Raw genomic sequence first — 57,671 nt, 5'->3', positions numbered from 1 at the left:
ACGGCAGAGTAGCCGCCCAATGCGTGGCGGAAGCCGGTCTTGACTTCATCGAAGATCAGCACAAAGCCATACTTGTCCGCGAGTGCGCGGAGTCCTTCGAGATAGCCTGGTAGGGGATGGACGATGCCGATGTTCTGAAGGATTGGCTCGGTGATGAGGGCTGCGATCGGATACTTCCGGCACATCGCCTCCACCGATTCGAGATCGTTGAAGTTGATGGCGTGGATCAGGCTGCTATGCTCCTGCGGGATGCCGGCGCTGATCGTCTCAAAGGGATATTCGTCGGCTACGCGACGCGGACCAAGCTTGGCGAGCGGCGTCATGAGGTTGCAGGCGACATCATTGTGCCAGCCGTGGTACCCGCCCTGCGGCTTGAGGATGTGGGAACGTCCCGTTGCGGCGCGTGCCAGACGCAACGCCTGGTAGGTGGCCTCGCTGCCGGTGTTCAAGACCTGAATGCTATCGACGAAGGGGACAGCGTCGCAGATCATATGTGCGAGTTGTCCTTCGAGCTTTGTCGTGCCGGAGCCGTAAAGGCTGCTGCCTTCGTCGATCACACGGCGCACGGCATCGTTCACGTGGCGGTCGTTATGGCCCAGAACATAGGGCCCGAAGGCGGCATGGTAGTCCAGATAACGATTGCCATCGACGTCCCACATCCATGCGCCGTCCGCACGTTCAAACACAATCGGCGGATCGACAGCGCGGTTCGTGGAGACGACACCACCCGGAATATAACGCGAATTTTCGCTCAGGATCGCTTGTGACTTTGGATAGTGTGTCATGGTCCTTCTTCGATGATCTTTCGTATTGCTGATGCAACGCTGCTGGTTGCAGACTTCTTACTCTACGCAAGGAAGTGTGCAGGCCTGTGAGCAAAAGGTATCGACCAGTGGGTGCCGTCCAGTCCTTTGGACGGCACCCACTGGTCTTCCTTGAGTTAGAACACCAGCTTGCCGCCGAGCTGCAGTGAGCGGTTGGGCTGGTTGCTGTTGGTGGAGGTGATCAAGCCGGCGGTGCTGGTGTTGGAGATGTTCGCGGACGGGGTTCCGAAGTTCGGATGATTGAGTGCATTGAAGGCATCCAGACGAAGGAGGAACTGCACACCTTCATACACGGTCGTTTTCTTCTCGACGCTCAGATCGAAGCCAACCTCCGGAGGACCAATGAGGCTGTTCCGTCCGGCGTTGCCGAAGGTAAAGTTATCCGGCGCGACGAAGGCCGACGCATCGAAATACCTTCCGTGCTGGCTGTGCAGAGCGTAAGGATCTTTGCCAACCACCTTGTTCGGCCGCGTCGCATACCAGCCTACGGTTGAGGTTCCAAGGGCGACTCCACCGCTCGCGTTGGTCGTCGTGCTGGGAATGGTGAAGCTGGGCGAGAACGGCGTGCCCGAGCGAAGCTGCGTCAGGCTGGCGAGGGACCATCCGTTGACGACACGCTCTCCGAAGCCATGGCGTTGAAAGGGAAGATCGTACGTAGCCTGCAGGAAAAAGTTGTTCTTGTGGGTACCGTCCGAGTTGCCTTTGTCGCCACCCAGGTTGTAGGGGTTCTGCGTGGTGCCGCTGATTGGCACATCGTCCAATCCGCTGTTCCACGTATAGCTGGCCTGGAGATAGAGGCCGTTGCCGGTGCGTTTGGTCAGTTCCGCCTGCATCTGGTTGGTGAAGGCGTAACCTTCTGTCAGATTGGTAAGAATGCTGGCCCACGGCTGGTAGGGACGTCCGGCCTGCAGGGAAGTAAGCGGGCGCTGCACCTTGGGGTAGTTCATGTCGAAGACATAGTACGGTGCATGCGTGGTCTTGTTGCCTACGTAGGAGAGGCGGAAGCCTGCGGATGCGGGCAGCGCCTGCTCCAGCGTCAGGTTCCACTGCTGAATGCGGGCCTGCTTCGAATCACGCTGCGAAGCGTAGATGGTGGGGTTGGCGGCTACCGTGCCGGTTCCTGGGAAGGGGTTGGCGAGGGTCAGTGTGGGTGCGTAGGCCGAGGTGCTGGTGTAGCTCTGCGTAAGCAGGAAGGGGAAGTTCAACTGCGAGATACGGATGGGGCCGATGCCCGGAGGGATAAGGCCGTAGAACATGCCATAGCCGCCGCGCAATACAGTCTTCGCATCTGCGGTGAGACGGTAGGCGAACCCGACGCGCGGACCGTAGTTCGTCTTGTCGGTCAGCACCACGCTTGTGCCCCAGCCGTTTGCTTCGGAGGTGGTGTAGGTGCCCGGATAGAGTGCCAGCACGGTGGCGTTGGCGTCCTTCGAGATCTGACCGCCGGAGCTGCGGATCACCAGCTTTCCGGTGCTGAAGTCGAAGTTGCTGAAGTCGCCGTTTTTCTCGTTCGGCGTTGTCTGCACCTCGTAACGCAGACCCACGTTCAGGGTCAGGCGCGGCGTGACGGCCCAGTCGTCCTGCCCGAAGAACTGGTAGTTCTGGTAGGTCTGATTGATGGCGATCTGCGGCGTGGCGCGTACCGTGGAATTCGGGTTACCCAGCAGGAAGTCCGCGAAGGCGTCACCCGTTGCGTTGTAGGTGGGATCGCTGGTTGGCGTACCTGGAGCACTGGCGGTGAACCGGCCGGTGAAGCCGAAGGTGCCGAGGGAACTGGAGGTAGTGCCGGACTTGATGATGACGTTGTTGAAATTGACGGAGGCACCGAACTTCAACGTGTGCCTGCCGCGCACCAGCGTGAAGTTGTCGGCGACGGACTGCGTGGTCTCGGGGTTGTGGCCTGCGCCGCCCGTGTCACCCACGGAGGTGTAGTTGGTCATGTTGATGGTGGGCAGACCGCCGATCCGGAACGGGCCATAGAGGCCGGGGAAGAGCGTGGTGGGATCGAACGAGGCGTTTTGGCCAAGGCGGATGTTGCGATGCGAGAAGTAGGAGTAATGAATCTCATTCAGCATGCGCGGCGAGAACACTGAGACGTCGCGGAGCATGCCTTCGATCGTGATGTAGCCGGCGTTCTGATAGTTGCCATACTGCGCCGGGGTGCCGTTGCGCGAGAAGTACGGGTTGCCGTAGGCATAGTATCCACCAGCCGTCAGCGCGTTCAGGCGATTGAGGTTGTGATCGATTTTGCCGGTGTACTTATAGTCGTTGTACTTGTTGTTCACGGTCTGGAGCAGGTTGTTGGTCGGGCCACCCGAGGCAGAGGTTCCACTTGACGCAATGTTGGCGTGCGGAATGTAGGCGAGCAGGGCGGCGGCGCGCGGGTCGATATTGGTGATCTGGTTGCCGGGAATGATCGTGCCCGTGGACGCATTCCAGAGCTGCTTGGTGGTGCCGGAGAAGTTGCCGGCGCGTTCCGCATCGGTTGGGACGGTGAAGAAGTTAGGCTTGCCGTTGCGCTGGATCAGATTGTCTACCGCGAACAGGAAGAAGGTTCTGTCCTTCCAGATGGGGCCGCTGACATATCCGCCGAACTCGTTACGGTTCAGGCCCGGCTTCACCACGGTGCCCGCGTAGGCAAAGTAGTCGCGCGCGGCTCCAGCGCGGTTGCGGTTGAAGTAGTACACCTCACCGTGAAATCTGTTGGAGCCGGACTTGGTCGTGATCGAGATAGCCGATCCGCCCTCGAACTCTGCCTTCGCTACGCTACTGACCACCTTGATCTCCTGGATGATCTCAGTCGAGGGCAAAGTCGTGAGGTTGGAGTCGTAGGAATAGGCCGCTGCGCCATTCGAGATATCGTTCACCGGAACGCCGTCGACGTTATACATCGCGCCATTCCAATGCAGGCCGCCGGAGATCTGCGGGTTATCCGGGTTGTCATTCGTGTTGCCGGCGACAAAGACGAGCGCGCGGTCGATAGTACGGCCGTTCAGCGGCAGTCGCGCAATTGCCGTTCCCTCCAGTACAGCGCCGATCGTCGAATCGTCGGTGGTGATCGCATTCGGCGAGGCCGAGACTTCTACCTTGCTTTCCGTCGAACCCAGGGTAAGCTTCACATCGTTACGGACCGACGCAGACACCAGAAGATGCACATGTGCGATGTTGGCCGTGGAAAAACCGGGAGCCGCGATCGTGATGTCATAGTCCGCTGGCTGAAGATTCTGGACGTTGTAGATACCGTCCTTGGTTGTGGTCCCCTCCACCGTCTGGTTGGTCCCCACATTTCGCACACTCACCTTCGCGTTGCTCACCGCCGCGCCGCTTGGATCGGTGACCTGACCCACCAGCGAGCCCGCGACCGACTGCGCCAGAGCAGCTCCGGGTAGGAAACATAAACAGAGGAGAAGAAGAGAGGAGAGAGAGAGTCGTTTCATAAAAGTGTCCTCGTGTCGAAGTGGAATCACATGGCCTGAAGCGTTACTGAAGCGTTTGAGCGTCTGCGGGTACACGTCTGCCTGCTCGGAAAGAAACCGTGCGAAATGCTGTGAATTGCCGCGTGCGATGATTCACTTTCATCCGTTTGCAACATATTGCCAAGAGGAGAAATGCAGAATCGGGCTGGATCGTCCAACTGCCTGGACGCAGTTGTGCTTTCGGTGCAAAATTCGGAATAGGGCGTCCTTCGCATGCATCGTCACGGTTATTCTGCTGAGACGATGCTGAACACTCTTCCATGCGCCTTGAAGCGGTTTGCGATGTCCTCACTCGTTGCGACGTTGATCTCCATCAATGCACCGTCACAGACCATGATGCAGCATGCTCCCCTGCTTCCGCGTGTCCAACAACTGCGCTATGGAAATGGAGCACTCCCTCTGTGCAGCTTGACGCTCAGCACCACCAACAGCGAAGATCCGCAGGCCGTTGCAGAGGTGCGGCAGATACTGGAGCAACACTGCAACGCAAGCATCCGCCCGTCGACGCCCGTTGAGCTTACGCATGAGACCTCCGGCAGCATGTTGCCCGGTGCGAACGAGACAACCACGCGTGGATCCCGTGAGTCGTATGCGATTTCGATTGGAGCGAACGGAGTCAAGATTCATGCGATGACGGGCGCTGGGGTCTTCTATGCGGTCCAGACACTGCGGCAAATGATCGAAGGTTCCACGGATGCACCGATGCTCCCCTTCGCGGAGATTGCCGACTGGCCTGCCATGCCATATCGCGGGTTCATGATGGACATGAGCCACGGGGCTATCCTGACTGTCGCGGAAGTGAAGAAGCAGCTCGACCAGCTTGCTGAGTTCAAGGCGAATCAGTATTTTTTCTATGTCGAGACAGACCTGGACCTCGATGGCTATCCGTTGCTTCGCAAAGACTCCAATTGGAGCAAGCAGGACATCCGCGCGATCGTCGAGTATGCGCGTCAACGCCATATCGACGTAGTGCCCTGCGTCGAGCTCTATGGTCATTTGCACGATCTCTTCCGACTCGAACGCTACAGCGACCTCGCGGCACTATCGCATGGCGGCGAGGCGAATCCGGCCGATCCGCGCATCCAGCACATCCTCGAAGATTGGCTTCGGCAGTATGCGGAACTCTTTCCAAGTCCATGGCTTCATCTTGGCTTCGATGAGCCCTTCGAGCTCGAGCGTGCTGGCAGCAAGACCGCAGGCGTTGCGCCCGACGTGCTCTGGCTGCAGCATCTGCAGCGCCTCGCCGGGATTGCCTCCGGTCTTGGCAAGCGCCCGCTCTTCTGGGCCGACATCGATGAAGGTGCCTACATCTTCAACAAATATCCGGGCCTTGCCGCAGGGCTGCCGAAAAATGCGATTGCCGCACCATGGTTCTACGATGCGCGCCCTGACTACAGCAATCTGCTGGATCTTTTCGCAGCCAATCATGTTCCCATCCTCGTCACAACCGGCATCTCGGACTGGGACAATATCGCGCCCGATTTCGAGAGCACTTTTATCAATATCGACGGCTTCCTTGCGGCTGGACGCAAAGCCAATGCGATCGGCATGTTGAATACGGAGTGGTCGGACTCCGCGCTTGCGCTGCATCGTGAGGCGCTGGCTGCTGTTGCCTACGGAGCGGCTGCGGCATGGCAATCGAAACCCATGGAAAGCGATCGCTTCTTTGCGGAGTACGCGCAGATTCATCACACGCCAGCGGCGGCGGAGAAGATTGCGGCGGCGCTTTCTCATCTGACGGCGGCGCAGTCTCTGATGCGGCAGGCACTGGGCTCAGAGACCAGCTTCCGGATGTGGGATAACCCTTTCGAGCCTCATCTGCTCGCGCGCATCAAGATGCACGAGAAAGATCTTCACACCGCACGGCTCGATGCCGAACAGGCCGAAGAAGAACTGCTTACAACGGGTAGCGGAAGCGATGACGAGATCGACAGCCTCATCGTTGCGGCAAAGATGCTTGACTATACCGGCATGAAGTTTCTCTATGCGATTGAGATTGCGGCGAACTTCGATGCGCTCCCCGAGCATCCGTCCGCGGCGGACATCGGCTATCTGCTCAAACGCGAAACGAGCTCACGGAACCACAGCCGCGTCGGCGATCTTCTGGATACGGCGGGTGAACTCGAGGCGTCGTACAGCAGCGAGTGGCTGAAGCAATACAAGCCTTATCGCCTGGCGACCGCACAGGCCCGGTGGCGCGCCGAGCAGGAGTTCTGGCGCCACTTCCAGGCTAGTGTATGGACCGTCACGCAAAACTTCCAGGAGAAAAGTTCACGGCCAACACTTGCGGATGTGTTGGCCGTGCGATGAAGGAGCCAATGCTACACAGGCCTCTTGAATGGGCCATCCTTTAGAACCTTCAAGTGCTCATCGGTAAAGGCTGCGCCATGGAAGAGCGCGACCCCCGGTGCACCAAGATCACGCGAGGCATGTATCTGTTCCACGATTCCTTCGATGGTGTTCTTGCCTGAGGTCGAATCGAGGGCCATGCCCGCGTACACCGGGCACGAGGCTCCAATGTCGCTGAGGGTCAGAGCGAGTTGCGAGCGGAAGATATTGATGTCCGACTGGTAGACCTGCGGCACATAGTAACGCAGCCATCCGGAGTTGGCCCAGCGTCCCCAATCGCGGCCACGGATGCGGTCGTGCCTCCAGTCGTGTCCACCGTTGGCGGAGAGCATCATCTTCGGATGCTTCTGCATCATCTGGTCGCGGATCTCCTCGACAAACGCGCTCGGGCCGATGGTGCGGAAGTCCTCCGCAATTTGGGTATCGAGAGCATCGGTCAGCTTGCGTCCGTGCAACTGCTCGAACACGGAGCGGCATAGAGCGCAGACGCAGTATCCCTTGGTTCCGTAGCCCGGCTCCTCGATGTGAAAGCCGTTCAGCTTCGGATAGCGGACGAAGGTCTTTTCCAACTGCGCCTGCATCCAGGCGCGTGCCTTGTAGTGTTGCGGACAGACGTTCTCAACACGCTGGGCATCCAGCTTCATCAGCGTCTGTCCCGGAACCACCTCATCGAGGCGTTTCGCCATCCACTCCGGACTTCCGCCGATCCCCGGGTCGAACTCAGGCGACTTCAGATCGCGGTAGTCCGTGAAGCTGTACCACATGTCGACGTCGAGGCCTTCCTTCGTCGCCTCATCGATCAAGACGCCGAGGTAGTCCCACTCCGCGGTCGGATGGAGCTTGCGATACTCGGGATGGTCAAGTGCCGCGAGATAGCCGCTAAGCGTCCAGGGAAGAAGTAGTGTGAAGTTTGCGCGCGCATACCGTTCCACCGTTGCCTTGATCTGCGCCTTGCCGAGCTTCTCCTTCGCATCCGTATGCTGCTCCGGATGGATCCAGATGGCACGCACTTCCTTCGCGGGCTTCGGCGCACGCGGCACCGGCACCGCTTTAGGAGTTGGTTGCGCACCTGCGGGCAACGCTGCCGCGACTGCGGCGGTGGGAAGAAGCTGCAACACCTTACGACGGCTTAAAGACCTGTTCCACGATTCACTCATGCACGCACTCTATCGAAGTTGGCTTTCGTTTCCTAGCATCTTTGCACGCCCGTTCAGCCCAATGGATGCGCTACTGCAATCCAAGGAGAGCCACCGTATCGCGCTCAATGATTCCCTCGGTGAGCTTCTCCGCGATCCTCGGCAGACCGGAGTTCCCGATGATGTGGTTTACGTTGCGCAACGCGGCAATCGTATCTGCGGGCGTGGTGAACGGGTAGTCCGACCCCATCAGCAGCTTGTGGCCACATCCATACTCCTGCGCCAGCATCAGCGCGTTGTAGTACTGCCACGGCCTGTAGTAGAGCGCTGAGATATCGGAGTAGACATTGGGTTGCTTGCGAATCAGCACGACCGCATCTTCCACCCATGGATGCCCCATATGCGCGACCACAATCTTCAGGTCCGGATAGGACATCGCCACATCTTCCACCTGGATCGGCAGCGCATACTTCAGCGGGGCTCGCCGCGGAAACGTTGTTCCCTGATGGATCAGTACGGGGATTCCGTGCTTCTCGCAGAAGGCGTAGACCGGGAGCATGCGTTCATCCATCGGATGGAAGTTCTGGTAGATCGGCGCAAGCTTGAGGCCGCGAAAGCCGTCTTGCAGAAAGACCTTCTCCATCTCCTGGAGCATGTCGGGCTCATGTGGATCGAGGCATGCAAACCCGATCAGCTTGTCCGGATGCTTCGCTACATAGGTCTTCACACGGTCGTTGGGAACTACCAGACCAAGATGCTTCGTATGGAAGCCAAAGACGATGGCGCGATCTACGGGCTCCATTGCGGCCCAGTGATCCTCTTCCGCGATATCGATCTGCGCGGGGGCACCACGGGCGATCGTGGCCTCGCGTTCCATCTCCTCGCTCCAGTCTTCGGCTTTCCAAAGGTGGGTGTGGCAATCGACCATGGCATGTTCCCTTTCTATCGAACAGCGTACCGCGCACCCTATACATCTCCAAATGGGGAAAGTGCCGCGTGTCCAGCCTAATGGACTAGCCCGCTGCCTGTCTTTCGGTTTATAACCGTGACATTGCTACACTCAACTTCACTCCGCACCCTGTGAGGCCCATGCTACTTCTCCGCAACGCTCTGATCGTCGATGGTTCAGGCAGCCTGCCCTATCCAGGGAGCGTGCTCCTTCGCGAAGGCCGCATCGAAGCGATTGGAGCGCTCGAAGCGCCGCTCGGCGCGGACATTATCGACCTTGACGGCGCCGCTCTGTCGCCTGGTTTCATCGACATGCACAGCCACTCCGACCTGAAGGTTCTTGAGAATCGCCGCGAAAAGAGCGACCAGGGCATTACGTCGGAGGTGGTTGGCAACTGCGGCTTCTCGCCGTACCCCTGCGGCCACCACAAGGCCCTGCTCGCCGAGCAGCAGGAGGGCATCCTGAACGGAGGCGAGAGCTGGCCCAACGCCCGGGCGTACCTCGATGCCGTGAAGCAGAGCTCACGCCTCGTGCATGTCGAGTCGCTGATCGGCCACGGAGCGCTCCGCACGGCCGTCTGTGGGAAGCAGGCCAATACGACTGAGTTGATCAAGCTCGACGAGCTTACCGCTACGCTGGACGAGGCCCTCACCGAAGGCGCGATCGGTTTCTCGACAGGCCTTATGTATGCGCCAGGGTCGCAGGCTCCCTTTGCGGAACTTGAAGCTCTCTGTCGCGTCGTTGCCCGTCACGGCAAACTCTACACCAGCCACATGCGCAGCTATGCCTGGGAGTTGCTCGAGTCCATCGACGAGCAGATCGAGCTGGCCCGGCGCACCGGATGCCGCCTCCAGATCTCGCACCTGCAGACCGTGGGCCGCGACAACTGGCACAAGCAGAAGCTCGCGCTTGAGAAGATCGAGCAGGCGCAGGCCGAAGGGATCGACATCGGCTTCGACTGCTACCCCTACCTCGCCGGTAGTACGGTCATGACGCAGCTCTTGCCGCAGACGGCACTGGCCGATGGCCTCGCCGGCATGCTCGCTCTCATCGCAACCTCACGTGCTGACCTCGAAGCCTTCCTCGATGAAGAGACGGCGCAGGGCTGGGACGATATTTTTGTTTCCTCGCTCCACACCGTGGCTAATCGCCCTCTGATCGGCAAGCATATTGCGGCGATCGCCGAAGCCCGCGGAACGGCACCGGCCGCCACCATCCTTGACCTTCTCGTCGAAGAGGGCGGTCGCGTGAATATCGTGGCGTTCAATCAGAGCGAGCCGAACCTCCACGAACTTCTCACGCATCCCCTCGCGTCGATTATCACGGACGGTTTCTACGTCTCGGAGCGGCCCCATCCGCGCCTCGCCGGAGCCTTTCCGACTTTTCTGGGCGAGTTCGTGCGGGACCGCAAGTGGCTGTCTTTGCAGGAGGCTATCCGTAAAATCACCACAGCACCCGCAGGACGCCTGGGTCTTACGGACCGTGGCAATCTCACCCCTGGCAGCATCGCCGATCTGACCATCTTTTCGCCGGAACGGATCGGCAGCGGCGCCACGTTTGAATCGCCGACCCTGCCTCCGCACGGCATCCATCTTGTCATCAAGGGACAGTTACTCCTCCCGAAATCGTCCAGCCTATTGGACGGACGCGGTATTCTCAGGTCAGGACAGGCTCTTGAGCATGCTATCGTGAGCCATCCATCGACCCCAGATACGATAGGAGAACTCCACTATGAACGCTAGCCGGACGCCTTCCGTACCCGCAGTGGAACGTGCCTTGAACCTGATGGAATCGCTTGCGCACTCGAAGAACGGGCTGTCCCTCTCGCAGCTCGTCGAATCTTCCAACATTCCCAAGAGCTCCATTCATTGCCTTCTCCTGACGCTGGAACGCGCCGGCTACCTGCATCGCAGCAACCAGACAGGCCGCTACATGTTCGGCCTCAAGCTCTTTGGCCTCGCAAACACGTCACTCAGCGGTCTTCCTATCCGCGAGCAGGCCGCGCCCTTCATGATGCAACTCATGGAGCAGACCGGCCTGACTGTCCATCTTGGCGTGCTCGATCAGTACGAGGCCGTGCTCGTGGCCAAGTTTAACCCGCCGGGTTCGAACGGTCTTGCCACCTGGCGCGGGAAGCGGATGGAGATTCATTGTACGGGGATCGGCAAAGCTCTGGGAGCGTACATGAGCGAGGCCGATCTCAAGGCCATCTATCGCCTGCGCAAGTTTCCCCGCCACAACGAGAACACCATCTCCACCCTGCGCAAGTTGCAGGAAGACTTTGCTAAGATCCGCCAGCGTTGTTACTCCATCGACGACGAAGAAGACGAGATCGGCTGGCGCTGCCTCGGAGCACCCATCTACGACGACGCCGGCAATCCCGTTGCGGCGGTCAGTATCGCAGGAACCATCCACCAGATCCGCGCCGACAATCTGCCGCGCCTTGCCGAGACCCTCAAGGCCTGCACCACCGCGATCTCTTACTCCTGGGGCTACTTGAAGGGCGAGGAAGCAGATGCATATCAGCGAGCTTGACACTCCATCCGTAGTCGTCGATCTCGACGTTCTCGAACGCAATATCGCACGCATGGCCGCTTACTCCGCGAAGACGGGTATCAAGCTGCGGCCGCACATCAAGACCCACAAGACGCCCGAGATTGCGAAGATGCAGATCGCCTCCGGTGCCATCGGCATAGCAGCCGCCAAACCGGGCGAAGCCGCGATCATGGCAGCGGCGGGGCTTGACGACATTTTTATTGCGTACCCCATCGTCGCGGCACAGAAGGCGGAGCACTTCCTCTCGCTTTCAGATGCCGCCCGCCTTTCCATTTCGGTCGACTCCATCGAAGCGGCAGAATGCCTCGCCAAAGCGTCCGACGCGCGGGGATACGACTTGCCGATCCTCGTAGAACTCGACGTAGGCTTTGGCCGTTGCGGCGTGCAGAACGCCCCAGCCGCACTTGCTTTGGCGCAGCAGATCGACAAGCTTCAAGGCGCGCACTTCGGTGGACTCATGTACTATCCCGGCCACATGATGGTGCCCGTTGAAAGGGCCAATGCTTTTCTCCCGCACGTGAACGCTGCCGTCGAGTCCGCCTACGAAGCCATTACCGGAGCAGGCCTTGAGGTCCGCGTGGTGAGTGGTGGATCGACCCCCATGGCTTATCGATCCGAGGAGTTTTCGCACCTGACCGAGATCCGTCCGGGCATGTATCCACTGAATGATCGCAACCTCGTCGTCGGCGGCTTCGCCACGCTTGAGGAGTGCGCTCTCTCCGTCATCGCGACGGTTGTCAGCAACGCGGTTCCGCATCGCGTCATCCTTGACGGAGGATCGAAGACTTTTTCTTCCGACCGCCTCCTTACCGGCGACCACATCGGGCACGGCGTCGTCGTGCAGGATCCGGACGCGATCTTCTATGGCCTCTCTGAAGAGCACGGGCACCTCGATATCACCAGCAGCACCCGCACCTACAAGCTCGGTGAGCGCCTGCGCATCGTGCCGAATCATGTGTGCGCCACGATCAATATGCACGACACGATTTACGGTGTGCGTGGCGACCAGGTTGAGACCGTATGGAACGTAGCCGCCCGCGGTCGCGTTCAGTAGCTCCCTTCTGAGGTTTCATCATGCAGGAACAGACAGTCGGCCTCATTGGCCTGGGCTTCATGGGACGTGGCATTGCCGGCTGTCTCATTGCGCACGGACTTCATGTCGTGTCCTACACGCTTGCGCGCAGTGAGTTCGAGCAGGCTCGCGAGGCCATCGCGCAGGCCATTGAGGAGCTCATTGAGAACGCGGGCTACGATCCATCCCTCCGCGATGAATGGCGGGGACGTTATGTCGAGGCGGCCTCGCTCCAGGATGTAGCCTCTTGCACCTTCATCATCGAGAGCATCACCGAGTCCGCCGAAGCGAAGCACAGGCTCTTCGCCGATCTCGAAGCTATCGTTTCTCCCGAAACTCCGATCGCCAGCAACACCTCGGCGCTGCCCATCTCGCTTCTGCAGCAAGGCCGCCTGCGCCCGGAGCGCTTCCTGGGGATGCACTGGGCGGAGCCCGCACACTGCACGCGGTTCCTCGAACTCATCCGCGGCGAACACACCAACGACGCCTCTCTGCAGGCCGCCGAGCGCATCGCACTGCAGCTTAGGAAAGATCCGTGCATCGTTCAGCAGGACATCCCGGGCTTCATCGTCAACCGCATCGCCTATGCCATGTATCGCGAGGCCTGCAACCTTCTGCATCTCGGGATAGCGGACGCCGATACCATCGACAAAGCCTTTCGCAATTCATGCGGTCTATGGGCCGGTATATGCGGTCCCCTTCGGTGGATCGATCTCACCGGAGGCCCCGCCCTCTATGGCAAGACCATGACCGGGGTTCTGCCGACGCTCTACAACTCCCCCGAGCTCCCTGAGCCGATCGCTTCGCTGATGAAAGCCGGAGCAACGGGCATCAAGAGCGGCCAGGGTTTTTTCTCCTATACGCCCGAAGAAGCGCAAGCCTGGGAGAAGATCTACCGCGACCAGGTCTGGCGGATGCGAGCCATCGCCGAAGAGGTCTTTCCGATCTCCGACCATGAGCCCAAGACTCCATGACGACGATGCACCTTCTCCGCTCCGACTACGTCGTGATCCTCGGCTATTTCGCACTTGTCCTTTTTATCGGTCTTTACTTCCGACGTCAGCAAAAGACTGCGACCGACTTCTTCGCAGGGGGTCATCAGATCTCCTGGTGGCTCGCCGGCATCTCGCTCTACATGTCCGGTTTCAGCGCGTTCACCTTCATCGTCTACTCGGAGATGGCGTACCGCTATGGCCTCGTTGCGATCCTTCTCTCCTGGACCAGTGTGCCCGCCTGTCTGCTTGGGGGCACCGTCTTCGCAGCGCGCTGGCGGCGAGCCCGCATCATCACGCCGGTTGAGTTCCTCGAGCAGCGATGTTCGCTGACGGTCCGGCAACTCTTTGCCTGGTCCGCCATCCCTGCGAAGGTCTTCGATGACGCCCTCAAGATCTTTACCACAGCCATCTTTCTTTCGGCTGGTATGGGCATCGGCATCAAGACGTCCATTTTCGTCTGTGGCATCATCGTCATCGTCTATACGCTGCTTGGTGGCTTGCTCGCGCTCGTCGTTACCGACTATCTACAGTTCATCATGAAGGCTCTCGCGATCCTGCTGCTTCTCCCGCTTGCCGTATGGCGGCTCGGTGGCGTTCATCCGGCGCTGCACAGCATCCCGGCGAACCTCATCCACTTCACCGCTGGCCCCTATCGCTGGGGATACATTGTCAGTTATGGGCTCATCGTGATCATCAGCTATAACGGGAGCTGGTCGTTCGCGCAAAAGTACTACTCCGTGCCCGACGAACGTTCCGGCCGCAAAGCCGCCTGGTTCGCCGCCGCTCTCAACTTCGTCGGCACTCCCATCATGCTCCTGCCTGCCCTCATGGCTCGTAGCATCATGCCCACCTTTGCCGCCCAGCAGAAGCCGCAGGACGTCTACGTCCACCTCATCTTTACCCTGCTGCCTGCGGGCATGATCGGCATCATCGTCGCCGCTCTGTTCTCCGCGACGATGGCCACCGTCAGCGCCGATCTCAATGCCATCGCGGGGGTACTTACCAAGGATGTCTACCAACGTATCCTGCGGCCCGCGTCTACGGAGCGTGGCCTCGTTGCGGCCGGTCGCGTTTTGACGCTTCTGCTCGGCACCATCATCATCGCCATCAGCATTTGGATCGGCCAAAGCGGCCGCGACTCGCTCTTTCACATCATGGTCACGGCCTTCGGAGTGCTGTTGGCACCTACGCTCCTGCCGCTTCTCGCGACCCTCGTTTTCCGCCGGCTTACCTCCAGGGGAGTTATCGCCGGCTTTGCCTCCGGTATGGCCTCGGGAGTTCTGACCCTGACGGCGAAGACGATCTATCTCGCCAAGGCGGGGCCAGCCGCAACGCAAACTCTCGACTATCACCTCGAAGGCCTTTCCATCTTTACCAACATCGCGGCGACCTGTGTCGGCATGTTTCTAGGCAGCACCTTTCTCGGTGTCTCTATCGAAGAACAGCAGCGGGCGAAGACGTTCTTTCGTCTCATCGACACTCCGATCACACAGGAAGAGAGCCTGGTCACGAAGGCGCAGTCAAACTCTTCGGACAATATCATTCGGCTCTCCACGCTGGCCGTTGGCGTGCTTCTCATCGTGTCCGGGGCGCTGGCGCAGGAACCGGTCGCGCACTGGATCGACTCCAGCATCGGCATTGTCTTCCTGTTTCTTGGGCTACCTATCCGACGGATGATCGCCAGATCCGGCGGCAGAAAGACGTAGACGCGAGACGTTCCGTGCAGTCGTGCCTATCTTCTCTTTCCATCTTCCGGGGAGCACGCACGTCGTACCGCATGGAAGACTTCATCGACGATTTTGTTCATGGGCCTGTTCTGCTGCGCGACCCACATCTCGACGCAAAGGCCTGTCATCGACAGCGTGATGCTGGCCAGGATCCGATCCTCCAGCGAAGGCAGTCCTTTGCGTTTCACGCGCGTCGCGAATGCCTTCGCGAGTTCTTCCTCCAACATGGGAACCTCGAGAAACTGGGCCATTCGCGCAGCGGGGCTTCGATGCGCGATCTGGAGAATGCGCTCCGTCACCGAGAGCGTGGGCACCAGAACCTTCGTGATCGCCGCTTTCGCTGCTTCAAAGCTACTGAGCCCGCTCTCCTCGGCCAGGATAGCCTGGGTTAGGCCTGCTCCATAGTTCTTCACCATGGAGCCCATCACGTCTTCCTTCGAGGAAAAATAGCGAAAGTACGTGCGGCGAGAGACGCCCGCGAGCTCGGCAATCTGGTCGATCGTCACCTCGTTGAACCCATGCGCATGAAAGAGGCGAATGGCAGCATCCCATATCTCTCTCCGAACGACCTCATGCTTCTTGGCCTGTAGCGAGTCTCGTGGAACGACGCTCTTCGTGCTCATGTTTCGAGTGTAGCCCCGCCGGCACCAAATGCATAGTGGGCTTCATTTGTCATTTTGTGTTGACAATGGCACAGTGTGCCAATAATCTTCCTCCTGACGGCCCGATAGGCGCTAGCCGATACTTAAGAGCAGGACGATGCATATCGCTCACCGAATACGATCAATCGTTCCACCCGCATTCGCTCTGTTTGTCATGGCCATGTGTCTGCCGGGCTGCTCTCGCAAGAAGGCAGATCCTGCCGCATTGGCAGTTCAGGAGATCACGGTTACCACTACTCCTGCGCTCGGCAGGCAGGTTCCTGTCACGCTGACGGAGACAGGCAGCTTCGTGGCCGAAGAACTGTCGGAGGTCGCCCCCGCCGTTGCCGGTAGAGTATTCAAGACGCCGGTATCGATAGGCGCCTTCGTCAAGACCGGTCAGGTCATCTGCGAACTGGATCACCGGGACGCCGACTTGAAGCTGATGCAGATACGCGCGCAACTTGCGGAGGCCATGGCCGCTGTCCGGCAGGCGCAATCGCGGATCGGGTTGGGTGCCGCAGGCTTCGAACCGACCAAGGTTCCCGAGGTTGCCGCTGCCAGGGCGACGTATGAATCCTCTGAGGCGCAGGCACGGCTGGCCGCCGCCGATGCGAAGCGCTACGCCAATCTGGTTGCCACGGGCGATGTTTCGCAGAGCGTCTACGACAAGCAAAGAACGCAGGCAGAGACCGCCGCGGCGCAGGCCAACGGATCGCGCCAGCAGTACGAGGCGGCGATCAACACAGCGCGGCAAAGCTACCAGGCCGTTGGCTCCTCAGAAGCCACGCTCGAGGCCATGCGCGCGCAGGTTGCCCAGGCTGAGAAGGCGCTTGCCGACACGACCATTCGCGCGCCCTTCGATGGCTACGTGAGCGCGCGTACCCATGCTGTCGGGGAATTTGTGACTACGTCCAGCAGCGTTGCTACCGTGGTTCGGGTCGACACCCTCAAGCTTCAGTTGCAGACTCCGGAGAAGAGTGCTGCAGGCCTGAAGATCGGTATGCCTGTGACCGCGCGCGTCGCCGCCTATGGCGAGCGGGACTTCCAGGGCACGACGTCGGCTCTGAATCCCGCCGTCAATCCTGACTCTCGCGCCTTCATCCTCGAAGCCCACTTTCCGAATGCCGACGGGGCGTTGCGTCCAGGCATGTTTGCGAGTGCTCGCGTGCTTCTTCCCGGGACCGAGAACGCCGTGTTCGTCCCCAAGGCCGCGGTCATCCGCGATCGCACCACCGATTCAAATCAGGTTTATGTGGTCGGTGACGGCAAGGTTCATCTTCGTGTCGTCACTCTTGGCGACTCGGATGGTGGAAACATTCGGGTGCTCTCCGGCGTCGCTGCCGGGGAGATGATCGCAACCGACAAGCAGGCCGATCTCTACGACGGCGCGCCTGTGAAGACGCAAGCTGACCGGTAACGGAGTCCCATCATGCATGCTCTCGCTCGACTCTGTGTCCGCCGGCCCGTCTTCGCGACGATGTTGATCCTCTCACTTGTCGTGGTCGGCGCGTTTTCCTACTTCAGCCTTGGCGTGGATCTTCTTCCCAAGGTCGACGTGCCGACCGTTGCCGTCACCATCTCCGATCCCGGCGCGTCGCCTGAAGAGATTGAGACGGAGATCAGCAAGAAGATTGAAGATGCCGTCAACACCATCAGCGGCCTCGATGAGTTGCGTTCGACCTCTTCGGAGGGACAATCGCAGGTCATCATCACGTTCGACCTCGACAAGAATGGCGACGTAGCAGCGGAAGAGGTTCAGAACAAGATCAATCTCATCCGCAACGACCTGCCCCAGAATGCGAAGGCCCCGGTTGTACAGAAGTTCGATCCCGATGCCACTCCGGTCGTCCAGATTGCCGTGTCCGCGCCTCGCTCTCTGCGCGACCTTACGCTCATCGCGGACAAACTGATCCAACAGAAGCTGGAGAATGCGAAGGGGGTGGGGCAGGTTCGGCTTGTGGGCGGAGCGCGCCGGGAGATCCATGTCAACGTCAATCCCGAACGGCTTCGTGCCTATGGGCTTACGATCACCGATGTCGTGAACGCGGTGAGGCAGCAGAATCTTGAGCTGCCCGGTGGATCTCTCAATGGAGGTACGCGCGAGTTCACCATCCGCACGATGGGACGCATTGCCAACGCCGCTCAGTTCAACGACATCGCGATCGCGACTCGCAAGGGGTATGTGGTCAAGGTCAGCGATGTCGGCATGGCAGAAGACGGCTATGAAGAGCCCCGCACCTCAGGTCGTCTGAATGGGACGCCAGCAGTCCTGCTTGTGGTTTCGAAGCAATCCGGGGCAAACTCCGTTGAGACGGCGAATGAAGTGAAGCAGCGCCTCGCTGAGATCACAACGACACTGCCCAAGGATGTTCACACGCAGGTCGTTCAGGATCAATCGATCTTTATTGAAGCCGCGATCGACTCGATCAAGCACCATCTTGTCGAAGGCAGCCTCTTCGCCTGCGTCATTATCTACTTCTTTCTCGCGAACTGGCGTACGACGCTGATCGCTGCCATTGCGATTCCCACTTCCATTATTTCGACCTTCGCGCTGATGAAGATGATGGGATTCACGCTCAATCAGATCACGATGCTCGCGCTGACCTTGATGGTTGGGATCGTGATCGACGATGCCATCATCGTTCTTGAAAATATCTATCGTTTCATTGAAGAAAAGGGCATGTCGCCCTTCGAGGCGGCCATCGAAGGGACACGCGAGATTGGCCTCGCTGTCATGGCCACCACGCTCTCTCTTCTTGCGGTGTTCCTTCCTGTCGGGTTTATGGGAGGCATCGTCGGCCGCTTCATGAGCTCGTTCGGATTTACAGCGGCGTTCGCCATCGCGGTCTCCATGTTGGTGTCGTTCACACTCACGCCCATGCTGTGTTCGCGCTTCATCAAGCCGCAGATCATGGGATCTCACGCATCCAGCTCGAAGGAGAATAGGCTTTTCCAATTCATCAGCAGCCGCTACCTGCGTCTGCTTGAGTGGTCCATGGCGCATCGCAGAGCGGTGCTCGGCATCTGCCTCTGCACCATCCTTAGCCTTGTGCCACTCTTCATGTTCGTCGGCAAAGACTTCCAGGCCAACGATGACCAGTCTCAGTTCAACGTTCTGGTGCGTGCGCCGGAAGGAACCTCACTCGCATCGACCACGCAAGAGGCCGAGGCAATCTCGCGAGCCATTCGCAACCTGCCCGGCGTCAAGACAACCTTGCTGACCGCGGGTGGGGGAACGGACAAGGCCGTGAACAGCGCCTCGATCTACGTCAAGCTGGCCGATGTCGCTGAGCGTCTGAACACGCAGACGGAACTGATGCAACAGACGCGCACGCTGCTCGCCGGGTTCCCCAGCACCCTGCACACCAGCGTGGAACTCGTCGCCACGATCAGCAACGGAGCCAGCAACGCGCAGGTCCAGTACTTTATCCAGGGACCCGATCTCGCGAAGCTCAATCAGTACTCCGACGAGTTGCTCGCTCGCATGAAGACCATACCCGGAATCACCGATGCCGACTCGACCCTGCGCAGCGGTAAGCCGGAGGTTCGGCTCGATATCGATCGAGTCCGGGCTGCCGATCTGGGTGTCTCCGTCGACAACATCGAACAGGCACTCAATACCCTGGTTGCGGGCGAGACCGTATCCACCTTCAACGCAGGCGACGACCAGTACGACGTAAGAGTCCGCGCCGGGGAGCAGTTCCGGAGCCGCGTCGAAGAGCTTCAAAAGATTACCGTTCCTTCGACGAGACAACTGGGACCTGTGGGTCTCGACGAAGTCGTCTCCATTCAAACCTCCACGGGGCCCTCTTCGATCGATCGCATCGCGCGTCAGCGTCAGGTCACGGTCAGTTGCAACATCCTTGCCGGTTACTCCCAGTCGGCCATCCTTGCTGCTTTGCAGAAGGCTGCCTCTCAGATGCATATGGAACCCGGTTACCAGACAGGCCTTGCCGGAGCATCGAAGGAACTCAGCCGCACGGGCTACTACTTTCTGCTGGCCTTCGCCCTCACCTTCATCTTCATGTACATCGTTCTTGCGGCGCAGTTCGAGTCATTCATCCACCCCGTCACGATTCTCCTTACCCTTCCTCTCGCTGTGCCCTTCGGCATCCTCTCGCTGATCCTTGCGGGACAGACGATCAACATCTTCTCCGGGCTTGGACTTCTTCTCCTCTTCGGCATCGTGAAGAAGAATGCGATCCTGCAGATCGACCACACCAACGGTCTGCGTGCGGCGGGGATGCCTCGCTATGAAGCGATCCTTCAAGCAAATCTCGACCGACTTCGCCCTATCCTTATGACCACTCTTGCGCTCGTTGCGGGGATGCTTCCACTGGTCATCTCCCGCGGCACCGGCTCGGCCACCAACCGTTCTATCGGGGCTCTCGTGGTTGGCGGTCAATCGTTGTGTCTCCTGCTTACCCTCATCGCGGTGCCTGTCTTCTATTCGGTCTTCGAAGACGTCGCGCAACATCCCGCCTGGAAAAAGCCTATCGCGATCGTACGAACGCTGGCAGACCGTATTTCCAGCCGTAAACCCGCACCGGTTCACACCGCGTCTTCAAATGAGGCCCTCTAGCATGAAGCCCCTCATCCTCATCCTCCTCTTCTTCGTTGCATCGGGACTTCCTGCCCAGACGCCAACGGTCTCCCTAGCAAATCCCGCTTCGCCCGCGCTGCCACCTGCGGTTCTTCTTGAAGTTGCACCACGCGTCGGCATCACCAGCGAAGTCGACCTCACGCTTAGCGACATGATTCAGGCTGTTCTCGCCAACAATCGCGATATCGAGGTAGCCCGTCTCTCGCGCCTCAAGGCGTCGTTGAATCTCCACGTGGCCAAAGGCTACTTCGACCCGGTCGTTGGAGGGAATGCCTACTCGCTTCGACAGGTATCCCCTGTCACTTCCTCGTTGGGTGGAGGCACCAACGGCGCCGTCACGCAGAAGGAGATCTTCGCGGATCCTCAGATCAGCGGCAACTCGCGCTGGCTCGGAACCACTTACAAGCTCGACTTCTCCTCATCGCGGGTGAACAGCAGCAACACCTATAACACCCTCAATCCCACGTATCCCACGGCCGCGACCCTGAACCTCACGCAACCGCTGTGGGGAGGACTTCTCTTCGATCAGAATCGGGAACGCCTCTCCGTCGCTCGCAGAAATGTCGCTCAAACCGAGGAACAGTTCAGGCAGCACATCATCGATGTGACTACTCAGGGTGTCCATGCCTACTTGGAGCTCGACTATGCGCTGCGCAACCTCAATGTGCAGATCGAAGCGGTCCGGCTTGCCGAGAAGCAGGATGCGAGCAACCGCCGCCAGGTGGAGCAGGGAACACAAGCTCCTGTCGACGTCATCCAGACCCAGACTCAGATGTCGACGTATCAGCAGAATGTTTTCAACGCGCAACAGCAGGTCACGCAGGCGGAGAACACGCTCAAAGCTCTGATGCTGCCGAACCGAGCCGATCCCCTGTGGAACGCAGCATTGAAGACTTCGATCCACGCCGATCAAGCTACACCCATTCCAACCCTGGCCGAGGCTCTGAGTCAGGCCCTCAGCGAACGACCCGATCTCAAGGCCGGACAGATTGCCGTGCAGGTGAGCGGGCTCGACGCTCGCCTCGCTAAGGAGCAGACCAAGCCGCAGGTCAACCTGACAGCGCAGGTTGGCACACAGGGTCTCTCCGGAGAGAATGTCGCACAGTCGAGCGATCTCCTCGGCTCACTCTTCGCGCCTCTCTTCACGCGCGTCAACGACCTTTCCACGCTCGCCGGTCTGCCTGCTCTTCCGACCACCGGCTCCGGATCGACGACCTCGGTTCCGGGTTTCTTTCTCGGAGGGTATGGGCAGTCGCTGCAAAACCTCAGAGACGGCCGCTTCCCGACCGTCAAGATCGGCCTTCAGGTCTCCTTTCCGATCGCGAATCGCACAGCGCGTGCCCAGGAGCAAATTGCGAAAGCAAATGTGAAGCAGGCCACCACACAACAGCAGCAACTCGAGATGACCGTGGAGAGCGAGGTCCGGAACAGCCTGCAGCGTCTTACCAACGCAGACCTCCTGTTGAACGCGGCGCAACGCACCGCACAACTCGCACAGCAGCAGTATGAGAGTGAACAGCGCCAATTCAAAGCCGGGACCTCCTCCGTCTTCCTCATCCTTCAACGTCAGACTGAACTCATTAACGCGAAGCTCCGGGAGATTCGGGCCTCTGCGGATCGCGGCGAAGCGGAGGCCGACTTCGATCAGGCAACCGCCAATACGCTGCATCGCCAGAACATCGATATCGTCGCCGAGGCAAGGAAGAAGCCGTAGTTCATCCATTATGGATTTCGCGGTTGCGCGGCGCTCTTCAGGGGCCTTTCCAATCCAACGGCGTTAAGCACGATCAAAATACGGGCGGAAATGGGAAGTTCGCGCGCATTTTGGGCCTCTTTCCCTCCTATAATCTTTCTCTCAGTGGAAACATGGGCCAAAATGCGAAGAGTGGGAACGATGTTGCGATGTCTGTTCGGGGCAGGCCTTGCCGGCGTCTGTTTGTTGTCCGCAGGATGTGGCCCCACCGCTGGGGTTGAGGTGATGGTTCAGCCGCATCTGGCGTTCGACCCAATCTCGCCGCACGCGTACGGAGACGCGCCGCTCGCTGTCAACGCGACGTCTCTCTCGCCCGCTCCGATCGCATACAGTTTGGTATCCGGGCCGGGGACTCTTTCGGGAAAGACTGTCACGCTGACCAGCGCCGGTACGGTGGTATTGAGCGCGACGCAGCCCGCGACCGCAACCTATGCAGGCGCAACGGCGCAGATCAGCTTCGATGTCGCTCGCGCCGGCAATGCGCTCCTTTTTATGCCGATCGGGCCGCATACCTATGGCGATCGTTCCTTTGTTCTTGTGGCGACATCAACCTCCGCCTCTACTGGACCAATCACGTACCAGGTGATGGCGGGGCCGGGAGTGGTCTCCGGAAACAGGTTGACCCTGCAGGGTGCGGGAACCATCGTGGTGCGTGCCACGCAGGCGGCCGATCCGAACTATGTGGCGGCGACGGTCGATACCTCCGTCTCTGTCGCCAAGGCCGCGAGTGTATTTGACTTTGCATTTGTGCCCACGCACACGTTTGGCGATGCGCCCTTTGCCGTCAATGCGGCCTCTGACTCCAGTGGCGCAGTCACATATGCTCTTGTCTCTGGGCCTGCAAGCGTCTCCGGAAATATCGTCACGCTGACCGGAGCGGGTCGTGTGACTCTGAGCGCAAGCCAAGCGAGCGATGCGAATTACCTCGCTGGAACGGCTACGGCGGCCTTCAGTGTGGCCAGGGCGCCGAACTCTGTGACCTTCGATGCGATTCCCGCGCATGCCTTTGGCGACGCTCCGTTCACGGTCTCCGCGACATCGAGTTCCAGGTCCAGTTCACCGGTGACCTACCAGCTCGTTTCAGGCCCTGCTACCTTGGCCGGCCAGACGGTCACGCTGACCGGAGCGGGCTCCGTGGTCCTGAGCGCCTCCCAGGCTATCGATACGAACTATGCCGCCGCGACCGCCGAGACTACCCTCCCCATTGCGCGTGCGACCAACAGCCTGATTCTCAGTCCGATTCCCGACCAGGTGTTCTCCAATCCACCTCCGACGGTGACGTTGGCCGCCACCTCGAGTACCTCATCGACGAGCGTCATCACGTATGCGGTGGTGTCCGGCCCCGGAACGGTCTCCGGAAGCGTCCTGACGATTTCCGGTGCGGGGCAAATGACTGTGCGTGCCACGCAGGCCTCCGATGCGAACTACAGAGCAGCTACGGCGCAGACGTCCTTCCAGGTGACCAATGCCAACCACCTGCTTACTTTCGATGGGATCGCATCGCACACGTTTGGCGATCCACCGTTCACGGTGACGGCTTCTTCGGGGGCGACGACGCCGATCGTCTACAGCGTTGTCTCGGGCCCCGCGACCATCTCCGGCCGTGTCGTCACGCTGACCGGAGCCGGCTCCGTGGTGCTCCGGGCCGACCAGGCCGCCGACGCCAACTACAGTGCGCAGACGGCGCAAAGCAGCTTCGCGGTCGCAAAGGGGAGCGCAACGCTTGCCTTTGTTCCCGTGACCGGTGTGATCGACGGTGATCCTCCCTTCGCAGTCTCCGCCACGTCAAAGTCCACCGGTGCCGTGACGTATTCCCTGGTCTCGGGGCCAGCGACGCTTTCTGGGGATCGGGTGACCGTAACCGGGGCAGGAACCGTGACGCTTGCGGCACGTCAGGCCAGTGACGCGAACTATGCGGTCTCCACTGCGCAAACCACCTTTACGGTCGCGGCTCCGAATACCTCCGCGACCGGCCTGATCGAACATGTTGTGGTCATCTTTCAGGAGAATGTCTCCTTCGATCATTATTTTGCGACCTACCCGAACGCGACCAATCCGGCGGGCGAACCTCTGTTTACCGCTCTGCCGAATACCCCGGCGGTCGATGGCCTGTCTCCCCGTCTCCTGACGCGCAACCCGAACGCGGCCAATATTCGCAATGGTGCAGGCGCGATCAACCCGTTCCGCCTCGACCCTGCGAACGCGGCCACCGCGGACCAGGACCATAACTATCAGGCAGAGCAGATGGCCTTCAACGGCGGCGCGATGGATCTCTTTCCGCTCTCGGTGGGGGCGGCCGATGGTCCTGCGCTGGCGACGAACGGTCCGGCGGCGACGACCGGACTGACGATGGGCTACTTCGACGGCAATACCGTCACCGGTTTGTGGAACTACGCGCAGCACTTTGCCCTCAGCGATCACTTCTTCGCGACCAACTTCGGTCCATCCACGCCGGGAGCGATCAATCTGGTTTCCGGCCAGACGAACGGCGTCGTCAACGATGGCAATGCACAGGGCGGCATGCTTCCGGATGGCTATGGCGGGTCGTCCATCATTGGCGACCCTGACCCGTTCAACGACATCTGCTCCAATGTTGGGGCCGGCGTGGTGCATATGATCGGCAGAAACATCGGGGATCTGATGAATTCGGCCGGTATCTCCTGGGGGTTTTTCACCGACGGATTTGATCCCACTCTTGTGAATCCCAACGGAACAACCGGGTGCCGCCGTAGCCATCATTCGACGATTACAGGACGCACCACGGCAGACTACATTCCGCACCACCAACCCTTCCAGTACTACGCTTCCACGGCGAACCCGACCCATGCGAGGCCGGTTTCAACCAGCTTGATCGGCAAGGCCGGCGATGGCGGTACAGCGCATCAGTACGACCTGCACGACTTCTTCGATGCCCTGGCCGCAGGCAACTTTCCAACCGTCAGCTACCTGAAGGCTCCGGCCTACCAGGACGGTCACGCGGGGTATTCAGACCCGCTCGATGAACAGGCGTTTATCGTTTCGGTTTTGAATACGATTCAGAAGACGCCGCAGTGGTCGAAGACGGTGGTGCTGATCGCCTACGACGATTCGGATGGCTGGTATGACCATGAGTTCAAGATTGTGAATGGGTCCGCCGGCGCGGGGGATGCCTTCACCTCCAAAGGATTCTGCGCCGATGGCACGACTGCTCTGCCCGGGGTGGCTTCCGCAACTCTCCATGCGCAGGGCCGTTGCGGCTATGGACCGCGCCTGCCGTTCCTGGTGGTCTCGCCCTGGGCAAAGCCAAACTATGTCGATTCGAATGTGCTCGATCAGACGTCGATCATGCGATTTATCGAGGACACCTTCCTCAACGGGCAGCGTGTGGGCCAGGGATCGTTCGATACGATTGCGGCTCCGATCAATCCTCTTCTGGACCTTCGCCGCAGCACGCCGCAGAATATGCATACCGTTCTGCTGGATCCGGTTACCGGAGTGGTCACGAGCGTGAATTAAAGCGTAAGGCCTACACATCGCCGGTGAGAGGCAAAAGAAAAGGATGCGCCCGCACGAGATCGCTTCGTAGCGGGCGCTCGCCTTACTGGACCGTCACCGTGAACGATACCGAGTGCTGCACGCTTCCTGAGGTTGCGTTGAGCGTAAGCGGAAACGTCTGCGCAACGGTCGCCTTGTCGCCGCAACCGGAGAGAGCGGCCGTTCCACCAAGCAGCGCAAGCAGCGTAACGAGCATCAGTCCCCTGGTTCGTCTCTGCCGCATTCCTGCCAGAGGCAACGCAAGTACCAGGAAGCCGAGGTACACCACCTTGGAGTTGGACGTGCGCCTGGCCGTCGCCGTGCTGGTTCGGAGCGTGACCACTACCGGTACAGCTCCTGCGCCCGCATCCACGGTCGCCGGACTTACCGTATACGTCGCTCCGGCCGGCAGTCCTGTCAGGCTGAAACTCACCGTTCCCGGATATGCCTGGTACAGAGGGGCAAGCTGTGCATTGAAACTGACCGAGGTCCCTGCGGACACTGTCTGAGAGACGCTCGATCCAGCGGTCAAGGTGAAATCAAGAGGAGCCACCGTCACCACGACGCTGCCTGAGGTCGAAGCCAGAAAGTTTTGGTCGCCGCTATAGACCGCCGTCACGCTGCGCGCCCCAGAGAGAAGAGCCGTGGTGCTCAGCACCGCGACGCCGCTGCTCATCGAGACAGGTTGCCCCAGGGCGGCGCCGTCCACCAGGAAGCTGACGGTGCCACTCGCTGGAAGGCTGATGCCTGTTGCCGCCGGGGTTGCGGTAAGGATTACGGCCTGTCCCGGCACGATCGATGTGCTGTTTGCCGAGAGAGTGACCGCGATCGCGGCCCTGGCAACGGGCACGCTCGTATTCGCGGAGCCAAGGGCATAGTTATCCGTTGCCTCCTGGGTCGCGGCCAGCACGATCGCTCCCGCTCCCGTGAGGCTCACGGTGCTTCCGGAGATCGTGGCCTGTCCCGATACCACCCGGTACGCGATGGCCGCGGAGGATGTCGAGGTTGCTGAAACTGTGAAGGGAGCGTCGCCGAAGGTATGCCCTGTGATGCTCGCGAAGCTGATTGCAGGCGTAGCCTTAGTCACGGTGAAACTCATCTGGGCCGATCCGGCGTTGTAGTTGTCCTGGGTCGCCTGATCGGTCTGGAGAAGAACGGTTCCGGCTCCTGTCAGGGTAACGATGTTGCCAGCGACTGTCGCCGGTCCGGAGACGACGCTGTAGGTGATCGTAGCGGGGGAGGTGGAAGTGGCCGATATCGCAAAGGGGGCATCGCCAAATGTGTGCGCTGCCAGGGTTCCGAAGGTCAGCGCCGGGGTGGCCTTTGCTATCGTGAAGCTTCCTCGTGCGGATGCGGCGATGTAGTTGTCCTGGGTCGGCTGGTCGGCCTGGAGCAGAACGGTTCCGGACCCTGTCAGTGTCATGGTGCTACCAGCGATGGTTGCCGGTCCGGAGACGACGCTGTAGGTGATGGAGGCTGGAGAGGTCGAAGTGGCCGATACCGCAAAGGGCGCATCGCCAAATGTGTGTGCTGCCAGAGTCCCGAAGCTGAGCACCGGGGTGGCCTTTGCTACCATAAAACTTGTCTGGGTGGTTGCGATATCGTAGTTTCCGTGGACGGACTGGTCGGCCTGGAGTACGACTGTTCCGGCGCCTGTGACCGTCACCATATTGCCGGCGATGGTTGCCGGCCCAGAGACGACGCTATAGGTGATGGTGGCCGTTGAGGTTGAAGTCGCCGATACGGCAAAGGGAGCATCGCCATAGGTATGCGGTCCTACCGGTGCGAAGTTCATGACGGGGATGGCCTTGATCACGAGGAAGCTCGTCTGTGCCGAGGCGACATCGTAGTTGCCTTGAGCCGCCTGGCTCGCTCCCAGAACCACGACCCCGAGCCCCGTGATTGTCACGGTGTTTCCGGAGAGCGTCGCCTGCCCGGAGATGACGCTGTAGGTCACGGTTCCGGAAGAGGCTGAGGTTGCCGAAACGGTGAACGGAGCATCGTTGAAGGCGTGTGTTGCAATGGCGGCGAAGGCCAATGTGGGAGTTGCCTTGGCGACGGAGAACGTTGCGGTCGCGGTACTCGCAGCGTAGTTTCCTTGCGCGGCTTGCGCAACGGTCAGTGTCACCGGTCCCGCACCGGTTAGCGTAACGATGTTGCCCGCAACGGTCGCCGGACCCGAGGTGACGCTGTAGGTAAGGGCCCCGGTTGAGTTCGACGTGGCGGAGACGGCGAATGCCGCATCCCCGAACGTATGCGCACCGATCGTGGTGAAGGCGAGCTGCGGATCGATGCCGTTGACGGTAACCGACAGCGCGTTGGAGGTGGAGGTCGAGTAGATGCTGTCGCCGTTGTACCCGGCTGTCACGGAGTCCGCGCCGACCGTCAGATTCGTGACGGTGATGCTGGCGGTGCCATTGCTGTTCAGGGTCGCTGAACCGATCGACGCTCCGTTGGAGTAGAACGTGACCGTACCGGTGGGCAGAACGCTCGTTCCTAACACCATGGAGGCGGTCAGGGTAATGGGATCACCCGCGTTCAGCGACGTCGTCGACGCTGTGAGGTGCGTCATGCTTGCGACAGGAGCGATATTGTTCAGGATGATGCCGATGCCGGAGCCGCCATTTGTCGTATCACCGTCGTAGTAGGCGCTCACGTATAGCAGACCCGCAGGAAGGTTCGTGGTGGTCAGGGTTGCGACTCCGCTGGCATTTATCGGGGCGGTTCCAAGCGGCACTGTGTTGGCGCTGAAGGATACGCTGCCGCTCGGGTGCGAGCCCGATATGGTGGCCGTTAACGTGGCTGAAGTCCCCGCCACAAGCACCGTAGGCGTGGCGGTAAGGGCTGTCGTTGTGGTCGTCTTCGTGTTGAGGACAGTATCGAGATAGCCCATTCTCCTTCTCAGCCAGGTCGTGAGAAACTCGACCTCCCCGTCATAGGTGCCCACTGCCTCTGTATCCGGCCATACCAGGATGCCCAGCATTGGCCAACGCGAGAAGTTGTTCTTCTGCGCGGTCTCCAGTGCCGATCCCTGCTGGGCAATCGACGTAATCCAGTTGGACAATACGCCATTGCTCTTCATAGCGTTGAACTGGGATCTGACGTCGGCGAGAAAGGACGGATCGCTGAACAGACGGGGATACCACGGGTTCTGCGTCTGCATCCACGGAACGGTCGGTTCGGTAATTGCCTGGGAGAGCGCGGTTCCCGCACTCAAATCGAAGTCCCATACCGGCCCCATGTACAGCAGGGGATTGTTCTTGTCTTTGTAAAGGTAGATGCTGCTGAAGAAACGGCCCGCATCCAGGTTGCCCATCAGGTCGTTGACGAGATAGTAGTTCACCAGCGAAGCGTCGTCGAAGTAAGCTCTCCAGCCTAGCGTCGGATCCGTGTAATTGGGGGAGAACAATGCCGCTTCTGCAGCATTGACATAGTTTTGGATATAAGTCGTCTGCTCCGGAACCTCGGGAGTAAAGTCCGGGTCTTCAAGTCCGAAATAAACCCCATGCGGCGTAATAAAGGTGAAGTCTTCCGCCTGGCGTTGGTCGATCTCCAGGAAATAACCGCCAGTCAATGCTTTGCCGGAGATATCGGTCTTCGCCATCTCATTGATATTGACGCGGTGACTATCCACCTTGACCTGCTCGATGAGTTGATACGTGCCTTGATACGCCCCATTCAAGTAGAGTTCGACAAACAACGAATGAGGAGCCCACCACATCAGGGTCGACGTACCGCTAGGAGTGGGTGAATTTGCCGGAGAATTGAGATACGCGCCACCAAAGGTGATTGAATTGGCGAGAGCCGATGCCGACCAGTCGCGCAATAGTGTCTTATCGTCATAGTTTGCAAGCAGCACATAGCTTTTGGACTTGTCGCACGTCGCGACGCCACCGCTCTTCACATACCCGCAGGAGAGTCCCATGCCGCTCAGCAGATCCGTGCTTGTGTTCAACGAGACGCTGTACGGAAGCTTGGGCATCAACGCCGTGGTATTGCCGTGGACATGGAAGGTTGCAGTGTTGTCGGTTCCCGCGATACCCGGGAGGTAGGTAGTCGATCCATCGGCAGACGTGATCGTTATGGTACCCGGCACGTTGATCGCCTTACTCACGATGGCCGTCCCGCCTGTATTGATGCTGACGATGGGGAGGTTGATCCCCTGCGGAGACGGGAGGAAACTGGGATTGTGAAGTGAAACAGTCAGGGAGAGCGGGAAAGTCGCGCTCGTTGTACCTTGCGTGGCCACGACGGAGATCGTGCTGGTGGCGGTGTCTGGATTGGTTGGATCGTAATGCGGAAAGGCCTCCTGGTCTGCGGCTACCGATGCCGCGAGTTGCAGCACGCCGGAAGTTCCGGGCGCAAGACTCAGGGGAGAGACGCTGATGCCCGAAGGCAGTCCCGTCAGCGTGATGCTGACAGGATTTGTACCAGTTCCGGTGCCGCCCAGTGTGACGGGGATCGTGATGCCGGAATCGCCTGGATGAATCGTCAGTGCGGAGATCGAGGACGACACACTCAAGGTCTGCGCGATTCCCGGAAGGCTCCAGCCGAAGCAGAGGACGAAGAAAACGATCGAGAAGGTCGAGTGAAACCTGGAAAACATAACTACTGCTCCTGAGTCGAAGCGATGGCATCGTTCGCGTTCGTGATTGTGAAACGCAAGAGGGCCCGGGGAGTGGGATGAATCAAATGGTGCCGTGTAACAAAGGGGAGAATCTATAGAACGTAACATGGCCATCCGGAAGGCGGAGGCTTCCCTGGGTTTTGACAGGGTAATTACGCTAAGCATTTGAATCGTCCAGGCGACCCAGCGATGGATTAAGATTCTCTTGCCCTATGGATTGAAACCCGCAGACAACGTTCTGGTCAAGTCATTGCCAACGTAAGACCATTACGGATGGAGCACTGGGGTCCATCCGTATTGGCCTGCTGCTTACCAGTACTTAGTCCTCGATGGTTCCGTAGCGCTCCGCAACAATATGCGACTCGGGAGCATCGCCCCCCAGACTGTTCGTTTCGAGCAATACCTCGAAGGGAGCGATTGTATGATCTGGTTTCAGTGCCTTTCGCAAAATCGGCTCAAGCCTGTTCTTGTTCAACAGGAGATCGGCGGCAGCCTGTGTTCCTGCCATGGTCAGTCCGGCGATCAGAATCACATGACCTTGTCCGTCCATCCCCGGTTCAAAGGCAAGTACGGCGTAGGTTCGTCGCGACTCTTCGGCCCAGGCGTTTCGGTAGGTCCTTGCCTCGGGGGGAAGGGGGTGACGGTTGGTGACGTAGGAGTCATCGGTCGCGGTCTCATACTCCAGCACAAAGTTCTGACGATTCTGAAACAGCTCAGCCCAGGGATTGGTATGGACTGAGCCAAGCAGGATCGCATTCGAGTGTTTGAGTTCGTCGATGCGGACGTCGCGCGCGTAGTGGATGGCGAAGCGGGCGGGGATGCGTTCTGGCAGATGCGAAAGCGCAACCACGACATTGATATCGACCACACTGGTGTATTGCTGGGTGCGGACATCCTTTAAACTGCGCAGGTCCACGTTCTTTTGCGCCATGGATTGCGGTAGGTAGGTTCCTGTGATGTAGTCCTCAAGATGGACGGAGTGGTGCGAAAGATTCTCGAGGATACCCAGGCCGCTGTCGGCGGGAACGATGAGTGTATCGCGGTCGGGGCGGAAGACCTCCGTCCAAAAGATATGATCCAGATCGGGCGATGCGTGCGCGAGGGTTCTTGCACGGACGAGGCTGGGGATAATGGTGACGGCAAGCAGGACTACGGCCATTGAGAGGGCACTGCAGGCGATAGCGCGACCCCAACTCTTCCAGAATGTGGGTTGTGGAACTGCCTGGAGTTGGAGGTTTCCCGTATCTACGGGCTGCGGTGAAAGAGGAGGAGCGTCGGTGTACTCTGCCAGCTCTGGCTTCGGATCTGCGTCTGCGGGGAATGGCAGGAAGACGGGGACATAGCCGCCCAGTGGGATCTGAATATGGATCGGCTCATCCCTTCCTTCGTTCAGGAAGTACTCTTCGAGCCTCTTTCTTAGTAGGCGTGCGTAGTTACGTACGACGTTGTCGGTGCCGGGGTTGTAGTCGGCGGGGCGGCGGAAGGCGCGGACGCCAATCTGATACTCCGTGATCTCAGCGCCGAAGCCGCGAAGCTCGCGATCGCAGACATACAAGAGAAAGTTCGTGAGGAACGGGGACTTCACGAAGCTCTTGGACTTCACGATTCTCGTCGCTAGGTGCCAGCGAGGATCCGCCGACAGGGCAGAACTTGATGGGGGGATCTGTTCTCGCTCAGGCGATAGGGAAGGCATGCATCGTTTCTCAAGAGACGGTAAGGAGGGTTTCATCTCAGCTTGTTATGTGGGGAGAGCCGATGTCCTCAAGCTAGTGAAGTCAGGTGAAAGTTTCGTGAACGGCATCCTGTCAACGCGGCCTGTCTCTTCTCCTTTCCACGGTGTAAAGCAGAGCGTGGACGTCTCCGACTGTCTTTTAATCTCTGATGAACATACAGAGGTTCTGCGGTCTGGGCAAGCGTTAAGTCCCCGCAATTTGTCTTCCTCGATTGTTGTTACCTGGTTACAGGCTGGTACCCCGGTGTTGCCACCTACCGCGCGCTCCTGGATTGCTGGAAGATCGGTCTGTTTCGCATTCCATCTCCATACGTGAAGTCTTCCAAGGAGTTCCATGGCTCGTTACCTTCCTACCTGTTTGTTCCGTACTCAGCGGAAAATCCTCCTTTCTTTTCATGCGCGGTTCTACCTCCTGGCACTCTGCGCGATGCTCCTCTTCGGCTTCTCCCCAGTGTTCGCCCAGTTCGATTCCGGAAGCGTGCTCGGCACGGTTCGGGATGGCGACGGAAACCTGGAACCGAAGGCGTCGGTCATCCTGATCAACGTCGCCACTGGCAGTCAGCGGCGGGTGGTTTCAAATGGCCGGGGTGAATATGAGTTCGGGTCGGTGAAGCCCGGAGACTATAGCCTCACGGCCGAACTTGCCGGTTTCAAGACGGCGAAGGTGCCGCAGTTCTCGGTTGCCGTCGCTGCCCGCCAAAGGATCGACGTCCATCTGGAACTGGGCGCGGTGAGCGAAACGGTTACCGTGAGCGCCGCGCAACCAATGCTTGAGACAGACACCAGCGATCGCGGCGAAGTCATCGGCCGACAGGAGATCGTAAACCTCCCGCTGAATGGCCGTTCTTACGCCGACCTGGCGCTGCTTGTACCGGGTGTCCGTAAATCCGTCCTGGAAAACCAAACCCTCTCCAGCCGTGACTCCTCTTTCAACGTGAATGGACAGCGGAGCGAACTGAACAATTTCATCCTCGATGGTCTGGACAATAACCTCTACGGAACCGACAATCAGGGATTTTCGAACCAGACCATTCAACCTTCGCCCGATGCACTGAGTGAATTCAAGGTGATGACCAGCAACTACAGCGCGGAATACGGTCGCGTGACCGGAGCCGTCATCAATGTTACGACCCGAAGCGGCACGAGCAGCTTCCACGGAAGCGCATGGGAGTATGTGCGTAACACCTCCCTCAACGCGATCGGGCCTTTTCTGCCGCCCGTGAACGCACTGACCGGGCAGACCCAGAAACCTGTCTATCAGCAGAATCAGTTCGGTGGAACCTTCGGCGGACCACTCAAACTGCCTTTCCTTCGCAACAAGCAGTTCTTCTTCCTGGACTATGAGGGCCAGCGGCGCGTCACCAAGAGTCTGGCAACGGCGACGCTCCCTGATGCAAACCAGCGTGCTGGCCGTTTCCAAACGGCGGTCATGAACCCCTATACCGGCCAGATTTATCCGGTCGATCCGGCGACGGGCTTCTCTCAGGTTCCTGCCAGCCAGATCAATCCGCTGGCGACTCTGGTGATGGCAGCTTTGCCTTTGCCGAATCTGGCGGCGGCTTCGAACAACTACATCTCCCTGCCACGCGGGTCGCTTGCTGATGACAAAGGAGATGCTCGCTATGACGGGTACTTCACCCCGAAGCTGACCGGCTTCTTTCGCTTCAGCGAGCGCAACGTGAACATCTTCGATCCGCCGAACATCCCCGGGATCGCGGGCGGCAACTCGAACAGCGTCGTCAAGATCTTCGATCAGCAAGAGGCCTTCGGCATGACCTATGCGGTTAGCAACAACTCGTTGATCGATGCGCGTATCGGCATCAGCCTGATCGACGGAAGCAAAGCGCCTCCGTTCATCGGCCAGCCTAGCCTTCTTGCGCAGGCCGGTATCCCGAACCTTCCTACCGACCCCAGGATCGTGGGACCCTTGAACACGCAGGCCGTAAATAATTTCAGCACCTTCGGCCGCCAGACGACGAGCCCGAACGTGCAGAATCCCTTCGTTATCGATCCGAAGGTGAACTACTCGCTGCTGCGTGGTGCGCATAGTCTAAAGTTCGGCTATGAGTATCAGCGTATCGCGGTCGCCGTTGACGATTTTCATCCGAAGTACGGCAATGACGTTTACTCTGGCGCGTTCAGCACTCCCCCCGCGGGGCAATATGCTCCTACGCCCGCTCCAAGCGCAACCTATGTAAACGAAGATATCGCGCTGACGGACTTTTTCTTTGGAGCGCGCAGCCACTACGAGTTGAATAACACGCACGTCGCAAACATCCAGCAGAGGTTGCATCAGTGGTACGCGCAGGACGACTGGCGGGTCAATCATAAGCTCACCCTTAACATCGGTCTGCGTTACGAACTGGGCACGCCGATGTGGGAGGCAAACAACCAGCTTGCCAACTTCGATCCTGCCACCTCGCCGTCCACGGGGCTTCTGATCACTGCGTCGTCCGGATCGATCTACAACCGGGCTCTCGTCAACATGCAGAAGAACAACTTCGCACCCCGGGTTGGATTTGCCTACGAGCCGCAGGCGGGAACAGTTCTCCGCGGCGGTTATGGCATCAGCTATACCCACTTCGTGCGCGAAGGCGGCGAAAATCTTTTGGTCTACAACGCTCCCTTCACCTTCGATGCGCAGGTCAATCAGCGTGCTCCCCTCGTTGCTACGAACCCGCAGCCGCTATGCACGAGCATCAACCAGAACCCCGCGAGTTGTTTCCGGACGACGATGCAGGGCTACGCAAACGGCTTCACCGATGCCTCGAACTTCAATCCACTGCTCGCACAGCCTCACTACCAGCCGAAGAACGATCCGAACGGATATGCGGAGGCCTGGCACCTGACGCTGCAGCAGCAGATCAGCGCCAATACGCTGTTGGAGATTGCCTACGTCGGCGTCGAAGGCAAGCACCTGCCGACCTTGGCGGACTACAACGAAGCAACTCCCCAGCCAACGACGTGCCTGACCAACGTCAACACCTGCAAGACGGTGCAGGCGCGGCGCGCGCTGCAGAGCTTTGCCGGCATTGAGATTGCCTTTGGCGCAGGGGACAGTATCTATCACGCGCTTCAGGCGAAGATCGAGCATCGCTATGCCTCAGGCTTCTATCTCCTGAACGCCTTCACCTGGTCGCACGCGACGGACAATGCCTCGGGAACGCTTGAGAATAACAACGGCGATACGAACTTTCTCACCTATACCAATCCAAACTACGATCGTGGCCGCTCCGGATACGACCAGCCCATCAACAACACGACGTCGCTCATTTACGATCTCCCCTTCGGCCGCGGACGTCGCTTCGGCGCGAACTCCGGTTCGATCCTGCAGACCATCGTTGGTAACTGGCAGTTCACTGCCATCCATACCGCGACCAGTGGCCTGCCCGTCAACCTCACCTATTCGGCTGGCGGATACAAGGTGGGCGCCCTGGCTTCCGATGCATTTGCTCTGACCGCTGGTGCTGCCTCGTCGGGAACACTCTATGCCCAACGTCCGAACATCATTGGAAACCCCATCAATTCGTCGAGCAACTGGGTCAAGACGGCGTCGGCTCTGAACGGCTATCTCAACCCGGCCTCGGTAACCTTGCCTACCGATCCGAGCCGCCCGCTCGGAAACGCACCGCGCAACGCTACCCGCTCGCTTGGATTCTCGCAACTGGATCTCGGCCTTCACAAGGCATTCGGACTTTGGAGAGAGGGCACAACCCTCGACTTCCGCGCCGAAGCATTCAATGCATTGAACCAGGTGAACTACCAGGCACCGGATGGTACTCGAACCGACGGTGGCTACGGGGCAATCACCTCGGCGTATCCAGCTCGTCAGCTCCAGTTCGCCGCAAAGCTCATCTTCTAACCAAGGCAGTATCAGGGGGCGGAGACCACACCGTGGTCTTCGCCCCTTTTGCAGGTTACGAACTGAAATCATGACGAGTACGTTCGGCATGTGCCGCCCGCAACGGTACCGACAGGGACCACAACCCACACGATGTCTGAGCATATCCGCGTCCCCACGCGAGCTATGATCTTCATGAGGGGCTGCTCTGTCATACGGGCCGACAAGTGGAAGACGGCTCGAAGAGGACCCATCGACCGTCTGTCAGTTACAAAAAAGAATCATGGGAACAAGCCAACTCGCATTGCGCGTCCCGATCGCGTTCGAGTCAGCGATGCTGCGCCCTCCAAGAGAAGGACGATAGCATCCACTTAGGCCTATACTGAGCAATCTGGTGCATCCTTTGTTCCGATCTCCCCGTTTTGCTGATTGCCATGGCTGATTTATCCGGAGTGTTTATGCCGCACCCATCGAAGCCACGCACCGTCCCTCTTGCAGGAATTTGCTTCCTCTTTCTCCTGCTTGCAGTGATGGCAGGGCTTTCAGGATGTGGCAAAACGTTGCAGGTTCTCTCGACGTCCCCAGCGCAACCAGGCACCTTGCTGACGCCGACGATCGTATGGGCGGCTCCAGCCTCGATCACGTACGGAACGCCCCTCTCCGCAACCCAGCTCAACGCGACGTCCTCCGTTCCCGGTACATTCGTCTATAGCCCATCGAGTGGATCAATGCCCTCCGCAGGCACGATCCAGCTCTCCGTTGCATTCACGCCGCAGGATCCCACGAAGTATGCTTCGGTGTCGGCGTCGGTCTCTCTCGTGGTCGCGAAAGCTACCCCTCCGATCACATGGGCTGCCCCTGCATCCGTTCTGGTCGGCACCGTCCTTTCCGCAACACAACTCGACGCGGTCGCCAGCATCCCGGGCAGCTTTGCCTACAACCCAGCGGCCGGCTCGAAGCTGCCAGTGGGAACCAATACGCTCCAGGCAACGTTCACCCCGACCGACAGCGCGAACTTTGTGACGGTCTCTGTGACCACAACCTTGCTCGTCACCATCGATCCAAACGCAACGAATATTGAGATTGGAAGCAGCGTTCTGCACCCCGGCATGAAACGCCTCGGGATGAACATCAACGGTCAGAACTTTTATGACTCCGGCCAGCTCTTGCGTAACCTCACGTTCCGCAATCCGGGGTTTGAAGGGGAGACGTGGCAATCGATTCTGCGCTGCTCCAGCGTCACGGCCACAACCTGCACAGACGGAAACACGTATGCACAATGGCCAGCCAACTTCCTCCAGGGAGCGACCTTTGAGTTCATCTATGGAGCTGCTTCGGGGGAGACGGGAACGGTCATCGGCAGTGCTGCCGCCAGTGCCAGCGCGAACGTGGGGACAACCCTCCAGCTCTCATCGCTGGCCACATCGCCGGCGGTCGGCGACTTTGTCGTCGTCAGGAAGAACGTCCCAGGGAATGCGCAGGCTGGCTGGTGGCCAACTACCGGCGGCGGAGGCACGCTCAGCACGGAGTTTACCGATCTCTCGCCGAATACAATCGGCAAGCAGGCCTTGCGACTGACCGCCTCCGGGGCGGGACAATCCGCAAGCGTGGACTCGTACTTCGACAGCACCAACACCCACAACTTCGTTCTTCTCAACGGAGCCTACGTCATCCAATTCCGGGCCAAGGGAGCAGGCGGCAATAACCAGTTGAACGTCTCCCTTGCACGTCAGATCCCGAATGGCAACTACTTCAACCAGACGTTGACCCTGAGCTCCGCGTGGCAGGACTATACCTTACCGTTTATCGCTTCGGAGCCCCCCTCCGTCGCCCCGGGAACACTCGATCTCCACTTCCAGGCGAGCGGCGCGAGCGTTCTTCTCGACGACGTAACGTTGCAGCCGGCGACAGCGACTGCAGCCAACCCCACCGTCTTCCGCGACGAGGTCGTCAGCACCTTGACCTCTTTGCATCCCGGCTCGCTACGCTATATGGATGGCCTGCCCAGCCTCGGCAGCTCCATCGACAATATGTTGACCCCTGCCTTTGGCCGTCTGCGCGCGGGCTCGAGCACGCAGCAGACCGAGCAGGATGACATCGCGATTGGACTGCATGAGTTCCTGCAACTCTGTCAGACTGTCGGCGCAGAGCCCTGGTACAGTTTACCTCCCGCTATCTCCCCTCTCGAGATGCAGAACCTCGTCGAGTACCTCGGCGGCGATGCAACCACGCCCTACGGAGCCAAACGCGCGGCTCTCGGGCAGGTTCTCCCCTGGACCACCGTCTTCCCCATGATTCATCTTGAACTGGGCAATGAACAGTGGAACTACGCGACCTTCCCGGGCAACGCTATCAACGACCCTATCGCTTATGGCAAGCGTGTGGCCACCATCTTCGGGGCAGCCAGGAGTTCGGCCGCCTACAGCCAGAACAACTTCGATCTCATCATGGGGAGCTTCGTCCTCAATCCCTTTTACACTGGCCAGGAGATAGCCAGCAGCTCAGGCTATGACTCGGTCTCGGTTGCTCCCTATCTGCTGTCCACGCTCAACGATACCTCGTCCAACGAAGCCATCTTTGGTCCCTTGTTCGCGCAGCCTGAGATGTTCGATAGTGTCTCGCCCGGCTGGATGGCGCAGCAGTCGAAGATCGTTCAGGCCGCCGGAAAGAAGCTTGTCACCTACGAAGAGAACATCGCCACGACCAGTGGCACGGCTTCGCAGAGTATGGTCAACGCGGTCGTGCCTTCCGTCGCCGGAGGAATTGCGATGGCGGATCACATGCTGCTTCAGATGCGCGACCTTGGCGTCACCACGCAGAATGTGTGGGCTCTGCCTGGATATGCGAACTCGTTCAACAACACCCATGGCGGGACGGAGACCTCTCCCGTCTTCGGTACGGTCATCGATATGGGCGGACAATCGAATCTCCGGCGTCCCGTCTTTCTCGCGGAGCAACTCGTCAACACCGCCATCCTGGCCAACATGTTGAGTACCACCATGACGGGCGCGAATCCCACCTGGAACCAGCCACTCAGCACGAACGACTCCATCCAGTTGAATGGCGCCCATTTCCTTCAGGCATTCGCCTTCAGCGACGGCAACCATCAGCGGAGTGCCGTCGTGATCAACCTCAGCCGCACCTCAGCGCTTTCCGTTACCTTCTCGGGCGCCAATGCCCCAACGGGCACGGTCCTGGTCTCCGGACTCACCTCCGCAAATCTGACCGATAATAACGAGACATCCTCCGCGATCAGCCTCTCGCAGAGTTCGATAACCAACTTCCAAGGAACCATTCCGTACTCCTTGCCGCCCTTCTCGCTGACCGTCTTTACATGGAGTGGCACTCCGTAAAGATGCGTATGCTTACGTAACGGCAGGGAAGGCTCAAGATTCTCATTCAGGTGGAATGACGTTCCTGGCTGCACCATGAAAACAAGAAGACCCTCCAGCGCAATACGCGTGTGCTGGTAAGCGAGGCCCGCGAAGCGCTCAGGCGGGAGATGACCCTCCGCATTGTCGTGTGCCCAAATGTTACTGATGCCCTCAGCGATCAAGAGGAAGAGCTGGAGCCACCCGGCTAATCCAACATGCTCCGCCAAATCGGCATCACGACTGCAAGCGCTTGGATCGACCAGCACATCGCGGAGACTTGCGCTAATATCGTTGAATCATTTTTTGCAGATAAAAGGAGTTTTTGTGAAAGCGTTTACCCGAACAGCCTTCTTGCTATGTACGACGACACTGGCCTGGCCTTCAGATGTCTCAAGTGCTCAGTCTGCTCCAGCCAACGCAGCGTACCAACCCAACCTGACGTCGCTCGAACGACATCCTCTCCCGCAGTGGTACGCCGATGCGAAGCTCGGCGTCATGGTGGTCTGGGGCATCTATTCTGTGCCGGGATGGGCGCCGCTCGTTCATAAAGACCATGACTTTGCCTCTCAGGACTTCATCAAGGACGATCCATATGCAGAGTGGTACTACAACGCCATGCGAGTTCCCGGTTCCCCAACCGAGGCCTACCATCGCGAACACTTCGGGGCGAACTTCGGGTACTACCAATTCGCCTCGCAGTTTGAAAAGGAGAGTTTGAAATGGCAGCCCGAGAAGATGGCCAATCAGCTCAAGAACGCAGGGGTGAAGTATGTCGTTGTTACGACCAAGTTCCACGACGGCTACATGCTATGGCCGACCGCAGTTGAGAATCCAAACCAGCAGGGGATCACCTCCCCACGCGACATTACAGGTGAGTTGACTGCGGCGGTGCGAAAGGCGGGTATGCGCATGGGGATCTACTATTCAGGTGGTTTCGACTGGACCTTCGACCGCGGCCCAGTTCTGACTAATCCGGACTATGAGGCGATCAAGCCCCAGACGGTCGCGTATGGAGACTATGCCTATTCGCAGATGAAAGAGTTGATCTCGCTCTATCATCCCGCGGTGTTGTGGAACGACATCGATTGGCCAAAGACTGGCAAACCGCTTCAGGTGATCGCTGATTACTACAATGCGGTTCCGGACGGCGTGGTCGATGACCGATTCGGCGTCGCGCACGCTGACTTTCAATCCCCCGAGTACGTGAACTTCCATGAGATCCGTTCAAAAAAGTGGGAAGAGGTCCGTGGACTCGGAGCGTCCTTTGGATATAACCGCGCCGAAGGCGAGGCCGAAACCATCTCCCCCAGGGAGCTGGTGCACTTGCTGGTCGACGTTGTTAGCAAGAACGGCAACCTGATGCTCGGCGTTGGACCCGAGGCTGACGGCTCTATCTCGCCGGTGCAGTTGGCGCGTCTACAGGCCCTTGGAGAGTGGCTCAAGCAGAATGGCGAAGCTATCTATGGAACCAAGCCGTGGACCAGAGCGGAGGGAGACACCGGAGAGGCGCTTGGCTTGCGATTCACCCAAAAAGACGGCAACCTGTACGCCATTCTGCTGGATGCTCCCACGACGCGGAGCGTCTTGTTGCATACGGTAACGGCCAGGCCGGACTCGCAGATCTTTCTGCTCGGCGATCCGAATCCCATCTCATGGAAACAGGAGGGAGCTGATCTTAGGCTGCAGCTCCCCATGACCTTGCCAGGAAAATATGCGTACTCTCTTCGCATCGCGCAGCCATAACCCGACGGCAGAGCTACGGTTTGAACGGACTACGGCAGGCGTAGTGCAGAGCCTGCCGCGCAAGTCTTCGTGTCTACCCGCCTGTTGCATTGCCTGTCGTTTCCGGAATGGTGTATCTTAAGCGCTAAAGTATTGGGTTTTACGCCATCCTGGAGTCTTCAGTGCTGTATCGCTCGCTGGGAAACACGAACCTGGAAGTATCGGCTATCGGCTTTGGAGCCGCTCCCCTCGGTGATGTCTTCGGAGCGATGACATCCGCCGAAGCGTCGGCGACTGTGCAGCATGCGGTTGCGTCCGGCATCAATTTCTTCGATGTCTCTCCCTATTACGGTGTGACCCTTGCGGAAGAGCGCCTAGGGAATGCGCTGGTAGGTTCTCGGCACCAGGTACTTCTCGCCACGAAGTGCGGCCGTTATGGAAGCAGCCACTTCGATTTCTCCGCAGCGACCGTCACTCGTGGACTGGAAGATTCCTTGCGCAGACTTAAGACAGACTATGTCGACTTTTTGCAGGTTCACGATGTCGAATTTGGTCCAATCGAGCAGATCGTGCATGAGACATTGCCCGCACTCAGGCATCTCCAGGAAGCGGGTAAGGTCCGCTGGATTGGTGTGACAGGCTACTGGCCAGGGCTACTTGCACGCATCCTAAAGCAGGTCCCCGTCGACACTGTTCTCAACTACTGCCATAGCAATCTGCTCATGAACGATATGGATCTGGAACTGACCCCTGTCGCGGAACAACTCGGTGTGGCTCTTCTGAACGCGTCGCCACTCCACATGGGACTTCTGGCGGGTGGCAGCGTCGCTGAATGGCATCCCGCTCCATCTCCAGTGAGGAATGCCGCCGCTAAGATCGTCTCGCTCTGTCAGACCCATGGGGTGCGGTCTGCCACCGTTGCGTTGAACCATTGCTTATCTCATCCAGCAGTCGCCACCACCTTGGTCGGATTTCGAAGCGTCGATCAGATCGACGACGCGCTTCTCGCGCTGGCAGAGTTTCATGAGCCTGAGCTCATGAAGGAAATACGTGTTATCGCAAGACCGGTCATGAACTCTACCTGGATCTCCGGCCTTGCGGAAAATCAACCTGGAAGACATGCCGCCGCCGAGGCTCCCGTTGGGTTGCAGGCTGACGCAAGAGCATGATGGAGAATGTCCATTGAAAGCCCTATCCCTACTTGCCGCAGGCGACGCTCGCATCACTGAAGTGAATGAACCGACGCACCTCGAAGGCGAGCTGCTGCTCAAGGTCGAAATGGTTGGTCTGTGCGGAAGCGACCTCAACTCATTTCGCGGACGCAATCCGCTGATCAGCTACCCGCGCGTGCTCGGGCACGAGATCGCCGCGACCGTTCTTAAGGGTGACAGCGCTACCCCCGCCGGCACTCGCGTCACGGTATCGCCATACACAAGCTGCGGCCGCTGCTCTTCATGTCGTCGCGGTCGTGAGAACGCATGCCAGGACAATCGGACCTTTGGGGTGCAACGCGACGGTGCCATCACCGAGCGAATCGTGGTGCCCGCGAGCAAAGTGTTTCCTTCGACACTACCCCTCAAGCAGCTCTGCCTCGTGGAGCCGCTCACCGTTGGATTTCACGCCTGTGCTCGCGGTCGCGTCACAAGTCAAGACTGCGTCGCGGTCTTTGGCTGCGGCGGCATCGGCCTTGGAGCTATCTCCGGGGCAGCCTTCCGTGGAGCACGCACGATCGCCATTGATCTTGACGATGCAAAGCTGGAGACGGCGCGACTTGCTGGTGCAACGGAGCTTATCCATTCCGGTCGCGATGACGTCAGTGCCAGGCTGCGTGAGATTACCGGTGGGAGTGGACCCGACGTGGTCATCGAAGCGATCGGCCTGCCAGAGACCTTCCGCATGGCAGTGGAAGAGGTTGCATTCACTGGCCGCGTCGTCTACATCGGCTATGCCAAGGAGCCGGTAGCGTATGAGACGAGATTGTTTGTGCAGAAAGAGCTGGATATTCTAGGATCGCGAAACGCGCAGCCACAGGACTTTCTTGACGTCATCACGATGTTGGAGGCCGGCACGTTCCCGGTTGAGGAGGCGGTCACGGCGGTTGTATCTCTCGACGAAGCACCGAGCATCTTATCGAGGTGGTCAGAGAACCCTGCCGCCTACACAAAAATTATGATTCAACTCGGTTGATGCTCAACTCAGCTCATCTTGTCGCAAAACTCAGTTCTTTGTCTTCGAGAGACTCGCTGATTTAGTCCGCTTTTGTATAGTGCGCAGATGACTCTCTGATTTGCGTTCCGGGGCTTGACTTGACTCACGAACAATCAATTTAGGAGCCACCAGTATGTTCTTGGCTCGAAGTAGTTTCTTATTGCTCGCCAACTGAAGCGCGAGTTCTCCCGCGTGCTCTCCCAGTGCCTTCCGTGGAATATCAACAGAAGAGAGGGGAACACGGAGAGACTCAGCGTAGCGAATATTTCCGCAGCCGATCACTGCGATGTCCTCTGGGATCCGTAATCCCGCTGCGAGAATAGCATTCATCGCACCGATTGCAGCCGGATCGTTGTAGCAGAAGACAGCATCGGGCTGGGGATTGAGCAGCAGCAGCTTGTCCATTGCCTGTTTGCCCGTTGTATCTGCCGACATGTCGCCAAGGGCCCGCTTGATAATGTAACGCTCTGAAACGCGAAGGCCGTTTTGCACCAAAGCCTTCTTGTAGCCTAGCAGGCGATCTTTGGACGTACTCACTTTCTGGCCGCCTATGTGTCCGATGATCCGGCGTCCCTGGTTGATCAGATGTTCTGTCGCCATCTCTCCCACACGCAAATCGTCCGTACCAACAAAATGGACGCCGAAGCCTTTGAAGTTGCGGTCCAGCAGAATGAGGGGAACTTTCTGTTCGATGACCTTCTTCAGGCTTGCGATATTCTCCTGGCATGAGGCAACGATCAGAACATCGACGCGGCGGCGGATCATCTGCTCAATCTCGCGCTTCTCGAACTCAGGATCTTCGTCGGATGCGGCAATTAGCAGATCGTAACCCTTCTTGCGAAGGACGTCCGATATGCTCTTCGCAACCTCTGAAAAGAACGCGTGAACCAGATCGGGGACAATGAGACCGACAATCATCGTGCGGCCTGAAGCTAGCCCCTGAGCGTGCAGGCTCGGTTGGTAATTCAACTCCTGCATCCGGCGCAGCACGCGCTCCCGTGTTGAAGAACCGATGTCGCGGTGATTGTGGAAAACTTTGGAGACCGTCGCGACGGATATCCCGAGGTCATCTGCGATGTCCTTCATCCGAATGGCCATCTGACCCTCATTGCTTGCAAAGCTGAAGTTCGTGAATCGTAGAAATCCGCAACAAAAAATAAACTCAATGGACGGGAGCGAAGAAGAGAGTGAATGTTCTTGCTTGTAGCTTTCCCAAAATACGAACCATTGTCAAGATCGGTTCAGTGGAGGAGTTCGCCTAGACAACAGGGATGCTGGCGAAAGAGCTGTCAGATCTCGCCATCCTCCCTGTTGTCTGGGTACCGCAGCCCTACACAACCCCCTCCACCCGCACTCCGAACACGTGATCGCCACGCTGCGTCTTTGGCAGCTCGATGACGAGGGCGTTCGGGGTCTTCTTCCACTTCAGCAGGTCTCCGCCATCTACCATGCGAACCGCATGAGGGGTTTGTGAGGCAAGCGAACGAATCTGCAGCTTGCCTGAAGAAGGCCATGCCATCGCAAACGCGAACAACGCGCCCCCTTTCGTCGTGAAACGGATATCGTCCGCAGTATAGTTGAGTTTGTTTTCGTTAAACATGGCACCCGTTGGGCCGTTTGTTCCTTCGCCAAACAACTTCCAGGGGCGAGTTGCGTAGATGGCTTCCCCGTTGGCCGCCATCCATGTCCCCATGCTCTCGATAATGCTCTCTTCCTTGGCATCCAAGGTACCGTCCGCCCGCAGTGGAAAGTTGAGCAGCAAGTTGCCATTCTTGCTGACGATATCTACCAGCATGTGGAGAATTGTGGTCGGCGTCTTGTATTCGATCTCGCGCTTGTAGTACCAGTCCCCGATACAAGTGTCTGTCTGCCAAGGGTCGGCGACGATGCCATCTTGTACTCCGCGCTCCAGATCGCGGACGCACATGCCGTCTCTGTACTGGCCCCCGTCCTCTACCTTCTTACAGTTGTAGACAGCCTCGAGACGGCCAAGCCGCCGCGCATTGGCGTTATAGAAGTGCGCCAATAATTCGCGTCCATGTGCCCCGAACGGAAGGCTCCCATCGCTATACAGCAGGTCTGGATCGTAGCTATCCACCAGATCTTTGATGCGGTTGAACCACTCCACCTGGAACGATTCCGGGACATCGCGATACCACTGCTTCCACTCACGGCCAGCATTGCCTTCGTGATAGAGACTGTAGTTCGCCGGATTCGCGCCGTCATAGGGCACCCCAGCGAATGGGCCCGCTTTGTCGGCGCCCTTGGTGATGCCGTACCAGTTGTAGCTCGCCGCAAGATGTTCGGTCACTCCAAAGCGGAGTCCATGCTTGCGCACCACAGCTCTCCATGTGCCGATAATGTCCTTCTTGGGACCCATCTTGTAGGAGTTCCATCCATGGAACTTCGAATTCCAGCAGTCGATGTTGTCGTGATGCTGAGCGATGGCGCAGAAGTACTTGGCACCAGCCTTCTTATACATTCCCATCAGGCGATCGGGATCCCAGTTCTCTCCATGCCATAGCGCGACGATGTCCTTGTAGCCAGCCTTCGACGGATGGCCATAGCGCTTCAGGTGATCTTCGTATTGGGCATGCCCTTCGACATACATATTGCGCGCATACCAATCGCCCATCTCTGGGACCGCCTCGGGGCCCCAGCAGTTCCATATTCCGAGTTTCGCATCGCGGAACCACTCCGGTGCCTTGTAGGCCGAGAGGGAGTCGAGGGTGGGGTGGAACATGGGCTCTTCCGCCCGGACATACTTTCCACCCAAGGCCGATACACCGGTCGCACCAGCCAGCGCTACAAATGCTCTACGGTTGAGTTTCATCGATTCGCTCTCCTTCAAGCGTACTGTTGCGTGTTTGTTGTGGTTACCCCAGAGCCATTGCGAATCAAACCAAGTCTGACCCGAACGGAACTGCTCTAGGGTGCCAGAAGAGAGTTGATCGCATCGTGCGAAGGCTCCCGCGAAGGGCCAACTCGTTCGTGTCCAGACTGGCCAAAGTAGGAGTAGCCGGCGATCAGGATGTAGCCAGCCAGTGGAATGGTGTAGGCCAGCGCAATGCTCGAACTTCTATCCGCCAGTACCCCCATCAGAGGAGTCAGCACGGCTCCGCCTGCGATCGCCATCACCAGCAGGGAGCCTCCAAGCTTGCTGTCCGAGCCGAGTCCTTGCAGGCCAAGTGCAAAGATCGTCGGATACATCAGCGACATGAAGAAGCTGGTCAAGAAAATCATCCACACACCGACCCAGCCAGGATGCAGCACCGCAATCGCCACCAGCACGACATTGATCACGGCATAGGCTCCCATCAGCCTCGCAGGCGTATAGAACTTCATCAGGTAAGCCGAAGCAAAGCGGCCAATCCCGAACATGACCAGAGTGCCGGTGAGAAAGTATGCAGCCACCTTCTCGGGCTGGCCGGTGTACTCCTGGACATACTGAATAAAGTAGCTCCACGTTCCAACCTGCGCCCCTACATAGAAGAACTGGGCAACAATGCTGAACAGTAGTCGCGGTTGCCGCACCAGTCTGCTCGCGCTTCCGGAATTCGATTGCACCGGGACAACATCGACAACATCGTCCTTCAACAGGGGGAACGTGGTGCGCCAGATCAGGAAAGCAAACACAAAGGCAACCATGCCCATCCATACGTAGGGCTGCACCACCCGCAGTGTTTCGAACCGCAGATAGGCTTGATAGGTGTGCTCTTGCTTCAAGGCCGCGATCTTTGCGGCACTCAGCTCCACGCCGGATAAAATTGCCATCGTCCCGATAAGAGCGCCAACGATCGATCCCAGCGGATTGAATGCCTGCGAAAAATTCAGCCTGCGCTCGGAGTTCTCCGCTGGCCCCGCAAGTGCGATAAACGTGTTCGAGGCCGTCTCGAGGAAGGCAAGCCCACTGGCCATCACGAACAGCGCCAGAAGAAAAAATGAATAGCGACCCACCAACGCAGCGGGCCAGAACAGCACCGACCCGAGGCCGAAGAGCAGAAGCCCAAGAATGAAGCCAGCTTTATATCCGGCCTTTCGCATGTAAAGGGCAGATGGCAACGCCAGAAGCACATACCCCATATAGAACGCAGACTGTACAAGCCCTGCCTGAAGACGCGTGATGGCAAAAGACTTCATGAACTGACGGATCAAAATATCGTTCAGGTTATTCGGAATACCCCATAAGAAGAAAAGTGCAGTCACCATTACAGCCGGCACAAGACTGCCTTTCCCGAACATAGAGCTACCATGCGTCTGCTTCACACCGCCATGCCGTGTTTCTGAAACCATCAACGAAGCTCCTGATCCGATTTACAAAACGCCAGCAAACACTTCTGTTTCAAACGAAGCTTTCTTCAGGAGGCGAGTCTTGCTGTTAACGACGCGACCCTCCCTCGCTCAATGATTCACGCCACTTGCCAGAAACCCACCGTCAACCGAGAGGATCTCACCCGTGATGAACGATGCAGAAGGCGACGCAAGAAACACTGCGGAACTCACGAGTTCCTGGACGTCGCCAAATCTGCCCATAGGAGTTCGTGTCAAAAACTCGCGGCCCCGCTCCGTATTGTCCAGCAGATGGGCATTGATTCCAGTGCGAAATACTCCGGGAGCAATGGCATTGACTGTTACTCCATGGCGCGACCACTCGACCGCCAGTGACTTCGTCAGCGACCCTACAGCAGCTTTGCTGGCACCATACGCCGCCACCTCATAGAATCCGCGAAATGTGGTCATGGAGCCAATGTTGATAATTCTTCCATAGCCACGTTCCAACATGCCTTTTCCAAAGATCTGGCAACCGCGAAGAGTCCCCTTGAGATTTGTTTCCACAATGCTGTCCCACATGTCCTCGGGGAAGTCGAGCGTGGGTGCGCGGCGCGTCATGCCAGCGCAGTTGATCAAAATATCTACCTTGCCCCATGCATGCAAGGTCTGGTCGCACAACGTCTGCAGTGAGTTGCGATCGCACACATCGGAGGTGATGCGCAGCGCTATGCCCCCCCTGGCTTCGAGTTCGGTCGCAACCTCATCGACCTGCTCTGCCCTCCGGGACGAGGCGACCACCGCCGCACCGGCATCAGCCAGCCCAAGCGCCATTGCACGACCGATTCCTGTCGTTCCCCCAATCACCACCGCAACATGTCCTTCCAAATCGAACAGTGACGTCTTCGGGAGCTTCCCCTTTTTGTCTGATTCCAGCCTCGGCTTATGCACGGCAGCCTATCTCCAGTTGCGGCGCATCCTGGTGCTTGTACATCACGAAATATTCACGGTGGCCCAGCGCCTCCGGCTTGCTCAGTGTCCCCGAGGCAATATCCCCCACGAGTTTCATCAACTCCTCCGCCGCTTCGTCGAGCGTGCTCTCACCGCTCAACACCTTGCCTGCATTGAAGTCCATATCGTCCTGCATCCGCTCATACGTGCGTGTGTTCCCGGTCACTTTGATCAACGGTGAGATCGGGCTGCCAATCACGCTGCCTCGTCCGGTGACAAACATCACCATGTGCGCACCAGTTGAAATCAGATCCATAATTCCCTCGGTATCGTTTGGGTTGGTATAGCCGAACTGCATGAAGTGATCGTCGGGGACCGAATCGAGCAGCCACAGTCCCGCATGCGGCAAACGCTCCGATACTCCAACCACACCTTCAATCGGCTGACTCCCCGATTTTGCAAACGCTCCCATGCTCTTCTCTTCAATCGTCGTGAGACCACCGGCGAAGTTTCCTGGCGAGATCGAGTACTGACGCACCGACTTGCAGTACCGCTCTGCCTTGTCATACGACCGGTTCAAACGCAAAGCTGCCTCTTCATTCGCGGCCCGCGATACCAGCACGTCGCGCAGTCCGATCATCTCTACCGTCTCCTCGAAGACAGCGCTTCCCCCACAGTCAATCAAACGATCGTAGAAGCGGCCAACCACAGGATTGCCCGCCAGCCCTGAGGTTCCATCCGAGCCGCCGCACTCCGCCCCGATCACCAGATCCCGCCAAGTCATCGAGACATGCACCGTCTTCTCGGCAAGCTTCTTCCGCAGAGATGCCAACTCTTCCTTGCCTTTAGCAACACCGCTGCGCGTCCCGCCATGATCCTGGATGAAAAACGACGCGCTCGGCCTTCCCGATCCTCGGGCTACCTCCGCCAAGCGAGCAGGCTGCGTGTACTCACACCCCAGCCCGATGACAAGGCAAGCTCCCACATTGGGATGTGTCGCAAGCGCCTCCATCAACCGAATTGCGTACGCGTTGTCGTAGCATCCCGCGAACCCAACCACGTGAACATCCGGCTCACCGTTCGCAACGGCATGCGCCACAAAGCTCGCACATTCCACCGTATACAGCACAAGAATCAGGTTTCGTATTCCCTTGCGTCCATCCTCGCGGAGATAACCGTCCCAGCTTCGTTCAGTCATGGCCGATGTCCCTTCCTGCGTCGTGCGGGATCTCCAGCCGGTTGGAACGTTCGTCCACTCGGCTGGCGCAATTGTGAAGGTGGATCCACGCTCCTACCGGGATGGACCGTGTCGCCACTCCAATCGGAACGCCATACTTGATGACGAGCTCTCCCGCAGCAATCGCACGTGTGCAGACCTTGTGCCCCAGAACTACCGGCTCAAGCAGCACGACAGTCGCTTTTGCGCTCAAGCCCAGCAGCGCAACGCTTTCCGCTTCCGCGTCTTCCAGCAATGTGGCAACATTGTCTTCCGCCTGCACTTGGAAGCACCGCTTCGTCATGAAATCACTCACTCTCGTTTACAAAATCCCAAACGTGTGGAAAGCTTCCGTACTCGACATGCCGGCCTCGATCGCCTTCCGCACGACCTTCTCCCCCTTGGCCTTCGCCAATGCCAGCTCGATCACCTGCTCTTCCACGCATCGTGGAACGACAACTACACCATCGAGGTCCGCAACGATGAGATCTCCTGGATCGATCGCAACCCCGCCAATCTCGATGCGGCAACCGAAGTCGACAACCTTGGATCGAACTCCGGCATCCTGCGCGTAGCGTCCACGGCTGAACACAGGCCAACATTGCTCCAGGACTCGTGGAGTATCACGATGAAACCCGTCCAGAATTGCACCGGCCCCTTTCCTCACCTTTGCGGTCGCAGTCATAATCTCGCCCCAGGCCGCGCAGTTCATAGAGCCGCCCGTGGCGATGTAGATATCGAACGGGTTGATCGAATCCAACACCTCGGTCATCTTTCCGAAGGGTGCGAGCTGCTTCCCCCAGGCATCCGCAATTTGGACGGGCAGAGCTCTGCCAACCAGACGCATCTCCTGCTGCATCGGCTGGATAGCCTGAGGCAGAAACTGATGAAAATATCCAAGGGTATCGAGAATATCCCCAATCACGGGTGTATAGAGTGTCGACCGGATCAAGGCGAAGCGCTCGCTCTCGATTGTGCTTGCCAAACTCTGCTCTGACAATGTGCCTCCTCCAGCATGTAGGCCATCAACTTGTGCTGTGCCCGACCCGAAATATAGGCGGCTCTTCGTTCCAATGTCAAGAACTTTAGCGCTTTCGTAAACTTTTCAGCGCTATCGCACTCTATCCGGACAACTGCGAGAAGCGTGAAGACGCAAGACGGCGATCCTTCCATCTTGGCGCGTCGTCCAAACCTCCCCTCGCTCCTCCGAAAGCTCGCCAAAGTTGCACCGCAACGCCAATGAAGCTCCCGGCGTTTTCCGTAATCGAGGGGGCTAAAAAGAACGCATTCGCTTACGAAACCGCTAAAGTAAAGAATTTTATTGACACGTCTGAGCGGACTCCCTATATTTTTCCGCGCTGAACATTCTCGACTTCCTCGTGCACGGAGATCGCCCGCTCTGAGCCCAATCGGTCTGAATTGGAAACAACAAGTGGATCGTACGGATGAATTCGGGTAAACGATTTCCAGAACGCAGGACAAGAGACTCAGGCCACTGAACAGCAAGCGATTCCACGAAGCACCATCACAACGGCAAACGCATTGAAAGCCTGCCGTTCAAATTCTCGGGAGACCTACCCATGACGATGCAGTCTCGCTCTAAAGAGTTCCACCCTCTCGATCTTCTCGTTCGTCACACGCAAAATCCTGTTCGCCGGATTTGTGCCGGACTCTTAGCGGCCCTCACGATCCTCTGCCTCGTATCGGCAACTCCGTTGCAGGCACAGACCACCCAGGCCTCCGTCCGTGGCAACGTACACGACAAGGACAATGCCGTCATCGTCGGCGCGACCTTGAAACTCGTCAACGTCGAGACGGCCGTCGCCGCAACGACGGTGACGAACCCGAACGGCGACTACCTCTTCGTGAACATCAATCCCGGCACCTACACCCTGCAGGCGTCCTATCAGGGATTCAGTCCACAGAAGCTCAAGCCGTTCCTCCTGCAGGTCAACCAGACCAGTACCCTCGACTTCCGCCTCGCGGCGGGAACGCAAGAGGTTGTTGAGGTAGAGGCTGTCGGGCAAGGCATTCAGGCCTCCAGCTCCGAACTCGGCCTCACGCTGACCTCAAAGCAGATCGAAGATATCCCCCTGAACAGCCGCAACTTCACCTCGCTGCTCACCACCGCGCCAGGAGTTTCGCCCGTCGTCGTCTCGGGAAGTCAATCGGCGAGTTACACCACCTCCATCGGTCCAGTTATCATCCCGTCCGTCAATGGACAAGGCAACCGAAGCGACATCTTCGTGGTCGACGGTATCCTCGATATCGAGACCTTCGGAAACGCCTATGCCGTCCAACCGATGATCGATGCCATCCAGGATCAAAAGCTCCAGTCGCACAACGACTCAGCCGAGTTCGGTGGCAGCACGGGTGGAACCATCAATGTTGCAACCAAGTCCGGCACCAACGTCTTTCATGGCTCGGCCTGGGAGTACAACAAGAGCCCATCCCTTCAGGCAGTCCCTTACTTCTCCACCTCTGTGCCGCAACAGAAGCAAAACCAGTTCGGCGCAAGCTTTGGTGGGCCCGTCATCATTCCTCATCTCTATCATGGCAAGGATAAGACCTTCTTCTTTGCCGCCTATGAGGGATTCCGTCTCAACAGTCCGAGCACAAGCTATTACTTCGTGCCCACACCTGCCCAGCTTGCCGGAGACTTTACCGCGGCCGGTCTGCCCAAGATTTACGACCCTGCCAGCACCGTTTGCACTCCCAGTGGCACCTGCAGTCGTACGCAGTTCTCCTACCAGGGCATTCTGAATAAGATCGCTCCAGGGCGGCTGAATCAAGGGGATATTGCTTACGCGAAGTACGCTCTTCCCGCCTACACTTCGACGCCGCTTCCCATCGGCAATGCCTTTCAGAACTCTCCCAGCACCCAATCGTTGAACTCATTCGATGCTCGCATCGATGAGACGATCGGAGCGAAGGACTCCGCCTACTTCCGTTTCATGAACATCCGCGGCAACCAGACCGGCGGCCCCAGCCTGCTTCCAAACAGCACCATCACCAGCGGCTATTCCTTCGTGGGCAGCTACGCTCACGTCTTTGGGGCGAACCGCGTCTTGCACGTTCAGGCCGGCAGAACCTACGAGAATCGTAACTCCATCCAGCGCTTTGTGGGTGTGCCCTCCAACCTCTCCTCGCTGGTTGGATTTCAATCCGGTCTCGACTCCGGCTATGTGACAGTCGGTAACCTCGTCCCCGGCATCTCGGCCGACGGGTACTTCGGAGCACAAGGGGAGTCCGGGACACCGCAAACCACTGCCAATAGCTGGTCGGGCAAGGGAGACTTTACCCAGGTCGTTGGCAAGCACACCATCAAGACCGGAGTTGAGTTCAACGGCATCGGCGAGGCACAGGATATCCAGTACGCAAACATCCAGATGCGCGCCCAGGAAACCAACAGCCTCCTCGGCGATACGTCCGGCGATGCAGCAGCATCCTTCGTCCTCGGCGTTCCTGGCGCCTTCACGAAACGCAACGTCGTTGAGTCGCTTAGCTTCGGTGGTGTTTTCAGTTACTACTTGCAGGATCAGTTCCAGATCACTCCCGCACTCACCCTTAACGCTGGGCTACGCTACGATCTCGCCTTTATCCCAAAGTTCGGTAGACCGCAGGATGGCAACCAGTCCGTCGGAAACTATGACTTCAACAATGGCACCTACATCGTCTACAAAGTTCCTGGCTCCTGCGCCAGCCTGGGCACAGCGCCTTGCATTCCAACTCCGGATGGTTCGCTGCCCGCTCACGTTGTTGCAAGTACGGACGGGCGCGTCTTCCAGAACCAGTACAACAATCTACAACCTCGCCTCGGTGCCGCCTACCGCATCGGGCCGCAGACTGTGGTCCGCGGTGGAATCGGACTTGCCTTCGACAACTACGCAGCACTCGTGCAGAACGTTCGCGGCGTCAGCGGAAACTGGCCCTCAGTGGCTCAGATCGCCCAGACGGGCATCAACAATCCCACCGCAGCTAATCCGTTCCCCGGATATACCACGCAGAACCTTCCGGCCCTCACTGCACTCCCCTCGGCGACCCCGTTCAACCAGTTCAACTGGTTCGTCGATCCAAACACCAAGGACGCCTACTCGCTCCAGTACAACCTCGGCGTTCAAAGGCAGCTCGACAAGACGACTGTGGTCTCTGCCTCCTACGTCGGCTCCATCAACCGGCGCCTCAGCGTTGGCGGCTACTACAACGTAGCCACCACGCCCGGCCCAGGAGACCCGACGGCACGCCGCCCCTACTCCTACATTCAACCCACCTACTACACGCGCAGCAACGGCTCGGGCAACTACAACTCCCTCCAGGTCCAACTCACCCGCTCTCTCTTCCGCGGACTCGCCGCAACCGTCGCCTACACCTGGTCCAAGTCGATCGACGAGGGTTGCTCCGGCTTCTTCGGAACGGAAGGCTGCAACATTCAGCAGATCTATAACATTCGTGCGGAGCGCAGTGTATCTGCGTTCAATGTGCCGCAGAACTTCGTCGCGACCTACAACTATCAACTCCCCATCGGAAGAGGGAAAGCGGTCAACATCAACAGCCGCGCACTCGACCTTCTGGTCGGGGGCTGGGAGACCAGCGGATTCGTCCGGCTCCACAGCGGTACTCCCTATACCGTCAACATCAACACCGATATCGCCAACATCGGAAACACCGGCTACGAACGCCCCAACATTACCGGCCCAACGAACGCAGTCAATCAGTCTCACAAAAACTGGCTCAACCCGAACGCCTTTGCCATCCCCGCCCAGTACACCTACGGAACGGAAGGCCGCAATAGTCTTCGCACCCAGTTCTACAACAGCTTCGACATGTCCATCTTGAAAGAGGTCCCCATCTACGATCGCTTCCATGCAAGGTTCAATATCGATGCATTCAACGTCTTCAACCATCCCATCTTCGGCCAACCGGACTCAACCCTCGGAGATGCTCAGTTCGGGCAGATAGGAGCTACGGCCAGTGGCTCCCGATCCATCCAACTGAGCGGAAAACTGATGTTCTAGGCACCCTTCCGGGGCGGAGGCTCTCTGCCTTCGCCCCGGCGAGCGTATCCTTGCATTGACCCAGCCTTCCATGATCTTTCACCCCAAATCACCGATTGCGTCTCGCCAGACATGCATGGCAGCCCTCATCACCTGCATTTTCATTGGCGTCTTCAGTACCAACTTCGCGTCTGCGCAGACCTCTTCCAGAACCACCACAGCCGCGTCGGGGCCGGCTAACCGCTCCCTGTACCTGCAGGCGGAGCAGTTCGCGGCCTCGAATCGTCTTGCTGAGGCCGAGGCCGTGCTCGCCAAGGCCCAGACTCTCGATCCCAGCGACATCGATGTGCTCCGTCTTAGCGCCAAGGTGAAGGGACGCATGGGTGAGTATCAGCAGGCCATAGATCTCTTTCGTAACGTCGTGAGGCTCCAACCGAAGATTGCCGAAAACCATCTTGATCTTGCCTTTGCCCTGGCCGATGCGCTCCAGCTCGATGCTGCGCTGTCCGAAACCGCTGCCGCGTTGGCTCTTAGGCCCCGCTCTCCGCAGGCTCACCTCAATCGTGCCCGCATTCTCGCTGACCTGCATCGCAACTCGGAGGCGGCCAGGGAGTTCGCCATCACCAGCAAGCTGGAGCCGGACAACCCCGCCATCTTCTTCTATTGGTCGCTCCTCGAACGCGAAGAAGGCCATCTCGCCCGCGAGATTGAACTGCGGCAACGCGTGGTTCAACTCCAACCCACCAACGACCGCGCCTTCTTCTACCTGGGCCGCAGCCTTGCAGAGCAGTCCAGGCATGCGGAGTCCATCGCAGCTCTACGCCGCGCCGTCGAGCTCAATCCGCACGCTGGCGATGCCGTCTACATGCTAGCCCGCGAGCTCAAACCACAGAACCCGGATGAATCGCGCACCCTGATGCAACAGTTCAACCAGGTTCGCATCCAGGACGCCAGGCTCGACCCCATTAAGACGCTGGGGAATGAGGCCTACGCCGCATCGCAGCAGCAGGACTGGCCGCGGGCCATCGAACTCCTCCACAACGCCCTTTCCCAATGCGGAGACTGTTCCATCGCGGCAGGTCTCCACCGAAACCTCGGCCTCGCACTCTGCCACATCGGAAATCTCAATGAAGGTGCCGAGGAGCTTCATACCGCCCTCAGGCTCAATCCCGACGATCGTGACGCTGTCGCAGCTCTCAACATCATTCAGAGATGAAGAGCCCGAACGCTAACCCGCCAGCACGATTTTGCAACGCTGCTGTCGTCCCTGTATAGCCCAGGCGTCGTTCTCAAGCGGACTGTACTTACGAGCTCAATCTCATCTGGTGACCTCCCGGTTGCCACATTCCTCGTAGCACCCGTTGTGCATGGCATCTCGACTCTTTCTACATTTGGAACGGCGATCGAATCGTTCACACGAAACCGGCTGAAGGTTTAATTGTCGACAGCCTGTGTTCAATTCACGATTCAATGTAGACATCCATATTTAGCCGACCGTATGATAGCCGCGGTGTGGACTCAGCGATCAAAACGGAAAAGCTATAGGAGTGACGATGTCGGATACGAAGACGGTTTACCTGGTGGCAAGCGGCGACCTTCGCCCCGATGCAAATGAGATGTGCTGGCCTGCGCAGAAGCAGTTGGAAGAGCAACTGACAAGGGCGGTGGAGCACGCAGGATGGAACGTTCAGCGGGCGCATCCTTATGTGCCGGAGAAGAAGCATGGCTTTCTGGACTCGCAACGGTACGGCATGGATGTCTTTCAGGGAATTCCGGAAGATGCCCCGCTGATCGTTGCAGAGGCCGTGTGGCAGTATACGCATCATGTGATGGCCGGGTTGACGACCCACAAGGGACCGATTTTGACGGTCGCGAACTGGAGCGGTCAGTGGCCGGGGCTGGTGGGTCTGCTGAATCTGAATGGATCGCTGACGAAGGCAGGCGTGGCGTATTCGTCACTCTGGAGCGTGGACTTTACCGATGCGTTCTTCCTGAAAGGCCTGGACGAATGGCTGAAAGACGGGACCGTGACCCATGATCGCTCCCATGTCCATGCATTTGCCGGAGCGACAGGTCGCGCCGCGGTGATCGGGCAGGCGACGGCGGCCAGGCTCAAGAAGGAGAAGGCGATTCTCGGCGTCTTCGATGAAGGCTGCATGGGAATGTTCAATGCGATTGTGCCTGACCACTTGCTGCATGCCACAGGCATCTTCAAGGAACGGCTGAGCCAGTCGGCATTGGCGTATGCGACTTCGCAGGTCGACGATGCTGACGCTCAGGCTGCGCTGGAGTGGCTGCTCGCGCGCGGAATGACATTCCATTTCGGCACGGACGAAGCGACGGAGCTGACAAGGGCGCAGGTGCTACTGCAGCTGAAGATGTATGTGGCCGCAGTGCGGATTGCGGATACATTTGGCTGCGATGCGATTGGGATTCAGTATCAGCAGGGCCTGAAGGATGTGCTGCCGGCTTCGGATCTTGTAGAGGGGCTATTGAACAATACGGAGCGGCCGCCGGTGTGGTCGGCTGACGGGACGCGCGAACTCTTCGCCGGTGTGGCGCTGCCGCACTTCAATGAGGTGGATGAGTGCGCGGGGATCGATGCGCTGGTGACCCACAGGATATGGCGCGAGATGGGTTTGCCTCCGGAAACCACACTGCACGATCTGCGGTTCGGCGAGAACTTCAATGGGGAGTTTGTGTGGGTTCTGGAGATCTCCGGGGCGGCTCCCGCGGCTCACTTTACAGGTGGTTACAAGGCAGCGAGCAGCGAGCGGCAGCCGCCCATGTACTTTCGGCTGGGTGGAGGTACGCTGAAAGGCAACAGTCATCCGGGTGAAGTGGTTTGGAGCCGCGTGTATGTGGAGAACGACACGCTGAAAGCCGATCTGGGACGGGCCACGGTTGTCGACCTCCCGCCGGAAGAGACGGCTCGGCGGTGGGCGATGACGACGCCGCAATGGCCGATGATGAGCGCAGTGCTGCACGGGGTGTCGCGCGACGCGTTGATGGCACAGCACAAGGCCAACCACATCCAGGTGGCGTACGCGCATGACGCAGCCAGCGCGGATGAGGCGATGATGGCGAAGTCCGCTTGCTTTGAGGCGATGGGCATGGCCGTGTCGTTATGCGGTGTCACG

32 protein-coding genes (2 of these 32 cut by a window edge) are annotated in these 57,671 nt (G+C 58.6%); 18 read left to right on the top strand and 14 right to left on the bottom strand.

The window, feature by feature from the left end:
- Both BM400_RS01295 and BM400_RS01290 read right to left on the bottom strand, forming a co-directional pair.
- Positions 1-785, bottom strand: partial view of an aspartate aminotransferase family protein gene (locus tag BM400_RS01295; protein ID WP_089835887.1) — the 5' portion only. Its footprint begins 574 nt before the window's first position; 785 of the gene's 1,359 nt are visible here — the first part of the coding sequence; it begins with the start codon at positions 783-785; the stop codon falls past the left edge of the window.
- 155 nt (positions 786-940) lie between these two features.
- Positions 941-4,261: a TonB-dependent receptor gene (locus BM400_RS01290; RefSeq protein WP_089835884.1), complete on the bottom strand. Its 3,321-nt coding sequence runs from the start codon at positions 4,259-4,261 to the stop codon at positions 941-943.
- Positions 4,262-4,543: 282 nt separating this feature from the next.
- Here BM400_RS01290 and BM400_RS01285 point away from each other — a divergent pair, with 282 nt between their 5' ends.
- Positions 4,544-6,610: a glycoside hydrolase family 20 zincin-like fold domain-containing protein gene (locus tag BM400_RS01285; protein WP_175528811.1), complete on the top strand. Its 2,067-nt coding sequence runs from the start codon at positions 4,544-4,546 to the stop codon at positions 6,608-6,610.
- Between the two features lie 11 nt (positions 6,611-6,621).
- Here BM400_RS01285 and BM400_RS01280 read toward each other — a convergent pair whose 3' ends face one another.
- Both BM400_RS01280 and BM400_RS01275 read right to left on the bottom strand, forming a co-directional pair.
- Entirely contained in the window at positions 6,622-7,806 is a 1,185-nt protein-coding gene (locus BM400_RS01280; protein ID WP_089835881.1) for a family 10 glycosylhydrolase, read from the bottom strand.
- Positions 7,807-7,876: 70 nt separating this feature from the next.
- Positions 7,877-8,713 carry an amidohydrolase family protein gene (locus tag BM400_RS01275; RefSeq protein ID WP_089835879.1) on the bottom strand — a complete coding sequence of 279 codons (837 nt, stop codon included), beginning with the start codon at positions 8,711-8,713 and terminating at the stop codon, positions 7,877-7,879.
- Between the two features lie 161 nt (positions 8,714-8,874).
- On the opposite strand from BM400_RS01275, the gene BM400_RS01270 reads away from it, so the two are divergent.
- From BM400_RS01270 to BM400_RS01250, 5 genes are read left to right on the top strand one after another with little or no spacing between them, the layout of a single operon-like run.
- Positions 8,875-10,476: an N-acyl-D-amino-acid deacylase family protein gene (locus tag BM400_RS01270; RefSeq protein WP_089835877.1), complete on the top strand. Its 1,602-nt coding sequence runs from the start codon at positions 8,875-8,877 to the stop codon at positions 10,474-10,476.
- The gene (locus tag BM400_RS01265) at positions 10,466-11,269 is read left to right on the top strand and encodes an IclR family transcriptional regulator (protein ID WP_089835875.1); all 804 of its coding nucleotides are present in this window, start codon (positions 10,466-10,468) and stop codon (positions 11,267-11,269) included. Before BM400_RS01270 ends, BM400_RS01265 begins: the two co-directional genes overlap by 11 nt.
- A complete protein-coding gene (locus tag BM400_RS01260; protein WP_089835873.1) occupies positions 11,250-12,344 on the top strand; it encodes an alanine racemase in 1,095 nt (364 codons plus the stop codon). The genes BM400_RS01265 and BM400_RS01260 overlap by 20 nt, the downstream gene beginning before the upstream one ends.
- A gap of 20 nt (positions 12,345-12,364) precedes the next feature.
- A complete protein-coding gene (locus tag BM400_RS01255) occupies positions 12,365-13,336 on the top strand; it encodes a 3-hydroxyacyl-CoA dehydrogenase family protein (RefSeq protein WP_089835872.1) in 972 nt (323 codons plus the stop codon).
- On the top strand, positions 13,333-15,063 hold the full coding sequence (locus BM400_RS01250) for a sodium:solute symporter family transporter (protein WP_089835870.1): 1,731 nt from the start codon (positions 13,333-13,335) through the stop codon (positions 15,061-15,063). The genes BM400_RS01255 and BM400_RS01250 overlap by 4 nt, the downstream gene beginning before the upstream one ends.
- A gap of 26 nt (positions 15,064-15,089) precedes the next feature.
- Here BM400_RS01250 and BM400_RS01245 read toward each other — a convergent pair whose 3' ends face one another.
- A complete protein-coding gene (locus BM400_RS01245; protein ID WP_089835868.1) occupies positions 15,090-15,707 on the bottom strand; it encodes a TetR family transcriptional regulator in 618 nt (205 codons plus the stop codon).
- 244 nt (positions 15,708-15,951) lie between these two features.
- Between BM400_RS01245 and BM400_RS01240 the strand changes: the two genes are divergently transcribed.
- The 4 genes from BM400_RS01240 to BM400_RS22330 all read left to right on the top strand — a co-directional run bounded on the left by BM400_RS01240 (position 15,952) and on the right by BM400_RS22330 (position 25,579).
- A complete protein-coding gene (locus BM400_RS01240; protein WP_175528810.1) occupies positions 15,952-17,145 on the top strand; it encodes an efflux RND transporter periplasmic adaptor subunit in 1,194 nt (397 codons plus the stop codon).
- A 12-nt stretch (positions 17,146-17,157) separates the two neighbouring features.
- Positions 17,158-20,310 carry an efflux RND transporter permease subunit gene (locus BM400_RS01235; RefSeq protein WP_089835864.1) on the top strand — a complete coding sequence of 1,051 codons (3,153 nt, stop codon included), beginning with the start codon at positions 17,158-17,160 and terminating at the stop codon, positions 20,308-20,310.
- 1 nt (position 20,311) lies between these two features.
- Positions 20,312-22,045, top strand: a complete 1,734-nt coding sequence (locus tag BM400_RS01230) for a TolC family protein (RefSeq protein ID WP_175528809.1) — start codon at positions 20,312-20,314, stop codon at positions 22,043-22,045.
- A 180-nt stretch (positions 22,046-22,225) separates the two neighbouring features.
- Positions 22,226-25,579, top strand: a complete 3,354-nt coding sequence (locus BM400_RS22330; protein ID WP_245781620.1) for an alkaline phosphatase family protein — start codon at positions 22,226-22,228, stop codon at positions 25,577-25,579.
- 82 nt (positions 25,580-25,661) lie between these two features.
- On the opposite strand, the gene BM400_RS01220 is transcribed toward BM400_RS22330, so the two are convergent.
- The gene (locus BM400_RS01220; protein ID WP_175528808.1) at positions 25,662-30,203 is read right to left on the bottom strand and encodes an Ig-like domain repeat protein; all 4,542 of its coding nucleotides are present in this window, start codon (positions 30,201-30,203) and stop codon (positions 25,662-25,664) included.
- A gap of 340 nt (positions 30,204-30,543) precedes the next feature.
- The gene (locus BM400_RS01215) at positions 30,544-31,827 is read right to left on the bottom strand and encodes a hypothetical protein (protein WP_089835858.1); all 1,284 of its coding nucleotides are present in this window, start codon (positions 31,825-31,827) and stop codon (positions 30,544-30,546) included.
- Between the two features lie 556 nt (positions 31,828-32,383).
- On the opposite strand from BM400_RS01215, the gene BM400_RS01210 reads away from it, so the two are divergent.
- From BM400_RS01210 to BM400_RS01190, 5 genes are all read left to right on the top strand, one after another.
- Positions 32,384-35,818, top strand: coding sequence for a TonB-dependent receptor (locus BM400_RS01210; protein ID WP_245781619.1), 3,435 nt, complete (start codon positions 32,384-32,386; stop codon positions 35,816-35,818).
- Positions 35,819-36,357: 539 nt separating this feature from the next.
- Entirely contained in the window at positions 36,358-39,150 is a 2,793-nt protein-coding gene (locus tag BM400_RS01205; RefSeq protein ID WP_089835854.1) for a hypothetical protein, read from the top strand.
- A gap of 312 nt (positions 39,151-39,462) precedes the next feature.
- Entirely contained in the window at positions 39,463-40,914 is a 1,452-nt protein-coding gene (locus BM400_RS01200; RefSeq protein ID WP_245781618.1) for an alpha-L-fucosidase, read from the top strand.
- Positions 40,915-41,075: 161 nt separating this feature from the next.
- Positions 41,076-42,062: an aldo/keto reductase gene (locus tag BM400_RS01195; RefSeq protein ID WP_217644064.1), complete on the top strand. Its 987-nt coding sequence runs from the start codon at positions 41,076-41,078 to the stop codon at positions 42,060-42,062.
- Between the two features lie 13 nt (positions 42,063-42,075).
- Complete coding sequence (locus tag BM400_RS01190) at positions 42,076-43,080, top strand: zinc-binding alcohol dehydrogenase family protein (RefSeq protein WP_217644063.1); 1,005 nt, start codon at positions 42,076-42,078, stop codon at positions 43,078-43,080.
- Positions 43,081-43,110: 30 nt separating this feature from the next.
- Here the strand turns inward: BM400_RS01190 and BM400_RS01185 are convergent, their stop codons facing one another.
- The 7 genes from BM400_RS01185 to BM400_RS01155 all read right to left on the bottom strand — a co-directional run bounded on the left by BM400_RS01185 (position 43,111) and on the right by BM400_RS01155 (position 50,522).
- Complete coding sequence (locus tag BM400_RS01185) at positions 43,111-44,199, bottom strand: LacI family DNA-binding transcriptional regulator (protein ID WP_089835848.1); 1,089 nt, start codon at positions 44,197-44,199, stop codon at positions 43,111-43,113.
- Between the two features lie 232 nt (positions 44,200-44,431).
- Positions 44,432-45,934, bottom strand: a complete 1,503-nt coding sequence (locus BM400_RS01180) for an alpha-L-fucosidase (protein WP_089841357.1) — start codon at positions 45,932-45,934, stop codon at positions 44,432-44,434.
- A gap of 95 nt (positions 45,935-46,029) precedes the next feature.
- On the bottom strand, positions 46,030-47,343 hold the full coding sequence (gene fucP, locus BM400_RS01175) for an L-fucose:H+ symporter permease (protein WP_089835846.1): 1,314 nt from the start codon (positions 47,341-47,343) through the stop codon (positions 46,030-46,032).
- Positions 47,344-47,502: 159 nt separating this feature from the next.
- Positions 47,503-48,321 carry an SDR family NAD(P)-dependent oxidoreductase gene (locus tag BM400_RS01170; protein WP_245781617.1) on the bottom strand — a complete coding sequence of 273 codons (819 nt, stop codon included), beginning with the start codon at positions 48,319-48,321 and terminating at the stop codon, positions 47,503-47,505.
- Positions 48,314-49,519, bottom strand: coding sequence for a UxaA family hydrolase (locus BM400_RS01165; protein ID WP_089835844.1), 1,206 nt, complete (start codon positions 49,517-49,519; stop codon positions 48,314-48,316). The genes BM400_RS01170 and BM400_RS01165 overlap by 8 nt, the downstream gene beginning before the upstream one ends.
- On the bottom strand, positions 49,512-49,841 hold the full coding sequence (locus BM400_RS01160; protein ID WP_217644060.1) for a UxaA family hydrolase: 330 nt from the start codon (positions 49,839-49,841) through the stop codon (positions 49,512-49,514). The genes BM400_RS01165 and BM400_RS01160 overlap by 8 nt, the downstream gene beginning before the upstream one ends.
- An 18-nt stretch (positions 49,842-49,859) precedes the next feature.
- A complete protein-coding gene (locus BM400_RS01155; protein ID WP_217644059.1) occupies positions 49,860-50,522 on the bottom strand; it encodes an RraA family protein in 663 nt (220 codons plus the stop codon).
- 595 nt (positions 50,523-51,117) lie between these two features.
- Here BM400_RS01155 and BM400_RS01150 point away from each other — a divergent pair.
- From BM400_RS01150 to BM400_RS01140, 3 genes are all read left to right on the top strand, one after another.
- The gene (locus BM400_RS01150; RefSeq protein WP_089835837.1) at positions 51,118-54,552 is read left to right on the top strand and encodes a TonB-dependent receptor; all 3,435 of its coding nucleotides are present in this window, start codon (positions 51,118-51,120) and stop codon (positions 54,550-54,552) included.
- A 115-nt stretch (positions 54,553-54,667) separates the two neighbouring features.
- On the top strand, positions 54,668-55,747 hold the full coding sequence (locus BM400_RS01145; protein WP_175528807.1) for a tetratricopeptide repeat protein: 1,080 nt from the start codon (positions 54,668-54,670) through the stop codon (positions 55,745-55,747).
- Between the two features lie 337 nt (positions 55,748-56,084).
- A protein-coding gene (locus BM400_RS01140; protein WP_089835832.1) for a fucose isomerase crosses the window boundary here: on the top strand, positions 56,085-57,671 show its 5' portion. It continues 9 nt past the right edge of the window; only the first 1,587 of its 1,596 coding nucleotides appear in the window; its start codon is at positions 56,085-56,087; the stop codon falls past the right edge of the window.

The sequence above is a fragment of the Granulicella pectinivorans genome (assembly GCF_900114625.1).
GTDB lineage: Bacteria > Acidobacteriota > Terriglobia > Terriglobales > Acidobacteriaceae > Edaphobacter > Edaphobacter pectinivorans.
Note: the sequence above shows the minus strand (reverse complement) of the source record. Positions and strands in the feature narration are given on the sequence as shown.

What these genes read in the sequence shown, in the direction of transcription:
- BM400_RS01145 (WP_175528807.1), top strand. Translation starts at nt 54,668, where the DNA reads ATGGCAGCCCTCATCACCTGCATTTTCATTGGCGTCTTCAGTACCAAC.
- BM400_RS01150 (WP_089835837.1), top strand. Translation starts at nt 51,118, where the DNA reads ATGACGATGCAGTCTCGCTCTAAAGAGTTCCACCCTCTCGATCTTCTC.
- BM400_RS01210 (WP_245781619.1), top strand. Translation starts at nt 32,384, where the DNA reads ATGCTCCTCTTCGGCTTCTCCCCAGTGTTCGCCCAGTTCGATTCCGGA.
- BM400_RS01275 (WP_089835879.1), bottom strand. Translation starts at nt 8,713, where the DNA reads ATGGTCGATTGCCACACCCACCTTTGGAAAGCCGAAGACTGGAGCGAG.
- BM400_RS01160 (WP_217644060.1), bottom strand. Translation starts at nt 49,841, where the DNA reads ATGACGAAGCGGTGCTTCCAAGTGCAGGCGGAAGACAATGTTGCCACA.
- BM400_RS01235 (WP_089835864.1), top strand. Translation starts at nt 17,158, where the DNA reads ATGCATGCTCTCGCTCGACTCTGTGTCCGCCGGCCCGTCTTCGCGACG.
- BM400_RS01255 (WP_089835872.1), top strand. Translation starts at nt 12,365, where the DNA reads ATGCAGGAACAGACAGTCGGCCTCATTGGCCTGGGCTTCATGGGACGT.
- BM400_RS22330 (WP_245781620.1), top strand. Translation starts at nt 22,226, where the DNA reads ATGTTGCGATGTCTGTTCGGGGCAGGCCTTGCCGGCGTCTGTTTGTTG.
- BM400_RS01270 (WP_089835877.1), top strand. Translation starts at nt 8,875, where the DNA reads ATGCTACTTCTCCGCAACGCTCTGATCGTCGATGGTTCAGGCAGCCTG.
- BM400_RS01265 (WP_089835875.1), top strand. Translation starts at nt 10,466, where the DNA reads ATGAACGCTAGCCGGACGCCTTCCGTACCCGCAGTGGAACGTGCCTTG.
- BM400_RS01250 (WP_089835870.1), top strand. Translation starts at nt 13,333, where the DNA reads ATGACGACGATGCACCTTCTCCGCTCCGACTACGTCGTGATCCTCGGC.
- BM400_RS01220 (WP_175528808.1), bottom strand. Translation starts at nt 30,203, where the DNA reads ATGTTTTCCAGGTTTCACTCGACCTTCTCGATCGTTTTCTTCGTCCTC.
- BM400_RS01230 (WP_175528809.1), top strand. Translation starts at nt 20,312, where the DNA reads ATGAAGCCCCTCATCCTCATCCTCCTCTTCTTCGTTGCATCGGGACTT.
- BM400_RS01165 (WP_089835844.1), bottom strand. Translation starts at nt 49,519, where the DNA reads ATGACTGAACGAAGCTGGGACGGTTATCTCCGCGAGGATGGACGCAAG.
- BM400_RS01180 (WP_089841357.1), bottom strand. Translation starts at nt 45,934, where the DNA reads ATGAAACTCAACCGTAGAGCATTTGTAGCGCTGGCTGGTGCGACCGGT.
- BM400_RS01245 (WP_089835868.1), bottom strand. Translation starts at nt 15,707, where the DNA reads ATGAGCACGAAGAGCGTCGTTCCACGAGACTCGCTACAGGCCAAGAAG.
- fucP (WP_089835846.1), bottom strand. Translation starts at nt 47,343, where the DNA reads ATGTTCGGGAAAGGCAGTCTTGTGCCGGCTGTAATGGTGACTGCACTT.
- BM400_RS01280 (WP_089835881.1), bottom strand. Translation starts at nt 7,806, where the DNA reads ATGAGTGAATCGTGGAACAGGTCTTTAAGCCGTCGTAAGGTGTTGCAG.
- BM400_RS01260 (WP_089835873.1), top strand. Translation starts at nt 11,250, where the DNA reads ATGCATATCAGCGAGCTTGACACTCCATCCGTAGTCGTCGATCTCGAC.
- BM400_RS01290 (WP_089835884.1), bottom strand. Translation starts at nt 4,261, where the DNA reads ATGAAACGACTCTCTCTCTCCTCTCTTCTTCTCCTCTGTTTATGTTTC.
- BM400_RS01185 (WP_089835848.1), bottom strand. Translation starts at nt 44,199, where the DNA reads ATGGCCATTCGGATGAAGGACATCGCAGATGACCTCGGGATATCCGTC.
- BM400_RS01285 (WP_175528811.1), top strand. Translation starts at nt 4,544, where the DNA reads ATGCTGAACACTCTTCCATGCGCCTTGAAGCGGTTTGCGATGTCCTCA.